The sequence below is a fragment of the Bacillus sp. RC242 genome (genome assembly GCF_044908245.1).
GTDB classification, from domain to species: Bacteria; Bacillota; Bacilli; order Bacillales; family Bacillaceae_G; genus Bacillus_A; species Bacillus_A mycoides.
This window is the reverse complement of record NZ_JBIYCZ010000018.1, coordinates 57,672-108,250: the sequence shown is the minus strand read 5'-3', so window position 1 is coordinate 108,250 and position 50,579 is coordinate 57,672. Positions and strand designations below refer to the sequence as shown.

Genomic DNA, 50,579 nt, shown 5'->3' with positions numbered 1-50,579 from the left:
ATATTTATTTCTTTAGTTGGTAAAGATATTGAGAATTTCCGTCAAATCTTTATATTATTTGAAGCTTTTGTATTCTTTATTGGAGCTATTTATTCGTTTAAATTATATAGACAGGAATACAAATAATTCACTTATAAGTACACTTGCAAATATATTTACAAGTGTACTTATAAGTGGAGATAACAGGGTTCTTGCTATGTACAGTAAAGTGAATTTTTCAAATCAGGGGTACTGTAAAGTGACAAAAAAGTTGTTTAATTTAAAATAAAGTCGCTTAAAAAATAATAAAGTTGTTTAAAAATCTAAGTTTTATTCAACAATCGGGCCATTTTGTGGAAGATCAGCAGAAACTTTTGAGATCTTAATCAAAATAGTAATTAATCTATCGAAGTTGTAAAATAAGGGTAAGAATAGTTCTGGGGGGATTTATATCAATTATAATGCTATTAATCTAAGCGAGAAACTGTCCAAATTCAGTGAACACTGGTCGCCCAAAGTCATTGGTGAAATGAATGACTATCAGTTTAAGTTGGTTAAGATTCTGGGGGATTTTGTATGGCACGATCATAAAGACACCGATGAGGTATTCATCGTGATAGACGGCGAGATGTCCATCACATTCCGCGATGGACAGGTTAAACTTTCCAAAGGAGAAATGTATGTGATACCAAAAGGTGTGGAGCATAAGCCTTATGCTGAAAAGGAATGCCATATAATGCTGGTAGAGCCTAAAGGTGTAGTCAACACTGGTGAAACTAATTCCAAACTAACTGCTGAAAATAATATATGGATTTAAATCAATAATTCAGTTACTTTCTCTGGATCAACATATAAAAGGAAGTTACATATTTTCCACAATCGGGCGCTATTGTTGAATAAAAATTAGATTTTTAAACGACTTTATTATTATATTTTTTAGTGTAGTGAAATACCTTACTTTAAAAATTAAACAACTATATTTTTAACCCCGTCCTAAATTTAGAACGGGGTTATGCTTGGTTGAGCGTTTAAAATTAAATAACTTTATTATCATTTTACAGGTACCACTAGCATTTTGAAAAAAACACGCTAAGCAAAAAAATAATACGCCGCCCATATGGATAGCTTATTTACATAATTCTCGTTAACGGAAATTAACTTATCGTTTATTTAAGATTAGTAATAATTCATAATATCTCTTTTACTTTTCCCAATAAACTTCTCCACTTTGAATTTTTTTTAAAACTTCTTTCCAACCTTCTTCTGTAAATTTATCCTTATCTGACTTTTTTACAGAAATTAGTTCTGAATACCCTACCTCTTCTGTCTTATTTTCTTTTGTTGAGATAGATTCTGCAACTTCAATCTTTTCAGGAACAATAGGGGTACTTTTTTGAGTTAATACAGTACTATATATTCCTACAATACCAAGCATCAAAGCAAAAGATAATATCACAGTGGTTTTATTCATCTTTTTTATATTCATCGAATTTATTACCTCCTTTTTATATTTTTATTGTATATCATATTCATGCTAGGTTAACATAACGTTTCATTATCAGTAGCAAGGAAATAGGCGGACCCTTACTCTCACAAGGAATCCGCCTTTTTCTTTTTCTATCATTCTATACATCTTTTTATACATTTCTATTGTGGCGCGGGTTTTCGGGTTCTCGTTTGTTATTGGATTAGCCGAAAAACTGTATAAAATCTTGCATGCTCTTAGCGGGGTGCCGCCAACAAAACACGATTTCGTACGCTAAGAAAAAAGCCTTGCTACATAGGTAATGTAGCAAAGCTTTTTTAAGTTGTTTAATTCTCGCTCCACTATCGGCTTTGTTAACTAACACTTTAATTATTTTAACAGCCTTTTGTTTAATTCCCACAAAGCCGTTTTGTTACTATCCCATTTTAAAAGCGTTACGGCTTCCTCAAAGCACAGCCATTTATAATTGAAGTGTTCTTTAGATAATTTAATATTTTTTGTAGGAACTTTAACTCCAAAAGAAAATTCTTTTATTACATAAACATCTTCGCCCCAAAGAAATTCACCAACTACATCCTCTACTGGTAGTGAAGACACAGAATCTAGTTTTATATATGGACTTTCTCTTGTAATACCAGCCTCTTCAAATGCTTCCCGTTTTGCTGATTCAATAGGAGTCTCACCATCTTCTCCACCACCAGCTATTCCTTGCCAATAACCATAATCACTTCGATTAAAAATGGCATATTGAATGGAATCGTCAGTTTTTATATAAGGAAATATCAATACTTGATACGGTGCTCTCATTGCTTAACCTCCTTCCGAAAAAATATGAACAATTTATTCACTAACTTGCTATTTTAGTAAATAAAGTATTTGCATTTAAACTTTATAAAACTCAAATGTATTTTTTTCTAAACATATTGTTTCATTGGAATTTTTGATAATAATATCAAAACGTTGACTATATGGATGCATAAACACTTCATACTGAATCCGACGTTCTTCATGAGACTTCCTTAAGTAATTAATATCGGCTCCTCTTTCAATAATATCACGGCTAGACCTTCTCATTAATTCTGTTTCTCCATCTGTATAGAAGTAAATTTTCAAATCAAATAAATTTGGATTAATAAATGCGACACTCATTCCTTCTACAATCGTCACCTTATTTTTCGTAGAAATTAACTCACTTTTTATATAATGTGTATCCATTGTATAAAAATCTAAACCAGCTCTTACCATTTGAACATCTCTTTCTAACGCAGACAAATGATGGGCTGATGGATGACAAGCTGTCATTTTATCATAATGATTTTCATTCTGATATGTATAGTGGATATTTGTATACTTTCGTACATTTGAACTAACAATGTATGGATCTGTATGGATCTGTATTAATATAACTCACTTTATTTTGATTTAATTGGTTTATGAGCTTATTGGCGAACGTTGTTTTTCCGGCAGCACCGTGTCCTGAAATGCCAATAACAATCTGTTCATCGGTCATACTAATCCAATTTATAATTTCTTGTAATAACTTTTTCATTATTCTCCCCCTGTTACTAATATACCCCCTTATTTACATCATCTTAATATAGAGGTATCCTACTGTAAAATCATGCATGAAGCGAAAAAAATGGTATGATTATCCATCGTATCATCTCTATTTTTAAAAAACTATAGTAATTTTCGAAGGATTTTATTGTTATTTGGTGTAGTACCACACGTCCATCAAGCTAATATTTTGAAGTGTCCCCAAAACGAAAATTTTATTATTTTACAGTTGTTTATAAGAACTTAGCTTATTTTCTTTGTTTTGGAGAACTACCAATTTCTTAAGTTGACGGATGTGTAAGGCTGCCTCACAAAGAACAATGTAAAAGTAACATCCATAATTTTGCACTCACCCTATTTTACGTTTACTCTGATTCTGTCATTTCATCTATATGAATCTGTTTTCCTGTGAATAGTTTGTAAAACAGATGTGTGCGAATATCTAACAATTTATGTAGCGCATGCCATTGGCTCCAATGGTGTGCGTTTTGATTATATATATATATGTTTGGAGTGCCGGTGGCACTTTTTCTTTATATCCTAATCAAAAAAACGTAGGCTCATGCATACCGATATTCACCTCCTACCTAAAATTGGTATTTCACACCTTCACATTTTTGAGGAATGAGTCTTTTGTCGGAAAACAATAAAATCTTATTAATTTTTATAATTAGTAGAATTTTTATAGAAATAATCTTCTTAATCTATTAAAATTATACCGAATGATGTCAGATTGTATCGTATGATGTCAGATTGTAATAAGGGGAGAGAAAATTTTATGTTGAAAAAAATCATTCCAGTTGCTTTAGCATTAAGTACAGTTACTTTTTCAAGTGTATTTGCTGCGCCTCCAGCTCAAGCAACTACAGAACCAAACCGCTACATAGATGTACAAATGCTCGGTATTAACGATTTTCATGGGCAACTAGACACTGTAAAGAAAATTAACAATAAAGATGCAGGGGGAATCGAGTACTTAGCGGCTTATTTACGTGATCATGAAAAACAAAATCCGAATACATTAAAGGTTCATGCTGGCGATGTTGTTGGAGCAAGTCCTCCTGTTTCAGCATTATTACAAGACGAACCCACGATTGAATTTCTAAATGATTTAAAATTTGATGTTGGAACCATAGGAAATCATGAATTTGATGAAGGTATTGAAGAAATGCACCGCCTTATTTATGGTGGATACCATGAAAAAACAGGGAATTTTAAAGGAGCAAAATTCCCATATGTTGCCGCAAATTTCTATAATAAATCCACCGGTCGTCTATTTTTACCACCATTTACTATAAAAAAGGTACAAGGAGTTCCTGTTGGCTTTATCGGAGTCGTAACAACAGATGTTCCTAACCTTGTTATGCCTACTATGCTAAAGAATGTAGAAATTATAGATGAAGTTGAAGCCATTAACAAATCCGTAAAGAAATTAAAAGAACTTGGCGTTAAATCTATCGTTGTTCTTGCACATAACGGAGGTACAACAGATGAGAACGGCGTAACAAATGGTGATCTCGTCCGACTAGCAAATGAGACTGATCCAGAAGTCGATGTTATTTTTGGGGGGCATAGCCACACCTATGTAAATGGAACTGTTAATAATAAACTTGTCGTACAAGCAAATTCTTATGGAATGGCTTTTGCTGATGTTGATGTAAAGATTGATCGTAAGACAAAAGATATTGTTGAGAAAAAAGCAGAAATTATTACAACCTACCATGAAGGCATAGAGCCTGATAAAAAAATAAAGAAAAAGATGGAGAAATATCAAGAAAAAATCGCACCTCTTGTCAATGAGGTTGTTGGTAAATCTACAGCTCCACTAGATCGAAAACAAAATACGGCCGGCGAATCTACTCTCGGCAATTTAATCACTGATGCTCAGCGTGCAACAATGCAATCCCAAATTGCTCTTATGAACCCTGGTGGTATTCGTAATGACTTAGATGCTGGTGATATTACATGGGGAGAGGTATATGGCATTCAACCATTCGGAAATCAATTAATAAAAGTTAATTTAACGGGTCAAGACATTCGTGATATTTTAAATCAACAATGGCAAAAAGACATAACAAGAATGCTTCAAATTTCAGGGATCCAATACACTTGGGATGCGAACAAGCCAAATGGAGAAAAAGTCACAAGTATTCGCTTAACAAATGGAGAAGAAATTATTCCTTCTAAAACTTACAGCGTCGTTGCGAACGCATTTCTAGCTTCAGGTGGAGATGGATTTGTGTCCTTTAAAAATGGGAAAGATGCTGAAACAGGACCAACTGATTTTGAAGCATTAGTAGATTATATAAAACAAGCAAAAGAACCAATTCAGCCTATTATTGATGGAAGAATTCAAAAAACAAATTAGCTTTTCATTAATCTCAAAATACCTAGATTACCTGTTCGCTATACTTTTTAGTGTGCAGGTAATCTAATTTTTCTTGTGTGGGTTTGAAATAAAGTCCTACCGTGGTCAACGGATTTACCATCGATATGCAAAGTACCGAAAAAAAGTAAAGCCAACAAAAAATAACCCCAAAATCAACTTTTATTGTTTATTTTGGGGTTATTTGACGTTTACATTAATTTGGACCGATTTGAATTATCTGGATATACTTTCCACCTACAATACTATATAGCTCTCACATGTTCAGAAAAACGGCTTTTTCTTTTAAAAACTTTGCTTAACGTACGAAATTCGCGTTTTGTTGGTGCTACACCATCCGCCATCAAGCTAAAATTTTATAGTACCCCCAGAACGAAATTTTTATCTCTCTACAGTTATTTATGTGAATTCAGCTCGTTTTTTTCGCTTTGGGGGATAATTAATTTTTTTAACTTGATGGCGATGAGGTGGTACCCCTACTAAACGAGCAATTATCTGGTGTCAATTTACATTTAAGGTTGCTCCAGCCATATTTGCATAAGATGGGCCTGCTGCTTGCATAACTATTGCGGTCATTACTGGAACCGTGACACCTACTCCTAAATTGATTATTGAGAAAATAATTACTAATAACAAATATGGCATATATGGATAAATTCACCAGAACATCCTTTTTTGTTGTATGATTAATTAGGTGGTATTATTTCTAAAATTAATCATGGAATTTCTTTAGCAAATCCTGAACTGTTTAATAGCTTAGTCGAAAACTGAATTGAACATGATGCCCTGCCGAAAGAAGTAAAAGAAGTTAATTAAGTTCTCTTTTAACCCTAGATAAACAGCAATATATGTTCTAATTCCCTTAAATGTTGTAAGGAGGTGGTGAAATTATGAATAAAAAAACTTGGTTTATATTTACTTTTTCAGCTATTTTAATAGCTGGTTATGCTGTTTTCCAATATTTTATTATGGATGGATTTCAAGCAGGGTTTGTTCAAATGAAGCTTATGTTTCTATCTAAAATGAGTGCATTTTGGTACATTATGTTATTTATACATATTGCAACTAGTGTAGTAGCATTAATAATTGGTCCTTTTACATTATCCACAAAATTTAGAGAAAAGAATATCAGTCGCCATCGAATGATTGGAAAAATCTATATGATTGGTGTATTATTTGGCTGCGTTTCAGGACTTTATTTATCCTTTTACGCTACGGGAGGATTAGTAGGAAAGCTTGGTTTCGGTTTGTTATCCGTATTTTGGCTAACATCGGCATATCAAGCATTAAACAAAGTTAAGAATAAAAAAATTCAAGACCATCGGAATTGGATGATCAGAAATTATTCCTTAACCTTTGCGGCAGTTACATTAAGAATTTGGCTACCTTTATTTGTATTGCTATTTGGACTGGAGCATTTCGAACTTAGTTATGCTGTTATTGCTTGGTTAGCGTGGGTGCCAAATTTAATCATTGCAGAATTATTTATAAGACAAAGTCTTAATAAAGGACAACAACAGAAAAATGCTGATTTACATTTTTGATGCAATTTATACGTAACTCGACTGAATCCCTTGATGGCAACCCGAAAGGAAGGCCGATGTCTTCCCGCCCTACATAAGAAGATCACCTTAGTGTGTCTTTTTTTTATTTTCAAAAGGACCTGCTCAATTCATAAATGCATAAAGTAAATTGAATCCGTTAAAACACATGAGTGAACCTTTGTCTTCCTCCTCCTATCTAAAAGAGGAACTGTTATGGGCTTTGGTGGTAGTTGTGGCGGCTGTGGCTTCGCTGGAGGATTTGCTTTATTAGTTGTATTGTTTATTTTATTAATCATCGTTGGAGCTGCTTGCTTCTGCTAAAAAACTATCGGAAAAGATCCCCGTGCTAAACAAAAAATAAAATAAGCTGCCCATATGGACAGCTTATTTTATTTTTGCTTAGCGTGTTTTTTTTGATGCATGTTGATCGTTTTTATCGTTTTGGAGTAACTCGTCCTTGTTAGCTTGATGGATATGGGGTATTTGCATCTCTTATCTTGATGGCAATGTGAAACTATCCCTAATATAAAAATACTTTGTCTTTACAAATAATACTCAAACATTTTTGCAACCTTTTCTTTCACTTTTTCTTTTATAGATAATTGATTGACGTCAGAGGATGTTACTTGCTTTGAATTTTGTAAGTCTGCGTTAATCACTGGTTTTATTCTCGAAATATAGATAGGGTCATGAATATAACAGTTCATTTCTTCATTTAAATGAAACGAGCGTGAATCAAAATTCACGGTCCCAACCATCAATACTTTTTCATCAATCAAAAATACTTTACCGTGTAACACCCCATTTTCATAACCATATACTTCCATCCCCTGTTTTAATGCTTTTCGGATATATGGATATGCTGCTTCTTTAACTAATAGTGCATCCGAATGAGGTGAGAATAGAATTTTGACACAGACTCCCCTCTTTCTTGCATCTACTAATGCGTTCCAAATAGTTCTGTCTTTTGGTATAAAATAAGGTGTTAATATAATGATGGATTCTTTTGCTTGTTGAAACAGCATTGCATAATCTTGCCCAAGTTTTTCTCCACTATAATATGCAGTAAATCGTTGCGAGGTTGCTCCCTTTTCCTTTACCGCATTGTGTATCGGAATCGGTTTCTCTGAGTTTTTATTCCAGTCTAATACAAATTGGTGTTCTAAATCTTGAACTCCTTCTCCTCGTATTTGAAGATGATAATCTCTCCAATAACCAAGTTTTTCTTTTTCCCCCAAATACTTCTTTCCGATGTTGAATCCGCCAATGTAACCAACCTTTCCATCAATAACTGAAATACGACGATGATTCCGATGATCCAAAGAAGAAAAAAGATAAGGGAAAACAGGTTTATTGTAATATGTAAAATGAACTCCTTTTTTAACTAATAATTCTCTTTCCTTTTTCTTTAGTAAAATTCCACCTAACCTGTCCACTGCATAGTATACTTCTACACCTTCCTGACTTTTTTTCCGCAATAGCTCTAGAAACTGATGACTTACTTTATCATCAGCAATAGAAAAAAAGTTAATATGCACGTAATGCTTTGCTTTCTCTATATCTGAGAATAATTGATCGTTTAACTGTTTCCCATCTGTATACATAGTAATATCACTTTGACGCATAGGGTAGACTAGAATTCTGGCTAAATACCCCATTTTTTTCGGCTATTGTTCTGTCAATTTCCCCCCAAACAAACAGAACTAAACATCCACCGATAAATAAAAAGAGGAATGCTCGGAAAATTCTTCCTATCTTTTTCAGCATATTTAATCTCCTTTATATATTATCGTTTTATTTCTGTTAGTTTTTGTTATTGGGACAAAACTATTCCATGCATCTATTAGCTAAAAAATTCTCCTTTGAATGATTAACTATAAAATTTCTCATTCGTATATCCCTAAAATTGGAAATCGTACTTTGATAACAAAATAGGCATTCTATATTTTGAAGTACATTTACAAGGAGGAATACTACATGACAGTAAGTACTAAACTTAAACAAACTATCGCTGGATTAAAGAGTGCTCAAGCATGCCTAGAAGGATTTGTTCTTGATACTGATAACAAGCAAGCAAAACAATTATATAAAGGTGCAGCACAACAAACTCAAGAAATTATTGAATCTTTAAATCCTCGTCTTCAACAAATTGAACATGAAGAGCCTCAGTACAAGTAATAACATAATACCTTTCACATAGAATATCGTCCCCATGGAAGAGTGCCCAGCTTAAATAACGATTATCATAATGCTGATTACGATTAAAGGGTATCGCCATATGCCCATCAACTTAAGAAGCGGAATACACAATCTGCGTATGCTTTTATGAAACGACTCGTTCAAACTTTTGGAGAACCAACGGTTCTGACAACAGATAAGGCCCTTTCTTTACTTTGTTCACTCAAAAAATTAAAGGTGAATGACTTTTATAAAAGTACTACTCATTCTACAATCAAACATTTCAATAATTACATAGAACAAGATCATCGCTATGTAAAGCGCCGGTTTGCTAAATCCTCAGGATTCTAACACTTCGCATAAATCTGTCCTTATAGGTCAAAATATGTAAGGTATTGTGCTGGAATGCACTTGCCTATTCTAAATAAGGAGTGAGATGAGTGGCTGATAAAAACGAACGTAACCGTGTTGATAATGATACTGGCAAAGCGGTAGGAACTGGTGTCGGTGCTGTCGCTGGAGCTGCTTTGGGTTCTGTTCTTGGTCCACTTGGTACCGTTGCAGGAGCTGTTGCAGGAGGAGCGATGGGTAACAAAGTCGGCGAAGGTGCCGATGAGGCTAATGACAGTGTTGCGAACCGAGAAGATTAGACTTTAACCAAAGTGACACTGAATGAATTGGATTCCCAAAAAGGGAGTCCTTTTTTTTATTAAGTTAATTCAGCTTTTTTAGGTAAATTCCCAGTAAGATTGTGAACCAATTCACTTAAAGTAACGTGTGCGTTAGTTCAACAAGCTATAAGCAGCAATCATAATCATTTTCTTGGTCTTCCGCAATCGGGCGCTATTGCTGAATAAACCTTAGATTATCAATCGACTTTATTGTTATATTTTTGAGTACAGTGAAGTATCTTATATCGGAAATTAAACAACTATATTTTAACCCCGTCCTAAATTTAGAACGGGGTTATGCTTGTTTTAGCTTTTTAAATTTAATAGCACCACCTAAATGGAAGTTTTACCTCGAAACGAAGAGGTAACTCCAATTCTAAAAGAAGGGACTGAAGTGTTTTGGAGTTTGTAGAGTTGATAGATGCTTCAAAATATGTTTCACCAAGTCGTGATAAACCTTTTAAAGCTTATAAGCATATTACTGAAAATTGGGATGATAACTGGGATAATGTAAATTCACAGTGGAAAAATATAATTGGAGGATTATCAATTTCTAGTGTCCAAGGTGAAGCCTTCAAGGAAGTTACTAGTACCATAGAAGGTTTCTTTAAGGAACAGGAATGACTTAATAGTCATTCCTGTTTGTTTTTTTGCGGTATCAAGTTAAGAAGCACATTCTTCCCCAAAAATCATAAAAATGAACTTCGGTGCTATAAAAAAATTCCATTTAGGGGGTACTTTAATATCCTAAAACAAAAAATGAGCTAAATCCTCCTAAATAGCTATATAGAGATAAAGTTGTTATTACAACATATTTTCCACTTTCAACTTAGTTATCATTAGAATGTTTTTCTATAAAATCAAGGATTCTGGCATTAACTTCGTTAGAGAACTCACCATTGATTGCGTGAGATGCATTTTTCCAGTTAACTATATCTATATCTTTAACGTATTTTTTCCCAGTTTCAACTGCTTTTACAGAATTGTGCATTGTACTTTTTTCAGCCATTAATGCAAGCACTGGAACATTGATATTTTTCAAGTCTTCTTTACTAAATAGATCAGGTGCTGGTGTTTTAAGTTTATAGTTACGCATACCCGACTCGATTAACTTAGCGATAGGCTCATCGTCATTTGTTTCTGCTCCTCCAGATACATAGCTTAACATCTTTTGTCTTATAAACTTAGGTACAATAGGGACGGCAGCTGGAATAGATGCAAGAATCATCTTTATGGGCATTTGCGCAAATACAAAGACTGGGTCCAATAAACTAGCCGTAGCAATATGCTCTGAATTATATCTGGCCAAATTCATTGTTGTCCAACCTCCAATGGAGACACCCACGATATGCACTTTTTCTAAACTTAATTCTTCAATTACTTCATTTAACCATTCTGCTTGTTGTTTTTGGTTTTCAATCACCTTCGTTTGCACACTCATTCCAGGTTCACCGAGTAAATCTATCGTGTAAACAGGCCTTTTCTCCCTTAGCCCTTCTAAATTGGGTACCCACATTGGAGTAGATGCACCACGTCCAGGGAGTAAGAGTATTGGCTCCTTATGTTTGTTTTCCTCTTTAGTAAAGTAATAAGCACGAATTGTGCCATATTTAGTTTTTATATCTTTCGTATCGTTAGGTTTTGGAAGAAGTGCCATTGATTCATCGTAGGCACTTTGAAAGTCTTCCTTTCCTTTTTCAGATGTAAAGTGACCAATCCTATTTTCATCTCTCTTCACTTGAATTCCTCCTTTCTACAAATATATTGATGAACTTTATCAATATATTCATGACAATAATCCGTTGAAAATTTATCTTCTTTAAGCCAAAATTCTCATTTAGAAAAAAGAAAAGACACCCTAAGGTGCCTTTCTCCGACTTGAACCATCTTAATTTTAATAATATATATTGGACTCCCATCCAAATATTATTTTACCATGTTAAGTTGTTTTGTTCATTGAGAAATATGGTTCAAATCTATATTTTGTTTTAACTACCTTTTTAAAGAATCTTCTAGGAATCCTTCTAATTCCTTTTTGATTTCTTCAGGTTTCATCTGGTCAACTGGTTTATAATTACCATTAGCATCATAGTTAGCCGAATCCTTTTTAGGATCATATGTAGATGGTGCCTCTTGTCCTGCAGATGAAGAAGGAACTGAGTTGGAATTCGTAGTAGTATTAACAGGTTCTTCTTTTTTCTTTATTTGATTCATATCAGAATTATAATCTGATTTAGTGTATTTTTTATTATCATTAATTACTAATTCTTTATAAAAAACATCCATTGTGTATTTGTCATTGCCATCAGAAATATGGAGATTGTCATAAATGCAACGGTTGTCATTCCCACATTTAATTAGGCTTGAAGATCCATCTAGCTTATTAACAGCATCTTGCATCACTTCATATTTTTCCATTGTTTCTAAATCGGACAATCGTTCATCTACATTTATATTAATGTTTACTGAAGTTCTATCTTCCTTTTTACCACCTTCTTTGTAACTAGCCTCTTCAATATACGGAAACAACTTGCTATCTTGTAATTTTTCCGTAGCATCTTCTTCTACAACTTTCATGTCTGCTGAACAACCAGTGAATATAAGACACGTAATAGCTATCAATAAACTCATAAATACTTTCTTCATATACATCACCCCTGATTTTATTTATGTCTGAGGACAAAATAAAATCACTCTTTCGAGTGCCTAATTACGACTAACTCCCAATTTCGATTCAACTTCAGTTAAACTAGCTACAGCATTGATTAGTTTTTGATCAGAAAGTTGGATTGATTTTTGAGCTTCATCCATTCTTTCTTTCATTGGAGCTACCCCTTTTATTCCTTGAGTTACAGCTCTTCCAGCATTACTTCTATAGTTCGTTGCTAGTCCAAAATCAACTCTGAATTTCTCAATCTTCTCTTTTAATACAGGATCGTTTAGCTTCGCACCGCTTTTAAACGCAGTATTTTTATTGGATAGTTCATCGTATCGATTTGTAACTGACTCCATTTTCTCTTTTAAAGTGTTCTTGTCAATAGATGCAGGATCTTTGCTTGCTTCGCCCCAAATAGGTCTCCAGTCCTGATTCCAAATTTCATCATATTCTTTTATCATGGCATCAATAGTAGGCTTGATTTCGTTTTCGTATGTAGCCTTATCAGCGTTTACAGCTGGCTTAGGTTCTTCCTTTTTCTTAGCTTCATCTTGTTGCTTCTTCTGTTCTTCTTTTATTGGAGCATCCTTTTTGCTTTCTTGTTTTGGATTAGTAGATGCTTTTTCTTTCGAATCATTACTACCATCAATAACTGCAGCAACAAAAATGATGACTACAATTGCTATTACCCCTAAACACCCAAACTTAAAAATTTTACCCATTATGTAGTTCCTCCAGTGGTTAAATGTAAGATTTACTGCACAAGCATAACAGAAACAGTTACAACTATTTTGTCATATTCTGTCGAAGAGCAATAAAAAAGACACCCTAAGGTGCCTTCCTCCGACTTGAACCATCTTAATTTTAATAATATGTATTGAGGTAGCGTCAGAAAAATGCTGATTTACAACGTTAAGGAAATTTCAATATTAAAAAGCCTAATTTCTCAATTAAATATAAAGAAATTAGGCTTTTTTCATTTAGTGATGAAACCCATTATCACATTTCGTATCATGTGGCATAGGCCCGTCCAGGGAATCCAGAAAGGCAACGGTCTGTTTGAGGTTCCTCAAAAATAAATGCGCGAGATCCATGGAAAATCCATTTCGAACCACAACGCGCATAATCGTCACCGCTTCCATATCTGGAGGCAATGGATAGGCGGGTACTTGCCAGCCGAACACACGCAATTGTCGAGATAAATCATAAAGATTCCAGTTTAATGTGTAACCATCTTTCAGTCGCCAAGCGAAAACCGGAATATCCGAACCATCGGACAAAAGTTCGAACGGTTCCATCTTCTGAATCGCCTTGCTAAGAAAAAGAGCGACTTTCTGAGAAGCCCTTTGGACATCATAGTACCCACTTTTCCCCAAACGCAGGTAATTGTAATATTGCAGGAGCACTTGTGCGCCAGGACGAGAGAAATTCAGGGCAAAAGTCGGCATGTTCCCGCCCAAATAGGAGACGCGGAAGATTAGATCCTCAGGGAGATCTTCAGCTTCCCGCCAAATTATCCAACCCAACCCAGGGTAGACTAATCCATATTTATGTCCGGATACATTGATGGACTTCACCCTCGGTAATTGAAAATCCCAGACTAAATCTGGTTGAAGAAACGGTGCTATAAATCCCCCCGAAGCCGCATCCACATGCATGGGAATGTCGAGGCCCGTCCTCTCCTGTAAATCGTCCAACGCTTTCGCAATGGCGGCAACCGGTTCGTAAACCCCGGTATAAGTCTCACCTAGAATCGGTACCACACCAATCGTATTTTCATCCACGGCAGCGAGGACCCCCTGAGGATCCAATCGGGGATGCTCTGGGCTAACCTTCACATAGCGTGGTTCAACCTCCCAATAGTTCGCGAATTTTTCCCACACGACTTGAACAGCAGAACTAAACACAATATTGGGCCGATCCACCGGCTTCCCTTCGCTTTTGCGTGCATTTTGCCAGCGTCTCTTTAACGCAAGCCCCCCGAGCATACATGCTTCCGACGATCCAGTTGTTGAAACGCCCATAGTCGTAAGGGGAGTGGGCGAATGCCAGAGGTTTGCTAAAATGCGGACACATCTCTCCTCAATTTCGGCTGTCTGTGGATATTCATCCTTGTCAATCATGTTCTTGTCGAATGATTTGGCATATAAGTGCTCTGCGGCAGGCTCCATCCATGTGCTAACGAATGTTGCAAGATTCAAGCGAGCATTGCCATCAAGAGCAATTTCATCATGGACGATTTGATACGCTGTTTCTGGTAACATGCCTTCATCAGGCATGTGAAAGCGCGGAACGACTGATTCTCCTTCGCGGGCAAACAGAGGATTTACAGAAAATTCGTGAGGCAGCTCCATTTGCACGTGACGCGGTAGATATTGTGGATTATCTGGCATGATCTCTTTTCCTTCGTATGCATCGTTTTGAACTTCTGCTTTTCGATCCTGTGGCATACAAGTCCCCCTTAATTAATTGTTTAACAAACATATTATTTACAAAAAAGCATTTGTTACACCAAGGGGACAATTCTAATAAAAGGTGCTGCCACCATTCGAATTAAAGGAGAAGCCATGAATGGACTTGCAAGAGCTATTTTCTTCGGAAAACAAGGTGAGCTTAGGGAACAAACCATACAGCATCAATTGCAAAGGGCCAGTGCCTTAAACATAATTATCAATGCCATCAGTATCTGGAATACTTTACTTCTAACAAAAGCAGTTAAATATCAAAGACGGATAGGTAGTTTTAATGAGGACTTATTGCATTATATGTCATCTTTAGGTTGGGAACATATCAATTTACTAGGAGAATACCATTTTAATTCAGAAAAAGTGGTCTCATTAGATTCTCTAAGACCATTGAAACTTTCTTAGTGTTGTAAATCCACATTTTCCTGACTCTACCCCATGCCCATCAAGCTAACCAAGTACACCATTTACAAATTCAAAAGAATCCCCCTCAAAGCATCGGCTTTAAGGGGGTCCTCTTAGTATTTTCTCTCTTCATACAATCGATTTGCTTTATATGAAAAAAAGAAAAACATACCAATCGCAGCTGGGATAAACAACCATGAAATGCCCCTCATTAATGCAAATGGTGTTTCAAATAAGAATGATCCTAAAAATGCTGCACCGTGCATATCCCATAATCCTGGTGTATAGTATAAGTCTTTCGGATTTAAAATCGCTCCTAAATCAATTGTATTATTAAACATAAATAGGATTAGCAGCGGCAAATAACATATCGCCACTTCTAAAAATGTCTTAGATAGACGCTTGTACTTCCCTGCTCGTGACATTTGATCTGAAAAAATGTCATCTTCACTTTCTTCATCTACCTTTTTAAAATATTGCGTACCAGACCACCATTTACCGGCTATATGCTTCCAGCCACTATCTTCAAATAATGTACAGTAATTAATAAAATCTTTTCTTCTATTAAATATTCTATGATCTATTTTAATTGTCGTATCTTCCGGTTCTGCGATTCTAAATTTATAACCGAATGTATTACTTTTTAGTTGATAGCCTTTCCAAGCCATCTCTTCTAACCATTTTTCCTCTTTCTCAAAGTCTAAAAAGAATTTCAATCTCCACATCTTCGCTTCCCCCTAACTATACATTTAATAAGCTTTTTGTAACCCCAATAATGTGCTGCATTCTCATAAAGTCTAAATGTAATACTTCTTTCCCCCGCTCAGTAATGACATACACTTTTCTTCGTTTATCTTCACTTTTTACGGATTCTATTAATTGTTGCTTTAATAAATTTTCAACCGCACCATACAATGTACCCGCCGCAATTTTCACTTGATGATTACTAAGTTCCTCCACCTTTTGCATAATTAAATACCCATGAGCCGGCTCCAGTAAAGCTAAAAGAACGTAATACGTCGTTTCCGTTAATGGTAAATTTTTATCTCTATTCATAAAGACCTCCAATGTAACGATAGATATATAGCCAAACTATATAGTTCGACTGCATATGTCAAATTAAGGTATAAAAAAACAACCTAGATCCTTCATGGATCTAGGTTGTTTTTAATAAGTAAACGTAATCGTCACCAAAGAATATCCTTCTTTTGCATTATACGGCTCAGCTTTATAAGAAACACGGTTCGCTCCTTGCGGATAACCGATTTCTCCAATTACTTTTTTCACATCTTGCAATGCGCCATCCATTGATTGTTTATAAAGAATTTCAATCTTTGCTGACTTTGTACTATAACGTTGCTGCATTTTATTTTTGAATTCATTATAGTTATTTGCGATATATTCATTTCCTAAATAATTTAACTTTGTATCTTTCAATATTTGCTGATATGCAGGTGTTTTCGTACCACCTGTCGCAATTTTATTTGTTAATGTACTATAATAGTTTGTTGTAGCTTGCGGATAGTCCCCTCGGTTCCACTCATGATTTCTTGCAATTTTCTCATCTGATAAGTTGAAATAAGAATATGTTACGCGGCCTTGTTCATCTGGCACCGGATCATCGAATGTTGTATCAAGGTGATACCATTTGTTTTCGATTTTCACCAAGTTCCAAGCATGAGGCTGACCGTCTCCAGTTCCTACTACAAAATGATTCTCAATTCCAGCTTCTTTTAATAATTGATAGGTTAATAGTGTGTAACCTTGGCAAACGGCAGAACGATTCGCGAGTGCCTCATATGCTGTATACGCTTTATAAGACGTATCGTAAGAAACATGTTTTACAACATAATCATGAATTGCCTTCACTTTTTCATGATCATCCATTCCCGTTTGAATAATAGAAGAAACGATTGCTTTCGCTTGTTTCATCACATATTCTGTTTGTTCTTTCGTTTCGCGATATGTAATCTTTAACGTAAATGTATAATTTCCAGGGGATCCAGAAAGTCCATATGAAACATTCGACCTATTATAATTTGTATACTCATTTTTACTTGCGACTTCTTTATACGCGTTAAAAAGTGTATTCATTACTTCTTCCTGATTACTATTTTTCGTTTTATATGGAAGTGTAATATTCGTTTCGTACGTATTAATACGTGTTTGCACTTCATTTTTGAATGCTGCTAATAATGCCGCATCTCCTGTATCTTGCACCGCAACCTCAGGCTTTTTATATTTCAATGCATTATATAAAAACTGTGCATACTGTTCACGCGTTACCGTTTTAGCTGGTTCAAATTTCCCGTCTCCTGTACCAGATGCAATCCCGTTTGACTGCACGGCACTAATCGCATTTTCTGCCCAAAATCCATTTGGAACATCATTAAATGTATGTTTTTGTTTAGCTGAAACTTGGAACGCATTTTTAATAATTTGCGCCATTTCTGCGCGGCTAACAGAATCTTTCGGTCTAAAACCGCCATTTCCATCACCTTTAAAAATCCCCAATTTCGTTAACGTTAAAACCTCTTCCGGAAACATTGTAGAACCTGAGCGAATATCTCCATACGGATTATTTAAAGTAGACCCATCTTGTAATACATAACGAGCACCATCATTACTAAACGTACCGCCTTGCTTATTCGGTACTAACACACGATAAATTAAAGCTGCAACTTGCTCCCTCGTCGCAACATCACCAAAACCAAACATCCCATTTCCATAACCTGAAATAATATTTTTGCTCGCTAAGTCTTTAATCGCAGGATAGGACCAGTGCGATGTAGGTACATCGGAGAAAGTACCCGCTTCAGAAGCTTTCATCTCACCAATATTTGTATATAATAAAGCGCTACCAATAAGCGTTAATGACGTAATTGATTTTAATAGTTTTGTGTACATAATGCATTCTCCCAATACGTTCTCTATTTATGTTATTTTTTGTCGAAAAATCTAAAAGACTATGACAAGAAACATTATACAATTAAAACTTTTCGGAGGATATATTAAATTTCAAAATATGCAAAAACTCATATTACTATAGTGATTCGTACTGATATTATGCTATTTTACTTGCGAATATATAAAGTGAAACTTTAATCAGTGGGGGTTTTGTTCATCCCCCACTGATTATTAGCCCGCACCAATCGGGCGTTTACGGGCAGCAGGGCTCCCACCTAACTTCTTTGCTCCAGCCGCATTTTAAGGTGTGAGTTTTACTGCCCACAAATAGCGGGATAAATAAAAAGAAAAACACTAATGTAACATTGTAAATATACATATCGCTTTTTGAGCTTTTATTTCGCTAAAATGTAGCCTAAAAAACAATGCTATCTCCATTAAAATCACAATATAATCCTGAGAACATACCTTTTAACATGATTCATTGTAATTAACTTAACTTTTTATTTGCTAAGAAACTTTGCAACAGAACCTAGTAAAGTCTCAAAAAATAACTTATTATCAATCAATATTTAGTAAAAATATATTAATTCTTTAGAATTTATTTAATTTTCATTATTATTTATTTAAGGTTATCCTTTATATTTATAATGTATTTATTTGAATTTATCATATTGAGGCAGAGTTTCACATGACTATAAGCAATTCGAAAAATGGAAAAAACAAGGTCCCCATTAGATTAATTATACTGTTTTTTTGCGTCTTTTATCTATTTATATTAATTACTATGCAGCTAAGAAAAGTACAATTCATTGATGGATATACATATAAGAATGTAGTTAAAAAACGAGAGAATGCGACAATTAATATTACAGTTCTGTGCGGGAAAACTTGGGTAAATTCAAAGGCATTAATACGGCAATTGATTGGGATCGTAATTACGGAAATGGTAACATATGAAAACGATGGAGAGAGGAAATAAAATGAATTTAGTGAACTTACGTCCTAAACAGCGGTCTAAGTATCGCATTCTACTAGGGACATGGTATTACTCTACAAAGAGGTACATTCAGTGGTTAGCAGATGGAAAAACATATGCAAAAACATTTCAACAAGAAAAGTTACCCTATACTGCGATTCAGCACCGAACGATACTACTTCGTAAGCTCAAAGATGTAGATATGTGGTATCAACAGAATAAAGTTGTTAATTTGAAGATTGCTATTAAACAACTAAATGGTATCGTCATTAGACCGGGAGAAACATTCTCTTACTGGCGTTTAATAGGTAAGCCTACGAGGAGAAAAGGGTATGTAGAGGGCATGATACTACACTATGGATCTTTTCAAGCAGGCATTGGAGGAGGGCTTTGTCAGCTTTCAAATTTAATATATTGGATGACCTTACATACACCATTGACAGTAACAGAGCGATATCGTCATAGTTTTGATGTCTTTCCTGATTCCAAGCGGACCCAACCATTTGGAAGTGGAGCGACTTGTTCTTATAATTATTTGGATTTACAAATCAAAAATGAAACGGACCAATCGTATCAACTTCACCTTTATATTACAGATAAGCATTTAGTCGGTGAGTGGAGAATTGCCCATCCGCAGCTTTATCAATATGAAGTATATGAAAAAGAACACTCAATCCAATCTGCATACTGGGGTGGTTATATACGACATAATGTTATTCAACGTAAAGTATATAATCAACAGAAACAGTTTATAGAAGACCAATATGTAACGGAGAATCACGCTATAATGATGTACGAACCATTATTAGCTTATAATAATGAGGAGGGTAAGTGAAGGTAACCTTGGTGTATCAAGTATTTTTGTCTAGTAACACACTACATGCCTCTCTTCATATAATTAATAGGCACAACCCTTTTTGCAACATAACTTTTTCTTGTTAAAAAACTTTGTAACAGAACCTCTTTTTAGGTTCTAGTGTGAAAATAAAAGGATGTGATAATTAATTTTTTCTGTACATCATAAAAAATCAATTATCAAATTCTTCTTTAAATGGTCTTAAGGATAATAACAATACAATTATACTTATCATTTCTTACAATCAAGTCTGATAAGTATTTTGTAATTTAATAAAAATCTCGTATGAGAATGTATTTTTGCTCATGCATTTCAATTAATTTGAATCATGCTACATAAATCTATTTTGATTTCTCGAAATATAAATCGCTGCTATGCAGAATATAACAGGACCACCACTGACTTTCTCCCTTTGTTTTACATCTCTCACGTGGAAGGAAAAGGAAATTATCTGACGATATTATTTCTCGTTTTTATTGAAAATGAATTTTATATCTTCCTTTCCAATGAACTGGTTCCTAAACTAAACTGCCACGTTTCTAGAATAAGAAAAGAGCTGTCCATAAGTCAGTTTCACCAACTTATGGACAGCTCCTCTTAGTTTCACCTTATTCTATCGATGAATCCAAACTGCACCTGCAGATTTGTCTTCAGCTTGACCTACTACTTCAAACTTCAATCCTAGTTTCGGCAACTTACGTCCTGCATCTGGAATTGCACTGTTGATGTACTGCTTAGAGTCATCAAATTTTGCAACGCCTGGTAATCCTTTATAGTCAAAGATACCGCGAGTTGGCGAATCTACTCTCCATGCTGGCGTTTGATCAAATGAGAATGCCGCATCGGCAATTTGATAACGCGTACTGCTCTTCACAGTCGGTTGTCCGTTTAATGTACCTACGATTGCCTCTGGATGAGAATCTACTACTCCTAAGAATCCTTCACCTGGATGAACACCTACCCAGTTATCTGTAAAGCTTTGATCCGCATACCATACAACCATTCCTGTATTAAAGACTGGACCACGCGCATGTTGTAACGCCGTGTCAGAACCAGCGTAATTTCTCCACTCTACATAGTAGTTATTTTTTTTCTGTTCCAATCCGTTAGATACAGTAAATCCTTTTAATGTCATTGCTGGTTGACCTTCTGCATCATCTGAGAAAACAACTTTTCCATCTACAGTTAATGCAGCATTATCTAACGCAAATCCTTTATAAGCTACTGCAATATCTGTTAAATACTCAAATTGCAGTTTTACTTTTTTCCCTTTAAATTGGCTTAAATCGTATGATTTATCAACCCACTTACCATTAGTTGTATCCACGCCGTCTTTTACATCTTTTTCGCCCATTCTATCAATACGTACCTTCGTTCCATCTTCTGCAATCGCATATACGTCAAGGAAATCATACTTCGCTTCAAGTTCGTAGAATGCCTTATAATCGAACTTAGCATCCTTTGCATTTGTTAAGTCAAATACTGGTGTCTCAAGTGTTGTATGAATGTCATTTCCTTTTGTGCTGTAATAAAACTTCTTACCAAATGCCGCTTCGATATTTTTAATATCTTTGTCTGGCAAGTTAACACGAACGATTCCTGGTCGTTTTGATTTTGTAACACTTTGATCTAAATATGTTGCAACACCGACTCCCGTGCGAAGTTTATCATAATCTACCTCAACGATATTCGCCCAGTTGCCATTCATATTCTTTTGGAAAAACTCTTTATTTTGTGGTGAAAAACTTGTTGGCTCTGTTCCTGCAATTTTTCCAGCCCAGCTACCACCACTCATAATAGACCATGACTCAATAGGTTCACCTTGTCCTGAGTACTTCGTATCGTACTCATCTGGTAAGCCTAAATCATGACCATACTCATGCGCAAACACACCAACCGCTCCATCTTCAGGCTCGATTGTATAATCGTATGCAGCCATCTTTCCGCCCCAATTCGAAACAGAAGATTTTGTGCCATCAATCGCATATGGTTTTGATCCAAGTTTTGAACGATGAGACCAAATTGCATCATCTTTCAATTTACCGCCGCCAGCTTCTTGACCCACGCCAGCATGTACAACCATTAAATGATCAATAATGCCATCTGGCTCGTTTTTATTTCCATCACCATTTTGATCGTATTGATCATATTGGTCATAATCAGCTAAGTTAATTCCTTTTGCTACCGCTGCTTTTAATGCTTCTTTCACAAGATCGCGCGGCCCTAAAGGACCTTTGTTATCATGACCAGTGCCCGCATCCGCACCATAATCTGAAGCTTTCCCTGGAACAGTAAGCCATTCCGTTACAGTTCCATCAACTGTGTAGCTGCCGCCAGATTGTTCTTCATAATATTGTTTAAATGTATTAATCTTCGATCCATCAAATAACGTAAATGGTTCATCACCAAATAACATTTTTTGATAATGTTCACGATTAAAGTCCTTAGAATACATGTATCCTGGCTCTTGATCAATATTGTTATGCTTAAAATCGCTAAATTCTACAAGTAAAACAAGTACTTTATCTTTTCGAACAGCACCGTTGTACTCTTCTTGCTTCGCTGGTGCAGTAGGGACTTTTCCATTTAATTTACTAGAATTCAATCCCGCACCTGGTCCAGCTACTGGCCCTACTGTTGGCTGCTGCGCCTGTTCATTTTCCTTCATTTTTGCATCTTTTACTTTTTTCATAAAATCAGAAGCTTCTTGCGTAAGACTATCTCCTGTCAAGATTTCTTTACCAGGGTTTTCCCCTTTCTTTTTCTCAACATATTTTTCGACAGCCTTTGACGTCTCAGCTTGTGATGCAGATTGATCAATTACGCCCCGTTGTTTTAGCGCTTCTGCCAAACGCTCCTCCGGTATTAAATGCTCATCTATTGGTAGAGATGATGGCGAATCAGCATACGCCGCATGACTTCCAAAAGCAAAACTACTACTTAGTACTGCCGCTGTTGCTAAAACTGATAATGGTTTTAACTTCTTATTCTTTTTCAATGCATTTCCTCCCCAGTGTCTGCAAATTATCGTTTTTTTTGCCGATAGCAACATAATATTCTCTTTATAGAGAATATTCAATGTTTTTCAACAATTAAATATTGAGAAATATTTTTTGTGCAGGGTGGAATGCGTAGGATAAGAAAATACAAAACTTCTACTAGTTTATGTTTTGCACATAACCATAAAGTGGGGTCACTCGTTCTTTTGTTTTGATGGCGATAGAATAGTGCTAGGAAAGGCAAAGAAATAACAAACAGCCCAAGTTCCTCATTGGAACTCGGGCTGTTTGTTATTTGAATGAATACTTTCCATATGGATTCTTATAAAATTTTGAATCAGTTTATGTAGATTCACTTTACAAAAAGGCTGTTATTTATTTTAAGTGCAATAGTCATATTCGCTCGATTCACTTACTTTTTTGCAATAAGTAAATGATCACCACCTAAGGAATCCGATTGAATTCTTTTTCTATTTATATTCTAATTACCTTTTAAATTATCAGAAAATTATTGAAAAAGTTTTTTTCTTTCAATATATCACTCTATCACACTTAATTTCTTGCTAGTATATACATACCAATATACAAATAAACATAGTAGAAAGTGGGGAGAATGATGGTAAGTCACCTAAAAACAAAAGATATGATCACACAACTTTTAAATAATTGGTATCAAGAGATACGTGCCCAGCACCTAAAAGAAGCAACACACTTAAAAGACGAAATTGATAAATACATAAATAGCATTAATGAAGATTCAAATTTACTATTCCATTACTCACTTCTTACTTTTCGCTTTAAAGTTCTGCTTGATCATTTAAGCATTACACCAACAAGCTTCCAGACAATTGATTCACTGGATATACCCAAAAATGAATCGTTGTCTTATTATTATCACTTTTTCAAAGGGATTCACGCCACACTAATTTCAAACAACAATGAAGCCTGGGAATACTACGAAAAAGCCGAAACGCTATTACAACATATTCATGACGATCTTGAAATAGGCGAGTTTAGCTATCGTTTTGCTAACTTCTATCTTCATACCTATCAACCTCTATTAGCAATTCAAAATGTGACTAAAGCTAAAGAGATTTTCTCTAAACATAATGGTTATGAAAATAATGTTGCCGCTTGTGAGAACTTATACGGTTTAGCATGTATTGATATAAAACAATTCCCTGTAGCAGAAGAAAAATTTAATTCTGCAATAGATATTTTACGTAAAAATAATGAGGGTTCCCTAATATTAAGAGTCCGCAGTAATTTAGGTTTTTTATATAGTAACCAAAACTTATCCACTTTAGCAATTCGACACTTATCAGAAGTAACAACTAAAACTCCGGAGCATTTTAAAGCCCTTTTCCTTGAAGCTAGAGAACATTTCAAACTCGGTGAAGTTAATCAATCGGCCGAGTTGATCGAACGAGGGTTGGCGATTTGTGAGCAATTAGACAATAAAGAATACCTATATCATTTCAAAATTTTAGATTGTATGAATAAAGGTGTTCCAGCTACTATTCTCGAAGAATTATCTTGGGAAGCTATCTCATTTTTTGATAAGCAAAAACTATTTAATTACACACAAGAATACACTGAAAAATTAGCAATCAAGTTTTACGAAGAAAACGACACTGTAAAAGCTAGTAAATACTTTTATATTAGTCATCAAGCTAAAGAAAAAACTTTCGAAAAAGGAGCGTTAAAATAATGAAAAAACTTTTTGGAACGATTTTAGGCTTAGCACTTTCAGCTGCTTTATCTATAGGGTTAGCATTCCCTTCACAATCAGATTCTAAAGAACAGGTTAATTCGACTAAATCTAGTACAATTATGTACATGCAATCCAGCCACGGTGACTCCTGGTAATATAAAGAGATTCTATATCATGAATTACGAAAAGGGCACTCCCTCAATGGAGTGCCCTTTTTTAAACATCATATAGCAGACTACTTATTAACTTCAGCCCATTTAACCTTGAACTCCGCACCGAAATCATTTGCTTCTAAGCCACATTAATATACCATTTCACTAAATTTAAAATCCCCTCCACCTTAAGGTAGAGGGGCTCTTCTAATTTCTATTTCAAACTACCCGAAGCCTCCGTAAAGATAACCCCAACCTGCATCAGGGTATCCTAAACTTTTCCCAGCAACTACAGCTCCTCTAACGAACGATCTTTCACCGATAAAATGTGCTATCTCTTCTTTTTCCTATATTTGCACCAAAACCTTATTTTTTAATCAACATTATTTAACTGACTCTACTTGTTTCTCTAATTCTCTTCCAAGGAATTTAGCAAGCTCAAGCATACCAAATTGATTCGCTACAGACTCTGCGTCAGAATTATAGTTTGTGTTTGTATTAATATCATACGTATAAATTGTTCCATCCGAACTGCGAATAAATTCAATACCAGCAACGGTAATTTTATTTTCTTTCAAAAACTCTTTGTACTTTTCAATAATTGGCTCTTGGAAGTCCGATATAATTTCAAATTTTGTTGACGACTCTTTCTTACTCTCTTCTCCTACTGGGCAAAAGGCATCTTGAATAGAGCATACATCTGCCGGGCAAAGCTCAAATCCTTCTGATGTATCTACTTTAACTGCATATACAAACTGACCGCCTACAAACTCACAACGTGTAATATATGGTTCTGGCGCTTCAATATATTGCTGGATTAAAGTAATTCCATCAATAGGTTCTTCAAATGTCGGACCATCCAAATATTGTTCTAAAGCATCAATGGAATGAAACAGTTGAACACCAAGGCCTTTACCTGCACGGTTATGCTTTGTAATGAACGGTACTTCCCCTAACTCCTTTGCTGCTTTTACTATATGATCACGGCCAACAGCACCAATTGTTTTCGGCACTTGTATCCCAAATTTTCTTAATGCTGCATATTGATTCAATTTACTTACTTCAAGACGCAATGCTCGAGATCCATTAAATACTGTTCGCCCGTATCCCTCTAACCAAGCAAGAACTCCTTCAGTCAACTCAGGTGCATATCGATGCCCTCTCGTATGTGAAGAAGCACTCATGCGGCTATAAAAAACACCTTGGGGAGGTTCTTGTTCTAACGAAACAGCTCCTTCATCTAAAAACCACTCCTCATAAGGTAACTCCAGTTCTTCCAATCTTTTCACCAAATGATCCGTCCATTCCTTATTTTCATGTAATATGTAAATTTTACTCATTTGTAATCAATTCCTTTCTTTTTGCTTCAACTAATGGCATCACTTTTTCAGAAAATCGTTTCATTTCTTCAAGCTGCGGTGAAAATTGTAAAAGTAATAACGTAACACCCACTTTTTCAAAAGCAAGTATCCTTCCTGCAATTTGTTCTGGTGTTCCGATTAAATTAGGACGTAACCCGCGATTAGATACGGAATAATCATTTAGCTTCACTTGCTGTTCCAAATGCGATTTACTAATAAAATCTTGGTAACCCGCGTAACCTAAAGCATCGTCTTTCACATCCGTTATGCGTCTCTATTCCTCTAACGCCTCTTCTTCTGTATCACGACAAATGACGTAAGCCGCGAGCCCGAATGACTGCAATGGCTCCTCTGTGACTTTCTTTCTACGATTCTTCATATCTTCTATTTTCACAAATACTTCTTCCACTGTTCCGCCATGCATTACATATGCATCCGCGTGATTTACAATTACTTCTTTTCCTCGCTCACTCTCACCACCTGCATAGATCTTAATGCCTTGTTTCTGCACAGGTTTTGGACTTAAATGTGTATGATGAAACTCATAAAAGTTCCCTTTATAAGAAAACTCTTCTTCTTTCCAAAGCTCTTTCAAAACTGTTACAAATTCCTCTGTGCGATCATACCGTTCATCATGTGCGGTAAATACCCCGCCGTACTGCCTCGCTTCTTCTTCCCACCATGCTGAAACTACATTCAATGTAAAACGACCATTACTTAATTGATCTATATTCGCTGCCATTTTCGCTGTAACTGCTGGATTGTGGAAGCCAGGTCTTACAGCTGTCATAATCTCTAATCGATCCGTTACTGCAGCAAGTGCTGCCGCAGTTGTCCATGCTTCTAAACTTGGTGCTGAAACACCTTTTATATCATTTAAATTTAATTCTGCTATAAGTGTTGTTGAAAAACCTAATTGTTCTGCCGCTTGCGCTGTTTGTTTTGCATACTCAAATGTAGGCGGCATAGATTCATCATCTACATTTCGAAGCCATCCCCCAAAAATCGGTAACCAAAAACCGTACTCCACTACCTATTCCCCCTTTAACTTTTAGCCATAAAAAAAAGCTACTCTTATCGAAATAAGAGTAGCCTTCTTGACTAAGTGAACCGCTCTTATCTTTCAGGTGTTTCTTCACCTGCAGGATTTGGCACCTTTCGTCTAAAACGAGGTTGCCGAAGTTTCATAGGGCCCGTCCCTCCACTTCTCAACATAAGAATTGTTTGATTTCCATTTATTATAATCATCAGAATAATAAAACTCAATACTTTAATACTTATTTTTCCGATAAACATTAAATGATATATGAAAAACCATATTGTTATAGAGATTTATAAGGGTATTATGTTGTTTTACCTACGAATATATAAAGGGCTATGTTGTATCATGTCGAAAACATCATTTATAACCAAGTTTCTTTACTTCTATCTTAAAAACACAGAAAAATAAATATCAATCAAATGAGGTGTTAGTAACATGAAAAATAAACGATGCGAGAATTGTGGTTCTACTACATTTAAAGAAGGAAGGGTTGGATCTGCTTATCATGCATATGTTTGTGAGGATGAATCTAGTAGATTCTTTTCAGGAGGGAAACGTTCCAAACTATTAACCACATTTTGTTTAGAGTGCGGTGAGGTGCAATCATTTAGAGTTGAAAAACCGGAGATATTTAAAGAATAAAATAATACTAATTACATATTATGCAGATGTTTATTAATGATACAGTAGGAATGATAACAACGGACGATTTCGCTACAACTAGAGTAAATACACCAATCATATTAATAAAAAACAAGAATAAGGTGTCTAAAAGACCCCCTATTTTGAGCCAATAATGAGACATTATGTTAATCTTAATAGAATCTCTTTATAATATGTATAGTTGCACAAAATTGAGAAACTTAAGGAGACAGATAAATTTTATGAGGAAATTATTCATATTACTTACTTTAATTCTAGTATTATCCAGTGTTACGGCTGCTTGTACACAAGATAAAAAAGATAGTGCCGTTGAAAATGGTCCAATAGAAGAACCAACCGCAAAAAATGAAAATGAAGAATTAATAAATTTTGAAGAAAAAGAAGATATGAGCCGCTTAGAACAAGGTATTTTATTAGTTGGTGAGAGTGTTAAAGGAGGCTATTACTCGGCCACCGTTCAAAGTGCATATTTAAATGCTAACAACGATTCCGTCGTTGTTAATGTCTCTGTAAAAAATGTACGAGGTCAAATGATTGGACTATCAGAATTAAAATATAACTTAAAAGATGAAAAAGACGGAAAGGCCTATGAAGGCAAGGTGCTTGACCAAAACCCTTCTGATATACAAGTTAAACCAAATGAAACGGTAGAATTAAAAATAGCTTTTGAAGTAACAAGTACCGCAGATGAATATATGTTTTATATTGAAAGCTCTTTAGAATCTCTAGGAGCACACTGGAAAATCGATAAGCTGCAATCACAAAAAAACTAAGTCTCAAATACAATTTGATTGAAGAAATCTCTCAAATAAGCAAAAAGCACCGAAAGAAGTCTTCTACATATCAACTATATAAAAGTCCCTCCGCCTTAAGGCAGAGGGACTTTCTAATTCCTATTTCAAACTACCCGCAATCTCCGTAAAGATAACTCCAAGTGCATGTGCACCTGCATCTGGATAGCCTAAGCTTCTTTCACCAACTGTACCAGCGCGGCCCATGCGAGCTACGATTTCTTTCGTATACTCTGCGCCTTTAACCGCTGCTTCTGCTCCTTTTTCAAAGGCAGTTTTCATGTCTTCTTCGTTTGAAGCGCTAGCTAACCAAGAGTCTACACATGGAGCAAGTGCATCAACAAGTGTTTTATCACCAACTACCGCTCCTCTACCGAATGATCTTTCACCGATAGATTGTATGCCTTGAAGTGCTGCTTGTAACATTTCAGCAAACTCTTTTACTGTTAGCTCACGTTTTTCGCCTGCTTCTTTACTAGCTGCACGGAATGCACCGCCCCAAATTGGACCAGAAGCACCGCCGCAATGTTCCATAATAATCATTGAACAACCGTTAAGGAATGATCCGATCGTTACGTTCTCTTGATCTACAATAGAATGCCACTCACGTTTTAATTGCTTAAATCCTTTTGCCACACTCATTCCGAAGTCGCCGTCACCTGCATGTGTATCCAACTCGCAGAACGGTACTTCATTTTTAATAATAATGTCGCTCATTTTATCAACTAGATAGATCATGTTATTTAATGTAATGACATTATCTTTCATAACAGCGTGTTCTTCCGCTGTTTCTAGTTCAAATGAAACTTCCGTCTCTTCTACATCTTCAAGCACATTCACGTACTCTACACTCTCAACTGGTCCATCTACTTTAAATGCAGGTGTATTGCACTCTTTCGATAATAACGTTTTTAGCTCGTCATCTAACTTCATCACTGTTAAAGACATACCAGCCATATCGATACTCGTCATATAGTTACCGACGAATACTCTATTAATCTTAATATTTCTAGCAGCTAATTCTCTCGTAACTGCATTATTAAATAGATAAAGTTCTTGCAGTGGTGTGCCGCCAAAACCATTTACAAGAAGCGCAATTTCCTCGCCATCTTTTACTCCTAAATCTTTTATTAAATCATTTGTCATACGGTTAGCTAATTCATCTGCTGACATCGTTTTTTCACGTTTAATACCTGGTTCACCGTGAATACCTACGCCGTATTCCATTTCATCTTCCGCAAGTGTAAAAGTAGGTGATCCACTTGCTGGAACTGTACAAGAAGTTAATGCTAAACCGATTGTACGCACGTTAGCCGCTGCTTTTTCCGCTACAGCTTTCACCGCTCCTAAATCCATTCCTGCTTCCGCTGCTGCGCCGGCAATTTTATGCACTAAAATAACTCCCGCAACACCGCGGCGTCCTACTGTATACAGGCTATCTTCTACCGCAATATCATCGTCTACTTTTACGTAGTCGACTTCAATTCCATCTTCAGTCGCTAAATGTGCACCGTTTTTGAAATTCATAATATCGCCGCTATAATTTTTAATAATTAATAACGTACCTTTTTTACTAGCTGTTTCTTTAATTGCTTGATAGACCTGAATTTGCGAAGGAGAAGCAAACACATCTCCGCACACTGCCGCATCCAGCATACCTTTTCCGACTAGACCTGCATGCGCTGGCTCATGACCACTACCGCCGCCACTAATTAACGTTACTTTATTTTCATTCATTTCTTTCTTTTTAATCACTTTATATTTTTTCAAAAACTCAAGCTCTGGATGAGCCATCACCATTCCATTGCACATTTCCATTACTAATGTTTCTGGTTTGTTTATAATCTTTTTCATTGTGATTCTCCCTCAATTCCTTTAATATATTGTGATATATTTGAAATCTTCTTCTTACTACTCATGTTAAAATGAAAGCGTTTTATAGTAAACGGACAAAATGGACAATCTGTCTAAAGACACCGCTCTCATTTATCCCGCATTAACGGGCAGTAAGACCCCCACCTCAAAATGCAGTGAAAGCAAAGAAGTTAGGTGGGAGATCAACTGCCCGTAAATGCCCGATTGGTTCAACTAATAATCAGTGGGGGGATGAACCTCCCCACTGATTAAAGTTTCACTGTATAGATAGGATTTTCATATTACTACATTCTAGGGATGATTCAGATGACCTCTTCTATAATTTCTAAAAAGATAATCGCGAATTCATTGAAGTATTTAATGGAAACAGAGTCGTTTCATAAAATATCAGTGAGCGATATTATGTTACACTGTCAAATGCGTAGGCAAACTTTTTATTATCATTTTAAAGATAAATTCGAACTATTAAGCTGGATTTATAGAGAAGAAACGAAAGAAAATATTATAGACTTTCTCGACTATGAAACATGGGAAAACATTTTCGATTTATTATTTGATTACTTTTACGAAAATCAAAAATTTTACCGAAATGCATTTAAAGTCATTGAGCAAAACTCGTTTAATCACTATTTATTTGAGCATACGAAAAACTTATATATGAAGATTATTGATGAACTATCGATGAGCTGTGGATTCAGCCTTTCTGATGAGACAAAAAATACGATTGCCTCTTTTTATAGTCACGGCTTCGTTGGAACGATAAAAGATTGGATTGAAAGCAAGTGCGAAGTAGATCCTTCCATTATGTCTTCTCTCATGAAAAATATGATAAACAATCAATTACTACTATTACTCGAGCAATCAGCAAAGTAATTAAAGGGTGGCAAAAGCAATGAAAAAGATTATGAATGATGTAGAAAATATTGTTCAAGATATGCTGCATGGCTTTTATTTTGAACATAACGACAAAGTAAATTACGACGAAACAAATAACATCATTTATGTAAAAGATATCGAAAAACTGAAGCAAGACGTCGCTATTATAAGCGGCGGTGGTAGCGGACATGAACCTGCTGATATAGGTTATGTAGGAAAAGGAATGCTTACAGCGGCCGTAAACGGCAGTATTTTCACTCCGCCTACAGTGGAACAAATTGTGGCGGCAACTCGCTTAATGCCAAAAGATAAAAGTATTTTATTCATCATAAAAAACTTTAAAGATGACGTAGAAAACTTTTTAGCGGCAGAACAAATCGCAAAAGAAGAAGGAAGACAAATTGACCACATCATCGTAAATGACGACATTTCAATTGAAGATGATGCTTCTTTTAACAAAAGAAGACGCGGCGTCGCTGGTACTGTTTTCATTCAAAAAATAGTAGGCGCGGCCGCTGAGAGCGGTCATTCTTTAGAAGAACTAACAGCACTTGGACAAGCTGTCATCCAAAACTTACACACATTAGGAGTCGCCCTTTCACCTGCAAATGATCCAGTGAAAGGAAAAGCTTCATTCACATTAAACGACGATGAAGTCTTTTATGGCGTTGGTATTCATGGCGAAAAAGGTTACCGCAAAGAAGCACTATCCTCTTCTGAAATATTAGCGATCGAACTTATGAACAAACTAAAAAGCATTTATCGCTGGAGAAAAGGTGACAACTTCGCCATCCTCATTAACGGACTCGGTGCGACACCATTAATGGAACAATACATTTTCGCAAACGATATTCGCCGTTTATGTGAGCTGGAAGGCTTACATGTGAAGTTCGTAAAGGTTGGTACCCTTCTCACTTCTTTAGATATGAAAGGTGTTTCGCTCAGTTTGCTTAAAATAGAAGATTCGGATTGGGTGAAGTGGTTGAAGACGGATGTTGGAGCGAGTGGTTGGTAACAATAAAGATTGAACGTTTAGTAATCAAAAGTACTGACTTATATGAAGAATGTATAAACCTTAGGTATCTGTAAATAAATCGAAGCATACATACTATTTGCAAGTTATCCACCAGTTTCGAAATGCGGTTATCCAGTCGGAGAAAGGCACCTTAATGTGTCTTTTTTTTATTTTCAAAAGGACCTGCTCAATTATTGCGTAAAAAACATAAAGTAATTTGAATCCGTTAAAATACATGAGTGACCCCTTGTTTTCCCCTCTTATTAAAGGAGGAACTATTATGGGATTTGGTGGTAGTTGTGGCGGCTGTGGATTTTCTGGCGGCTTTGCTTTATTAGTAGTATTATTTATTTTATTAATCATAGTTGGAGCTTCTTGCTTCTGCTAAACAAACTATCGGAAAAGACACTCTTATATGGGTGTCTTTTCTTTATGGAGTAGAATGATGAAAAGACGGATTTACCACGCTAAGCGATTTGTTGGTACTCCCCCTAAAAGAAGACAGGTCTTTATGACCTGTCTTCTTATTTTACTCGACTACTTCATCTATTCATTCATATTCATCGTATTCATTCATGTATAGTCAAGGCCTTCTTGTTCCTAATCTTTTTAACTTCCTTTTCTCTCTATATAATCTATTTTTTCCTTTCAAAAATTCTACACATAAAAAAAGAAAGTGAGAAAAACACTTTCTTTTTTTCAAATCTACATATTTAATTTTTGTAAAGATCCAGTTTTCTTATTTACTCCATAGAAAACTGTTTCATTCTTAGACCAATCTGTTACTTTATATCCGTATTGATCTTCAGTTTCAAACTCTTCTACATATACCGCAGTTCCAGGATGACCTTGAGCTTTTAAGAATGAATTTACAATAGACAATCCAGCTTGGAAATTAGGTACTTTTAGAGTAGTAGCTTCATTATTCACATTTTCTTTATTACTTTTCTCTTCTACATTAGAAACTTCTTTTTTCACTGGCTCTGGTTGTTTTTGTTGTTCTTGTTTTTGTTGTTCTTGTTTTTGTTTTTCAGCAAGTTGCTTCTGTTGCTCTTCTCTTTTCTTTTGTTCTTCTCGTTTTTTCTGTTCAGCTAACTTCTTTTTCTCTTCTTGGTCTTTTACAAAAGATTTTGCTTCTTCTTTAGCCTTTGTAACTAATTCTGACCATTTCTTTTCTTGATCTTTAATTAATGGATGATCAATAGTGAACTTCATAAGACCATCTTTCGTTACTTCATCAATATTACTCAATTCTTTGTTTTTAAGAACTTCTTCAACCAACTTCATATTCTTTTCGTTTTCTTGCAATTGCGATTGGAGTTCTTCTGTCTCTTCTGCAACACTTAATAGAGATTTTGTAATTTGTTTTTCAAATTGATGTTTAGGTAGCTCTTTTACTTTATTAATTTGCTCTAGTGTAACCTTTGGTGTTTCTGTTTTTCTCATATCTTTTAAACGATCCATCTCTTTAGATAGAGTTTTAAGATCATCTGTTTTTTTATCTTGTTTTAACTCGCTAGCTTCTACATATAAATCATTAGCCTTCTTATAATCTTCTTTTTCCATTGAGGAATCTGCTCTCTCAATAATATTATTCACTTTCCCACTTCCTAAGAAGTAATTAGCTCCGAATCCTAGTGCTAGGACTAAGATGACCAATAATGGGATCCATAAAGCTTTTTTCATAAGTTTGTAACGCTCCTTCGTTAATTTTTTTATTAATATATAACATATATTAAAAGTACACTTCATTATAAACCACTATAGTGGAAAAATGAACCAAAAAAACTTTTGTAATATAATTTATTAGAAGTTACTTGGCAGTTAGGGGTAGCGTCACATCGCCATCAACCTAAACAATTGATTGTTCTCCCAAAACGAAAGAAATTTGCTGATCTTATGAATAATTGTAAAAAGGTGAAATTTTCGTTATAGAATTGTTTCAAAATCTTAGCTTGATGGGCATGTTTTGCTACCCTCTGTTTTGCTAAAGCTAAATACGCTTAAACCATTTATTCAAGAACAAGATGGTAATAAGAATTACCATCTTGAAATTTGCTCATGAAATAATTAATCAACTTATAAATCATTATGTAAAAAAAAGAATTAACTCTAGAGCAGAAAATGAAATTACTTCTTTTTTCATTATCGGCTACTAACACATATCCATAGAAAGATACGCATGTGAATTTCCCCCTAACTACTAAGTAAATTCTTATAAATTGAATTACAAAAGTTTTTCGTTCATTTTTTTGCTATGGTGGTTTATAATAAGTTGCATTTTAATATAAGGATAGGATGATTTAATAATGCAAGAATGTATTGACTGTGGAAAACCCATATCAGTAAGCGCTGAGATTTGTGTACACTGTGGATCAACAAGACCTCATAGTGACCTCGATTTTATATTCGGTTTAGTATCTGCCCTGGTATCTTTAGTAGGAAGAGCGCTACAATTGATTCCATTAATAATTCTTGGCGCTTTATTAGAATATTTAATTTTTAAAGAGACGAGATATAGCTGGATATTTTGGACGAGTAGTGCCATTCTCTTTTACATTTATTTTAAATATAGAAAAATATCCGTATTTTTATTCCCTATTATTCTTGGAATCATAATATGCTTTATGAGTATACTTTATGGATTTTTGATAGGTTTTGTCCTGCTCTTGGTTAACTACTATTACTATAAAAAAACACAGTAACCAGAAATATAGTTGATACTCTAAAATAAAAAACACTCTTAATGAGTGTTTTTTATTTTAGAGGGACATGCACATCCCTATCAAACTAAGATAAGTTTATATACCCAAACAGAGATTTTAAGATTATAGAAAATGTTAATATTCATCTGAAATCTTTATAAATTTCTTAGCAAATAAAACCCGCGTGTTGCCGTCAGTAACCCATTATATATCTAAAGGTTCATATATCCTTCATCTCTTTATAAACTAAAAAGTATGAGAATCCGATCCTTTAGCCATAATTACGACTAAAGGCTTTTTTCTATATAAAAATTAAAACATAATAAAAACGGAATACTTACTCAAATTGTTTTTCCCTTTACAAACTATATCCAAAAAGTTGGATAGTTCCTTTTACTGCTCATATTATTAATAAATAAAGCAATAACTACAATAACAAGAGAACCAACTAAAACTGGTGTTACTAAATAACTCCAACTATTTGCTCCTAAAATAACGACAATTGGATCAGCCCCTGCCGGAGGATGCGTTGTTCTTGTTAACATCATAATAGCAATCGACACCCCGACTGCTAAAGCAATTGTCCAATATTCATTCCCAAACAAATGATATATTGATAGACCAATGAAAGTTGAAATCAAATGTCCTCCAATAATATTACGCGGCTGAGATAGCGGTGCATTCCAAACGCTAATACACAACTCGCTCCAAATGGAGCCATTAGTAATTCTGTAGAAGTTATACTCGTTAAATATGTTAAGGTGAGAATTGTTAAAAATCCCCCCAGTAGTCCCGTTAAAGAATCCTTTATATTTACTTGTAATGGACTTCTCCCTTTCCCTTTCATTTTTGCAAAATATCGTACACTTATTGGTTGAGCCTCTTTCTGCTTAGCTGCTGTTATATTATCCATCGTTTTCCTCCTTTATCACGCTATTCGCAGGGATGGACATCCCACTGACTAAAGTCTCACTTTATTTACCAATAATTATAACCCGAATTAACTAACCTGTAAATATTCATTTTAGAGGTTAGTTAAAAGATACAAAAAAAAAAGAATCAACTGCTATAAGCTGATTCCTAAACCTCTTCAGATTTTCGAACCTGAAATTTTGCTGCTTTTTTCCGGTTCCCACATATTTTCATAGAACACCATTTTCGTTTTCCACTTTTATCTATAAATAATAAAACACAGTCGGGGTTTGAACACCTTTTAAGAGAAATAAGCTTATTTTCTGCTATTAACGTTAAAGCATCAAATGCAATTAACGATACAAGTACATCCTCAATTTCTCCAACTGGGATAGGTACTAGACGCTGTTCAATGACTTTATATGTAAATGGTGCCTTCTCAATTTGTTTTTCTAAATACGCAATAAAATCATTAGAAATTTCGTGCAGATCAGCAATTGCCTCAAACTGTTTTCTCAGTACTTCTCTTACCTCTAATATGCTAGATGTAACTTGATTCACTCGCTCTTGAATTCCTATAAGTGTTTTTTCATTCCAAAAAGGAAGATTAGCCTTTATTACATGTAGTAGCCATTCTAATACATCTTCATCTGTTATTAATAAATCATAACGTTGTCCACGCCTAACTAACTCTGTATTCACTAAATCTAATGAGAGATTTCCAGATATAAGCGGGAATTGTTTTGTTTCCTGCATGTACTCATCACCTACTCTTTAACCAATCATATTCTAAAGCAATATGACGGTGCAACTTTTTATAAATTCACATCCAGAAAAAAGCCCTATTACTAGAACATCTCATCCACATTTAAAGGAATCTACATATGCCTTCTTCCTTTAAAATCACCAAAACCCATTTACAAATCTATAAAAGTAGATATAATATCCTTATGGAACCTTTATTAATTTATAAAGCATTGTCAAATGAAACAAGATATCAAATTTTATCATGGTTGAAAAATCCAGAAAACCATTTCGATGAAAAACCTTATCTAGAGCAAGGCCTTAGCTTTCAAATTGGAGTATGTGTAGGAGATATCCAGCTTAAAACTGGCTTAGCCCAATCGGTTATTTCTAGTTATTTATTAACTATGAAAAAAGCAGGACTACTAGACTCTGACCGAATTGGAAAATGGACATACTATCGCCGAAATGAAAAAACAATACGAGAGTTTTCTGAATACGTTCAAAACGAATTATAAAATGAAAGCTAATAATCAATCTGCATACTAATTGATTATTAGCTTTCACACATTCTGCTTTTTACGGGTATCCAATTACTTTTTATAAGATTGCACTACCTATAAAAGCAAGAAACATAGAAAGGAGAAAATTTTTTAACATATCATATCTAGTTATTTAGATATCTGTTATTGTATTTAGAATTACATAGTCCTGATAATATTGGCATCCAATCATACTTGTAATAATGCTTCTTTGTTAATGAATTTACTTTCAAAATACTGATACGAATGGAGAGTTTTATAAATGAAAAAAGTAAATCCTTTACTTATTCTGACACTCGCAATAGGTGTGTTCGGAATTATTACTACCGAGATGGGTATTGTCGGCGTATTACCACAAATCACTCAAAAATTTGGAATTTCAACTACACAAGCTGGATTTTTAGTAAGTATATTTGCACTAGTTGTTGCTATTTCTGGTCCGTTTTTAATTCTGCTCGTCTCTAGTATTAATCGCAAAATAATTTTATTATCAGCAATTTTCATATTTGTTATTTCAAATATAATCTACGCTTATACAACACAATTTGAAATCATGCTTATTTTTCGTATTTTACCGGCAGCACTTCACCCACTCTTCTTTTCAATTGCTCTTGTAACAGCTGCTAAACTTGTCCCTCCAGAAAAGAGCGGTCAAGCGGTTACAAAAGTTTTCATGGGAATTACTGTTGGCTTTGCTTTAGGTGTACCACTAACCTCTTACCTTGCAGACCAATTTTCACTCGAAATTGCTTTCTTATTCGGAGCGCTTGTTAACACTCTTGCATTCATTGGAATACTAATCCTACTTCCTTCTATGCCTGTTAAAGAAAAAATGTCATTCGGCAAACAAATTCGTATACTCGGCAAACCAGGATTATGGTTGAATATTTTAACCGTCACATTCCTTTTTGCAGCCATGTTTTCCGTATACAGCTACTTCGCCGAGTACCTTGCAAAAGTAACTTCCATGAACGGATCTCTCATCAGTATCATGCTATTCATATTTGGTATCGTTATGATTTTAGGCAATCATTTATTTGGTAGTCTCCTGCAAAAAAGTATAGTAAATACAGTAATATTATTCCCTATCCTATATTCTATTGTTTACATATTGGTTTATTATTTAGGTTCCTACCTTGTTCCAATGATTTTTATCGTATTCATTTGGGGAATCGTACATGCTGGTGGATTAATTGTTGGTCAAACATGGTTAATAAGCGAAGCAAAAGAAGCGCCTGAATTTGGTAATAGTCTATTCGTTTCGTTCTCCAATCTCGGAATTACTTTAGGAACAACTATTGGAGGCTGGTTCATTTCAAACTTAGGTATTCACCAGCTTATTTGGAGCGGATTCATTTTCACACTACTCTCATTTCTGTTAATTATAATAAAACTAAAATTTTTCAATTCTAATAGCCAGGCTTCATTATCAAGTTAGTACATTTTCAGTTTCAAATTTTATAAACTAAAAAGTATAATGATCAAAGCCTTTAGCCATAATTACGACTAAAGGCTTTTTTGTATATAAAGTGAAACTTTACTCAGCGGGGGTTTTGTTCATCCCCCCACTGATTATTAGCCTTCACCAATCGGGCGTTTACGGGCAGCAGGGCTCCCACAAATAGCGGGATAAAAATAAATCTAAAAGGAGCTAATTTTATGGAACATAATCAAAATGGAGTACTTGCTTTAATTGTTTTGTTTTTAGGATTAGTGTTTTTTGTTAGTGGAATGGTTTATCATTTATGGGGTTCTTATTAATTTCAACTTTTAAACAAATAAATAATTCAAAAACTAAAACGTGTATTGTATCGATATGGCATATTTCCAAAAACAACTTAACATGGTAAAATAATATTCGGACGGGAGTCCAATATTATTAAAATTAAGATGGTTCAAGTCGGAGGAAGGCACCTTAGGGTGTCTTTTCTTTTTTGTTAATTAATAGATTGTTCTCTTCTAGGTAACTCTTTAAAATATAAATTTTAATAAAAAAGACGCTCATGCAGGCGTCTTTTTTCAATAAGTCATAAATATGTTTTTTCTAAAACACTCGTTAATCGCCCATAAAGCAAAGCTTCATCTATTAACACCGGTTATGTACTAAACTTTTTATTATTTCGGCATTCTAGACAATCTTATGAATACTCCCAAACCTGCAAAAAAAAAGCCTAAACAGAGCAAACTACCTGGACTTCCCCAAACTATTTCATTAATCACATTATATACCCCCTATAATTTATAAACACTGTACTGTTTTACCATATAAATATAAATACAGAGAATTAAATTTTCTTTTTAAAGACAGTCATTAATCAACCATATATCTCCTGATACTCATACAAATATCTAAACATCGTAAATCTATATTTCACTGACAAGAATCAAAAGACTGATTTTTCTGCAAAACACCTTGATTAGGGCTTCTTATTCTACTTTTGCAGCAAGACTCTCCATGAAATTGCTAATTGAAGAAATTTGAAAAAAGACGCATTTAGATTGATGCGTCTTTTGGCGATGTCTCTTTTGTGAAATCATATAAAGCTATTGCACCTAAAATAACAAGTATGCTTTCAGGAGCATCTATCAAAATAGTTTTCCAAATTCTTGGTATTACCCATTTAATATCTGCTGCTGTTTCAAGATATGTTTGAAAATAACCGATTGTAAAATCAATTACAGATAAACATACAAATAATGTTAGACAAAATCGAATTAATTTCTTATTTTTAAACATGTAACACCTCTCAAAATTCATTGGATATTCCTACTTTTGGTTTGTTATATATTTACATCCTTATATTTGATTTTAACATACAAAAAACCCAAATGAATACAACATGCATATTTACATATCATATTGACAGTATTCAATTAAATAAGAATTCGCTTTTCCATTCAGGATCCTTTCTATCCTCTTCATTATAATCAAGAAGACACTCTTTCATTATTTTTGTATCTCTCGGTAACCTTTTTTCAAACTTTGACCATCCGTCGAAGATCATTTTGTTTGGCAAAGGACACACAAATCCTGTAATACAATCCCAAAAAGCATCCCAGTTTTCCACGTACAAATCAGGAAACTCAAGCTTCTCTTTAAGAAGTAAATGCAATTCTTTTGCATTATAAATGTTGCTTACATCTATGACAATAATTGATTCATGTTCATTACTCAATTATATATATAAATCATACTTAGTTAAATTGGGTTGATTTTATAAGGAGTCAAAAACCTCTAAATGTTTATTTTATAATTATATAAATAATCCTAACATCTTCAAAAATTGATATAATGATACAGTTATTTATAGCAATCAGGGAGATGTACAGCATGAACTATACACATATGCCAAAAGAAATAGGAATGATTAAGCGGACTCCATTCGCTTCAATACCGAAGAAATTCATCGGTATTGGTAATATTGTTAAAAAACAAACAAAAGTGGAGCGCCCTAAATTAGCCCAAGACAAACAAGAAATTATTGAAAACAAGTTACTATGTTCATTTCTTTCTGAAGAGAAGGTATTGATTACTTATTATAGAGATGGTCATTTACTTACTAGATATGTGACTGTAACTGACATAAATCCGATAAAGAATTTAATAACTTGCACTGATGCATCTTATAACAGAGTTTTCCTTAAATTTATAGATGTAATTGATTTGAGATAAAAAACATACAGTTTTTCAAATATATCCAGGAATAAAAATGAAAGAATCTTGTATTCTAGGTTAAATACAGATAGAGAAAAAGTGTAAGTTCTTGTGAGAATTAGCAAGATAAAGGCTGTTTGTTTAGGTTTTGGACTGTCTGTTATGGTTATCGAATTTACAAATACAAAAGAGGAACAGAACACAATAGAGAAAACTAAAGAAGCATTTAGATAATAGTTGAAAACGCCCGATTAAGGACGGCTTCAACTATTATCTAACTTTGATATATTCATACCACCATTTACCACCTGATCAAGTATCCACCCACCAAGTAATCTTATCTAACTCTGTATTAGGTAGGACATCGGTTTGGATATAACACATAGTCCAGAAAGTGAATCAACATTAACGCTACCTTTTATTCCTCGTTCTGCCATAGCTTGAATAGCTTCATCTAAGGAGTTAGTATCGAATCCACCTGACTTAACGTATTGATATCCACATTAAAGAGTAAGGTAAGAGTTACTCTTTGCCATTTTAGAAAAGGTTCTGTTGGAGACAACAGGACCTTTTTTGTTCGAATTTCAATAAAACAATTCTTAAATTCCATCTCATTGGAAATAACTATATAATGAAACTGATTAAATATTAGGAGTGCTATTAATGTCTGATATAATCCGTCTCTTAATTATCATGATGATTGCAACCTTTTTATTTTCTTCCATAATAATGGAGTTTAAAAAACCTCAAAAAAGCATGTTTTGGTTCTCAATTGAAGTCTTGTCTCTCCTCGGAGTTTTACTGCTAATAAAGGAATTTTTTATCAATCATATAACATAGTCCCCTGAATAAAATTCAATATTCCGTCAATACTGTAGACAACCGACTAAGTTACTTTCTCCTTGTTCCCCCTTGGAGAACCGAGCAGTTAGCTTTTGCTGACTGTTCTTTTGTTTGAAATTAAAATAGCGTTTTTGTTCCAAATGATGCCCTTATTCATTTGGGCATATTTACCATTATTTTTACCAAAAAATTCATGATATCGTTAATTAGTCGAGTACGTCATTACTTGACGATTACTCTTAGGAGCCCCGCAGACAATCGGGGTTTCTTTTATTTAAAGCCATTTTCTCTTTTAGGGTGATATAGTCCTTAAGATCTTGTTAAACCAGTGTAATTACGGTTGGAACTTCATTCTGTTTGACACATATCCCCAGGCTATCTGGACATGATAAAAGATGAGGTGACTGACATGAAGGATAAAATATTAGAATTAGTACCAGGATCGGTAAAAAAATTACTCCAGAAAAAAGTTAAAGATGGAAACCGATGCATCATTGATTTGGTTGTGGATGATGCAACTGCTTATGGATTTGAACCGGAGCAAGTAATCCCCTGTATCATGGCGGGTTATTATGTTTATGAATCTACCACCTATCCCAGTGAAATGGAGGAAGAATTGAAGCTAAACTTGGTTTTTCATGCGGCCAATCGCTCGGCAATGAAGCTTCTGTCTTATGGGAAGTATAAAGCGAAACAATCTGAAAGTGGATGGATGAGATATACAAATCCATAAGGTTTACTTAACATACCCTAACTAGCTTGGTGAGCATGAGACAACGCCACATTCCCATCGACTTGAGATCTTGAAATACCCCAAAGTATTTTGGTGAAAAAAAGCAACATTTAAGTTCCTTATGACATTTTTCTAATATAAGTTGTAACATTGCCTAAACAACAACTACCTTGTGGATTGTTTACTTCACAACCACATCGATTTTCTCTTATGTTTTCGCGAATATGCTCTACTGGATTAGGAGTAAGTCCATTTTCTACATATTGTTTGATTTTTTCTTTTGTCCAATCAAAACAATAGCAAATTGGTGTAGTTGCTGAGTCATCTTTTTGATTTACAGCTACCTTTATGTCCGATACAAAGTATTTTTTATTATTCGTATCAAAATAGACTACATCACAATCTTCGTTTGAACAAAAATAGTGATTTTCTTTAGCATTTAATGTTTCTAATGCCGATGGTTTAAGCAATGATTTTAGTGTAATCAACTTTACATTCTTAGCTTTATTTTTACATGATGGACAATGACCATTATTTTCAATTTTTATTCCTTTAAGGTTACTACAACAATCTTCCATTATTCTCCCACCTTTACAATTTATTATTTTTATAAATATTCTTCTACTTTCTTTTCTGAATCTATTAAAGTTTCGATAATAAGATATTGCATCTGTCTCACCTCATATAAAGTATAAACCCTGTGCCATAGTACAGGGTCAAGGAAAGTATTATTTACTATATTATCGATTTACTTTCTTAAAATAAACTGTCATTATTCAATAAGCCTTTTTCAGCAATATACTCCGATTGCGAAATTCTAAAACTACATTTAGGGCGATTAACCTTTATCACCTCGTAACTCTTTACTACAACGTTTTACAAAAAATACTGTTATTAAAATAATAATTCCTATACTCAAAACAAGTAATTGATAGAGTGCAATCACATCACGAAAAATCCAACGAGAAACAAAACCGAAGCTAGACATGCACACACATATAAAACCAAAATAATTTAACCATCTATGTACTTTTTTCATTCTTCCCCCTCCTTAAACTTGCATTTTATCATTCCATCCTGTTTTTAGGTGTGAGTGCTGGCTAGTCGTGTGGTGATACCCCTTATAGGGCTTTTTCTTTTTTCTCAATGACCAACATTACTTAACATGATAAAATAATATTCGGACGGGAGTCCAATATTATTAAAATTAAGATGGTTCAAGTCGGAGAAAGGCACCTTAGGGTGTCTTTTCTTTATTTTCAAAAGGACCTGCTCAATTATTGCGTAAAAAACATAAAGTAAATTGAATCCGTTAAAATACATGAGTGACCCCTTGTTTTCCCCTCTTATTAAAGGAGGAGCTATTATGGGATTTGGTGGTAGTTGTAGTAGTTGTGGCGGCGGCTTTGCTTTACTAGTTGTATTGTTTATTTTATTGATCATTGTTGGAGCTTCTTGCTTCTGCTAAAAAACTATCGGAAAAGACACTCTTATATGGGTGTCTTTTCTTTGTAATAAAAAGCTCTTCCTCACTTTCGGTCTTTAGTGTGACATACAAATAATCCAGTTCCCCAATCGTCCATATTCCACAGCCCCTTCTTTGTGCTTTTCTTTTCATTTATATTTCAATTTCAAATATAGTAGAAACTCATTACAAGGTTAGTTATATATACAATTATTATAGATAATACATACCTTTCACCACATGTATCATTCTGAATAATTAAAAACAACTATTTAAAATTCCATATAGACCCATTACTGGTTAAAATGTTATAATTAAACCACCCTACATAGTTACTCATGTTCAGGATGAGAAACTAGCGTCTTATTAAGTAATGCGCATAACTTAAATAAACAAGACACTGCAAAGTGTCTTGTTTATTTACATCAAGTTTCCTTTTTATCCTAAAACCAATATAATAAAATGTAACATTTAATACATATAAAGAAAAATATAGATTTATTAAATCATTATGGCACCCATGAGAGTACTTTTATTTTGGAGGAACAAACTATGAACAAAAAGTTATTAACATCATTATTATGTAGCACATTCTTATTTGGATTATCAGCTTGCAGTTCACATGATACATCTAGCAGTAACACGAAAAACGAACAGGAGACTTCTAAAGAAACAAAGAATGATGAACTTAGCAACAAGGATCCTCAAAAAGAACTTCCCACCCATGGAGATTCTTCTGATGTATACATATCAATACACTCTGCCGATTCATTAGATGTTATAGGTAATGGAGAAGTTAAAGCACAAGGTGTATTTAAAGTATTAGACGTCGCAGTTTATAATCGTCAAGAGGAACCCATTACACTAAATAACAATAACTTTAAATTAATTGACGGAACCGGAAGAGAATATCACATTTCTAATGAATCTCAATTAGTACTTAAAGCTGCAAATACTGCTACATTTAAATTTGGTGTTCTTAATCCTAATGAAAATTCGGAAGGGAACATTGTATTCGATGTTCCGAAAAATACGCAAGGATTAACTTTGAAAATTAATGGAGATATGCTGGATGAAGGGATCGAGTTAAAGGTGGAATAGTCAAAGAAAATACAAACCGCCTATCACAACTTATACTAACATAACAAAAAGTACAGCCTCTGTATTAACTACAGTAGACTGTACTTTTTCATTTGTGATTTTGTATAACTCACTATAATAGGATTCCTTAGTTCTTTTGAGAAGATGCTCTCCAATCACGAAAAGATGTTGGAAACCCAGAATGTCCACGTTGCTTTGTAACAACTGGTTTCTCTTGAAGAGTAGCTGATTTCTCTTCAAGAATAGTTGGTTTTTCTTCAAGAATACTCAAAGCTGTTTGCATTTTCTCCAGCTGTTCTTTTAAAGCTTGCTGCTCAATCTTTAAATCCGTAAGTAAACGTAATATCATCTCAGAATTAGCCATAACGATCTCCTTTCCCCCAATGCACAGAATAAAATACCATATGTAATAAGCGGAATACTCGTGACAAAAATAAGTTCGTCAACTCTTTTAAAATACCGAGTACTTTTATTTTTTCAAAAGGACCTGCTCAAGTTTATCCGTAAAAACATAAAGTGATATAAATCCATTAATATATGGACTTTATGGAAGGAGGAGTTAATATGGGCTATGGTGGTAGTTGTGGAGGCTATGGTGGTAGTTGTGGTGGAGGCTGTGGTTTTGGCGGTGGATTCGCCTTACTTGTTGTGCTCTTTATCTTATTAATCATCGTTGGAGCTAGCTGTTGGGGCGGCGGATTCGGCTGCTAATAAGAGGCACTCTTGAGAGTGTCTTTTTTTTATTTCTCAATATAGGGCTAACATATATGTGTTACTATCAAAAGGCGAGATTCCCTAAGCGTAATATAGTAGTTTACCAACTATGAAAGCCACTGTCACAAGAAAACAGTAGGCTTTTATTTTGTTATTTAACAAGATTAAAACATGAATTGCCATTTCTCCTCAGTAACATTTTTAAATTGACATAGCACTTCATGCACCATATACTGTTAACAACAGTACACTGTCATTAACAGTATATATTCCAATTCATTCTAGGAGGTATATTCATGAAACATACAGGAAGACATACAGGTGCATTTCTTTTGTTATTTTTAGCAGAAGGTGATAACTATGGCGGACAGCTACTTCAGAAATGCGTGGAAGAACTTCCGGTCAATCCAATTGATAGTGCCATCCTTTACCGCACGCTGAAGAAATTAGAAAACGAAGGCGCTATTGAATCTTATGTAAGTACATCCGTTCCAGATAAACCGAGAAAGATGTACAAAATTACTACAGCCGGAAAAGAACAATTAGCGGATTTTCAAATGGATATTGAGGAAAAAATGAAAAACTTATCATTTTTCTTAGACAAATATAAAGACTTAAAGGAATCTAATCATGATTAATGGCGCTATCCTTTACACTTTGGCCATTATTCTTACTGGGATTTCTTTTATGAAGGATCGGAATAAAACGAAAGCTGCCCTATTAAAATCATGGAAAATATTTCAAAACCTCCTCCCTGCCATGCTCTCCATTATGCTTTTCGTTGGACTATCACTTTCTATCTTAACGCCGTCCTTCATCACTTCCATCATTGGAGAACAGTCTGGATTTTTAGGTATTATTTATTCAGCACTACTCGGATCTGTGGCACTTATCCCAAGCTTTGTCGTATTTCCTCTTGGTAATACGTTAGTACAGCACGGCGCAGGTCTTCCTCAAGTTGCGGCACTCATGTCTACACTAATGTCAGTAGGAATTACAACCTTGCCGATGGAACAAAAGATATTCGGACGAAGCTTTGCTTACGCTCGTAATGCATCTGCATTACTCATGTCACTCCTATTCTCCTATATCATTTGGGTGGTGATGGTATGAAAGAACTAAAAAGATATCGCTTCTTTTTCATTTTGCTGATTGGACTTATCATTCTAACTTTTATAAACCAATCTTTAGGATGGAGCGCATTACAATTAACAGGGAATAGCATTTTAGATATGTTGTTTCTACTCCCCCCTGTCCTAATATTTGTAGGGTTACTTGATCAGTGGGTGAAGAAAGAAACGCTAATGAAATATATGGGAGAAAAGTCCGGCATATATGGAATATTATTCTCTCTATTATTAGGCGGAATTGCAGCTGGTCCCCTCTATGTTGCCTTTCCGATTGCAGCACTACTATTAAAAAAAGGCGCCAGCATTAGGTACATCGTATTTTTCTTAGGTGTTTGGACAACTGCGAAATTACCGATTATGGTGTATGAATTTTCTTCATTCGGAGCTACCTTTACGCTCGTTCACATTTGCTTCGGTCTGTTGTTCTTCTACGTAATGGGCATCGTTTTTGAGAAGTTTTATGATCAACGGCAGTTGTTGCAGTATGATATTACGAAAGAAATGTAAAAAGACATCTTTATCTTGTAAAGATGTCTTTTTAATATGAACCTTAATTTTCGTTCTGTAAAACCCTCGCTGCCTTTACTTCCTTTTTCTCTTCTTTTAAGAACAACGATACGATAAAAGCAATAACGATAAAGATTAACCCTAGTGTAAATGCGCCTTGGAATCCAGATGTTAAACCGTTTAACTTCTCTACTGGATCCATTGGATTTGCTGAGCTTTCCATGTACTTAGTTGTTCCTGAAGACATTTTCGAAATAAAGATAGCCGTACCAATTGCGCCAGCTACTTGCTGTAACGTATTAAACAGTGCTGTTCCGTGCGGATATAAATCTGGTGTTAATTGATTTAATCCATATGTTTGTGCTGTCATTACAAACATGAGTCCGACCATTAATACGCTATGCATGACAATAATTTGTACCATTGATGTATCAGGAGTAATGCCTTTAAATAAGAACATTGCAATACCTACTAACACAATACCGGGAACGATAACAACTTTCGGGCTAAATTTATCAAATAGTTTACCTGCGATTGGTCCCATTATGGCGCTAATAATACTTCCTGGAAGCATTATTAGTCCTGATTTAAATGCTGTAACGAGTAAAACTGTTTGTAGGAACATCGGTAATAAAGTCATCGTTGAAAATAACGACATCATCACAATGACGATTAATCCAACTGATATTGTAAACATCGGAACTTTAAATGCACGTAATTCTAAAATTGGATTCTCGATTTTTAATTGTCGCACTACAAAAATACATAGTGATATAAGCCCAACAATTAAGGCGCCATACACTTTCGGATCGGACCATCCTAAATCACCTGATGCACTAAAGCTATACACAAGCCCGCCAAATCCTAATGTCGATAAAAGGATAGATGGATAATCTACTTTTGGCCTTGTTAACTCTGAAACATTTTGAATGTATTTCATCCCAATCATAATTGAAATGATCACGATAGGAATAACAATATAGAATAACCAGCGCCAATTTAATGAATCCACAATTACTCCAGATAATGTAGGACCAATTGCTGGAGCTGCCATCATTACAAGTGCGATTAATCCCATTGTGGCACCACGTTTTTCAGGTGGACAAATAAGTAAAATCGTATTCATTAATAACGGTGAAATTAACCCCGTCGCTACAGCTTGGACGATACGGCCGACTAATAAAACGGAAAATGTCGGTGCAAATCCCGCAATTAATGTACCGACTAAAAACGTTACCATAGCGATCAAAAACATTTGTCTCGTTGTGAGCCATTGCTGAAGTAACGCTGTAATCGGGACTAAAACACCAACTACTAACATGTATGCTGTAGAAAGCCATTGAATCGTTGAAGCTGTTACGTCGAATTCTTTCATTAATACAGTTAACGCATTACCAAGTAATGTTTCGTTTAATAATGCAACCATTGCCCCTAAAAGTAATGCAATTAAAATCGGGGTATGTTTCATATTAGAAGTATCAACTTTGCCACTTGCAGGGCTCTTAGTTGTTATATTCATTTACAAATTCTCCTCCTGTTTCTTACTTAAAAAGCTTTAAATACACCGGAACACATGTAATATAATATACATATGTAGATTAAAAAGGGAGAATCAATTTTCAGCCATTGTATATTTAATCTACAAAAAAGGAGAATTGTAGATGAATGATAATGAAAAACAACTTGATTTACGTATTAGACGTACACATAAATTACTATGGGATTCCTTATTTGAATTAATGACGCAATCAAAACAGAAATATAGTACTATCACGATTAACCAAATTTGTGACCGTGCAATGGTACACCGAACAACTTTTTATAAACACTTTGAAGATAAAGATGCTTTATTAGCATTTGGATTTAAACGCTACAGCAAGATGATTGCTGAAATACCGATTTCAGATCGATTAAGTAAACCATTTCAAGTAATGGAACAATTTCTACACCATGAAGAAATCGGTAAAATATTAGAGACGCAAATGTCTGATGAACAATTTATTAGCCGTACACAGTATTTAAGTCACGAAACGAGAAAACAAGAAATAGAAGCGTTAAATCAACTTTGCAAAAACCATACGATGCCAAATGATTTAATCATTGAATTTTATTCAGGGGCAATCACCTCATTAAGTGCATGGTGGTTTAAAAATGAAAGAAGCGTTTCTGCTGCTGAAATGGATAGGTATCTCCACCAACTTATTAACCGGAATATTTTTCAGTTTGAAGAAAAATAACTTCACCATCAAAAAAACGCCTATATGAAATAGGCGTTTTTTACATACTATTACTTACCGATTTTCTTCAAATCCGAACTTTCTATAATTGAACGAGAATATCCATCTTTCCCAACTCGCACCATAGCTCTTCCCAACTGCTTAGAAGTTATCACACTGCCGAATCGCTTCAACAGAGGATTAAAGGGCTTCATCACATCATACATTAATTGGTACAATTTCGTTTTTGATTTCACACCATTTGCCGGAATGATTAATCTTAGTCTAAACATATACAGATTTGAAAGGTAAACGTAATAACTCATTTTCCGTTCTCTCCTTCACTCTCGCCCACATCGTACGTCCTGATTCTGTACTATCTGTTCCGCTACCGGATACGTAAATGAATGTCATGTTTGGATTTAACTTCGCTAATGTTTTTGCGGTAGATAACGTTAATTCGTACGTAACTATAGAATAAAACGTCGATAAATTTTAGTTCCAAATATTCAGAATTAATATTAAAATAAACAATGGGGATAGGGGTATGGAATCATAAATTATACATAACGAGGGAATAGAAATGAAAATTCAATTAAAAGCTGATTTAATGCTACTACTAGTTACATTTTTTTGGGGTGCATCCATCCTACTTACAAAGCTTGGACTTGATGGCATAGAAGAATATAATTTAATCGCATTACGATTTATTATTGCCTTTCTTTTATCAGGTTTAATATTTTACAAACATTTAT

At 34.7% G+C, this 50,579-nt stretch carries 50 protein-coding genes, 9 pseudogenes and 1 riboswitch (1 of these 60 only partly in view); of the genes and pseudogenes, 31 read left to right on the top strand and 28 right to left on the bottom strand.

The window, feature by feature from the left end; genetic code table 11:
* Together ABH957_RS25770 and ABH957_RS25765 are read left to right on the top strand one after the other, a co-directional pair.
* A pseudogene (locus ABH957_RS25770) lies at window positions 1-126 on the top strand (6-aminohexanoate hydrolase); the annotation flags it as partial.
* 304 nt (window positions 127-430) lie between these two features.
* Window positions 431-796, top strand: a complete 366-nt coding sequence (locus ABH957_RS25765; protein ID WP_050001571.1) for a cupin domain-containing protein — start codon at window positions 431-433, stop codon at window positions 794-796.
* Window positions 797-1,180: 384 nt separating this feature from the next.
* Here ABH957_RS25765 and ABH957_RS25760 read toward each other — a convergent pair whose 3' ends face one another.
* The 3 genes and pseudogenes from ABH957_RS25760 to ABH957_RS25750 form a co-directional block, all read right to left on the bottom strand.
* On the bottom strand, window positions 1,181-1,465 hold the full coding sequence (locus tag ABH957_RS25760) for a hypothetical protein (RefSeq protein ID WP_129146861.1): 285 nt from the start codon (window positions 1,463-1,465) through the stop codon (window positions 1,181-1,183).
* A gap of 369 nt (window positions 1,466-1,834) precedes the next feature.
* The gene (locus ABH957_RS25755) at window positions 1,835-2,272 is read right to left on the bottom strand and encodes an NUDIX hydrolase (RefSeq protein WP_001202613.1); all 438 of its coding nucleotides are present in this window, start codon (window positions 2,270-2,272) and stop codon (window positions 1,835-1,837) included.
* Between the two features lie 75 nt (window positions 2,273-2,347).
* Window positions 2,348-3,014: pseudogene (locus ABH957_RS25750) on the bottom strand (uridine kinase family protein).
* A gap of 786 nt (window positions 3,015-3,800) precedes the next feature.
* Here ABH957_RS25750 and ABH957_RS25745 point away from each other — a divergent pair.
* Window positions 3,801-5,390 (top strand): bifunctional metallophosphatase/5'-nucleotidase, encoded by a 1,590-nt coding sequence (locus ABH957_RS25745; protein ID WP_404512503.1) that lies wholly within the window; start codon window positions 3,801-3,803, stop codon window positions 5,388-5,390.
* Window positions 5,391-5,909: 519 nt separating this feature from the next.
* Here ABH957_RS25745 and ABH957_RS25740 read toward each other — a convergent pair.
* Window positions 5,910-6,053 (bottom strand): methylenomycin A resistance protein, encoded by a 144-nt coding sequence (locus ABH957_RS25740; protein WP_252195824.1) that lies wholly within the window; start codon window positions 6,051-6,053, stop codon window positions 5,910-5,912.
* 245 nt (window positions 6,054-6,298) lie between these two features.
* Here ABH957_RS25740 and ABH957_RS25735 point away from each other — a divergent pair, with 245 nt between their 5' ends.
* Together ABH957_RS25735 and ABH957_RS25730 are read left to right on the top strand one after the other, a co-directional pair.
* Window positions 6,299-6,952, top strand: coding sequence for a DUF2306 domain-containing protein (locus tag ABH957_RS25735; protein ID WP_404455668.1), 654 nt, complete (start codon window positions 6,299-6,301; stop codon window positions 6,950-6,952).
* Window positions 6,953-7,165: 213 nt separating this feature from the next.
* Window positions 7,166-7,273: a YjcZ family sporulation protein gene (locus ABH957_RS25730; protein ID WP_000505670.1), complete on the top strand. Its 108-nt coding sequence runs from the start codon at window positions 7,166-7,168 to the stop codon at window positions 7,271-7,273.
* A 221-nt stretch (window positions 7,274-7,494) separates the two neighbouring features.
* On the opposite strand, the pseudogene ABH957_RS25725 reads toward ABH957_RS25730, so the two are convergent.
* Window positions 7,495-8,719: pseudogene (locus tag ABH957_RS25725) on the bottom strand (phospholipase D-like domain-containing protein).
* A gap of 210 nt (window positions 8,720-8,929) precedes the next feature.
* Here ABH957_RS25725 and ABH957_RS25720 point away from each other — a divergent pair.
* The 4 genes and pseudogenes from ABH957_RS25720 (at window position 8,930) to ABH957_RS25705 (ending at window position 10,425) form a co-directional block, all read left to right on the top strand.
* Entirely contained in the window at window positions 8,930-9,130 is a 201-nt protein-coding gene (locus ABH957_RS25720) for a DUF1657 domain-containing protein (protein ID WP_000218933.1), read from the top strand.
* A 114-nt stretch (window positions 9,131-9,244) separates the two neighbouring features.
* Window positions 9,245-9,478: pseudogene (locus ABH957_RS25715) on the top strand (DDE-type integrase/transposase/recombinase); the annotation flags it as partial.
* A 92-nt stretch (window positions 9,479-9,570) separates the two neighbouring features.
* On the top strand, window positions 9,571-9,780 hold the full coding sequence (locus ABH957_RS25710) for a glycine zipper domain-containing protein (RefSeq protein WP_404446421.1): 210 nt from the start codon (window positions 9,571-9,573) through the stop codon (window positions 9,778-9,780).
* A 420-nt stretch (window positions 9,781-10,200) separates the two neighbouring features.
* A complete protein-coding gene (locus ABH957_RS25705; protein ID WP_404491261.1) occupies window positions 10,201-10,425 on the top strand; it encodes a hypothetical protein in 225 nt (74 codons plus the stop codon).
* Between the two features lie 205 nt (window positions 10,426-10,630).
* Here ABH957_RS25705 and ABH957_RS25700 read toward each other — a convergent pair whose 3' ends face one another.
* The 4 genes from ABH957_RS25700 to gad all read right to left on the bottom strand — a co-directional run bounded on the left by ABH957_RS25700 (window position 10,631) and on the right by gad (window position 14,907).
* Complete coding sequence (locus ABH957_RS25700) at window positions 10,631-11,539, bottom strand: alpha/beta fold hydrolase (protein WP_404446415.1); 909 nt, start codon at window positions 11,537-11,539, stop codon at window positions 10,631-10,633.
* 254 nt (window positions 11,540-11,793) lie between these two features.
* Window positions 11,794-12,453: a hypothetical protein gene (locus tag ABH957_RS25695; RefSeq protein ID WP_404512501.1), complete on the bottom strand. Its 660-nt coding sequence runs from the start codon at window positions 12,451-12,453 to the stop codon at window positions 11,794-11,796.
* Between the two features lie 54 nt (window positions 12,454-12,507).
* The gene (locus ABH957_RS25690) at window positions 12,508-13,179 is read right to left on the bottom strand and encodes a hypothetical protein (RefSeq protein WP_003187718.1); all 672 of its coding nucleotides are present in this window, start codon (window positions 13,177-13,179) and stop codon (window positions 12,508-12,510) included.
* A gap of 258 nt (window positions 13,180-13,437) precedes the next feature.
* On the bottom strand, window positions 13,438-14,907 hold the full coding sequence (gene gad / locus ABH957_RS25685) for a glutamate decarboxylase (RefSeq protein WP_404491262.1): 1,470 nt from the start codon (window positions 14,905-14,907) through the stop codon (window positions 13,438-13,440).
* A 105-nt stretch (window positions 14,908-15,012) separates the two neighbouring features.
* On the opposite strand from gad, the pseudogene ABH957_RS25680 reads away from it, so the two are divergent.
* Window positions 15,013-15,327, top strand: a pseudogene (locus ABH957_RS25680) (Tn3 family transposase); the annotation flags it as partial.
* Window positions 15,328-15,440: 113 nt separating this feature from the next.
* On the opposite strand, the gene ABH957_RS25675 reads toward ABH957_RS25680, so the two are convergent.
* The 3 genes from ABH957_RS25675 to ABH957_RS25665 all read right to left on the bottom strand — a co-directional run bounded on the left by ABH957_RS25675 (window position 15,441) and on the right by ABH957_RS25665 (window position 18,234).
* Window positions 15,441-16,052 (bottom strand): DUF2812 domain-containing protein, encoded by a 612-nt coding sequence (locus ABH957_RS25675; RefSeq protein ID WP_404455659.1) that lies wholly within the window; start codon window positions 16,050-16,052, stop codon window positions 15,441-15,443.
* 16 nt (window positions 16,053-16,068) lie between these two features.
* Window positions 16,069-16,383 carry a PadR family transcriptional regulator gene (locus ABH957_RS25670; RefSeq protein WP_001078071.1) on the bottom strand — a complete coding sequence of 105 codons (315 nt, stop codon included), beginning with the start codon at window positions 16,381-16,383 and terminating at the stop codon, window positions 16,069-16,071.
* A 111-nt stretch (window positions 16,384-16,494) separates the two neighbouring features.
* Window positions 16,495-18,234, bottom strand: coding sequence for an S-layer homology domain-containing protein (locus ABH957_RS25665; protein WP_404455656.1), 1,740 nt, complete (start codon window positions 18,232-18,234; stop codon window positions 16,495-16,497).
* Window positions 18,235-18,925: 691 nt separating this feature from the next.
* On the opposite strand from ABH957_RS25665, the pseudogene ABH957_RS25660 reads away from it, so the two are divergent.
* Window positions 18,926-19,129, top strand: a pseudogene (locus ABH957_RS25660) (hypothetical protein); the annotation flags it as partial.
* Window positions 19,130-19,217: 88 nt separating this feature from the next.
* Window positions 19,218-20,048 (top strand): VanW family protein, encoded by an 831-nt coding sequence (locus tag ABH957_RS25655; RefSeq protein ID WP_044741177.1) that lies wholly within the window; start codon window positions 19,218-19,220, stop codon window positions 20,046-20,048.
* A 634-nt stretch (window positions 20,049-20,682) separates the two neighbouring features.
* On the opposite strand, the gene ABH957_RS25650 is transcribed toward ABH957_RS25655, so the two are convergent.
* Window positions 20,683-23,067 carry an immune inhibitor A domain-containing protein gene (locus ABH957_RS25650; protein ID WP_242311204.1) on the bottom strand — a complete coding sequence of 795 codons (2,385 nt, stop codon included), beginning with the start codon at window positions 23,065-23,067 and terminating at the stop codon, window positions 20,683-20,685.
* Window positions 23,068-23,684: 617 nt separating this feature from the next.
* Between ABH957_RS25650 and ABH957_RS25645 the strand changes: the two genes are divergently transcribed.
* Together ABH957_RS25645 and ABH957_RS25640 are read left to right on the top strand one after the other, a co-directional pair.
* On the top strand, window positions 23,685-24,779 hold the full coding sequence (locus ABH957_RS25645; protein ID WP_404512507.1) for a response regulator aspartate phosphatase: 1,095 nt from the start codon (window positions 23,685-23,687) through the stop codon (window positions 24,777-24,779).
* Window positions 24,779-24,937 (top strand): hypothetical protein, encoded by a 159-nt coding sequence (locus ABH957_RS25640; RefSeq protein ID WP_002087237.1) that lies wholly within the window; start codon window positions 24,779-24,781, stop codon window positions 24,935-24,937. Before ABH957_RS25645 ends, ABH957_RS25640 begins: the two co-directional genes overlap by 1 nt.
* A 380-nt stretch (window positions 24,938-25,317) precedes the next feature.
* Here the strand turns inward: ABH957_RS25640 and ABH957_RS25635 are convergent, their stop codons facing one another.
* Window positions 25,318-26,274 (bottom strand): ATP-grasp domain-containing protein, encoded by a 957-nt coding sequence (locus ABH957_RS25635; RefSeq protein WP_404512499.1) that lies wholly within the window; start codon window positions 26,272-26,274, stop codon window positions 25,318-25,320.
* A pseudogene (locus tag ABH957_RS25630) lies at window positions 26,267-27,325 on the bottom strand (LLM class flavin-dependent oxidoreductase). Before ABH957_RS25630 ends, ABH957_RS25635 begins: the two are co-directional and overlap by 8 nt.
* Window positions 27,326-27,408: 83 nt before the next feature.
* A riboswitch (SAM riboswitch) is annotated at window positions 27,409-27,515 on the bottom strand.
* Between the two features lie 257 nt (window positions 27,516-27,772).
* On the opposite strand from ABH957_RS25630, the gene ABH957_RS25625 reads away from it, so the two are divergent.
* Window positions 27,773-27,979 carry a hypothetical protein gene (locus ABH957_RS25625; protein WP_002035364.1) on the top strand — a complete coding sequence of 69 codons (207 nt, stop codon included), beginning with the start codon at window positions 27,773-27,775 and terminating at the stop codon, window positions 27,977-27,979.
* A 242-nt stretch (window positions 27,980-28,221) separates the two neighbouring features.
* Window positions 28,222-28,773: a DUF4352 domain-containing protein gene (locus ABH957_RS25620; protein WP_404512497.1), complete on the top strand. Its 552-nt coding sequence runs from the start codon at window positions 28,222-28,224 to the stop codon at window positions 28,771-28,773.
* 120 nt (window positions 28,774-28,893) lie between these two features.
* Here ABH957_RS25620 and dhaK read toward each other — a convergent pair whose 3' ends face one another.
* Window positions 28,894-30,645 carry a dihydroxyacetone kinase subunit DhaK gene (gene dhaK, locus ABH957_RS25615; RefSeq protein ID WP_404455645.1) on the bottom strand — a complete coding sequence of 584 codons (1,752 nt, stop codon included), beginning with the start codon at window positions 30,643-30,645 and terminating at the stop codon, window positions 28,894-28,896.
* 327 nt (window positions 30,646-30,972) lie between these two features.
* Here dhaK and dhaS point away from each other — a divergent pair, with 327 nt between their 5' ends.
* From dhaS to ABH957_RS25600, 3 genes are all read left to right on the top strand, one after another.
* On the top strand, window positions 30,973-31,539 hold the full coding sequence (dhaS, locus tag ABH957_RS25610) for a dihydroxyacetone kinase transcriptional activator DhaS (protein ID WP_000204216.1): 567 nt from the start codon (window positions 30,973-30,975) through the stop codon (window positions 31,537-31,539).
* 19 nt (window positions 31,540-31,558) lie between these two features.
* A complete protein-coding gene (gene dhaQ, locus ABH957_RS25605) occupies window positions 31,559-32,557 on the top strand; it encodes a DhaKLM operon coactivator DhaQ (RefSeq protein ID WP_404512495.1) in 999 nt (332 codons plus the stop codon).
* A gap of 280 nt (window positions 32,558-32,837) precedes the next feature.
* Window positions 32,838-32,945, top strand: coding sequence for a YjcZ family sporulation protein (locus ABH957_RS25600; RefSeq protein ID WP_000505673.1), 108 nt, complete (start codon window positions 32,838-32,840; stop codon window positions 32,943-32,945).
* A gap of 317 nt (window positions 32,946-33,262) precedes the next feature.
* On the opposite strand, the gene ABH957_RS25595 is transcribed toward ABH957_RS25600, so the two are convergent.
* The 3 genes and pseudogenes from ABH957_RS25595 to ABH957_RS25585 form a co-directional block, all read right to left on the bottom strand.
* A complete protein-coding gene (locus ABH957_RS25595; protein ID WP_404512493.1) occupies window positions 33,263-34,243 on the bottom strand; it encodes a hypothetical protein in 981 nt (326 codons plus the stop codon).
* Window positions 34,244-35,627: 1,384 nt separating this feature from the next.
* A pseudogene (locus ABH957_RS25590) lies at window positions 35,628-36,175 on the bottom strand (HPP family protein).
* Between the two features lie 167 nt (window positions 36,176-36,342).
* Entirely contained in the window at window positions 36,343-36,930 is a 588-nt protein-coding gene (locus ABH957_RS25585) for a CGNR zinc finger domain-containing protein (RefSeq protein ID WP_404512491.1), read from the bottom strand.
* A 194-nt stretch (window positions 36,931-37,124) separates the two neighbouring features.
* Here ABH957_RS25585 and ABH957_RS25580 point away from each other — a divergent pair, with 194 nt between their 5' ends.
* Both ABH957_RS25580 and ABH957_RS25575 read left to right on the top strand, forming a co-directional pair.
* A complete protein-coding gene (locus ABH957_RS25580) occupies window positions 37,125-37,436 on the top strand; it encodes an ArsR/SmtB family transcription factor (RefSeq protein WP_404512489.1) in 312 nt (103 codons plus the stop codon).
* Between the two features lie 286 nt (window positions 37,437-37,722).
* The gene (locus tag ABH957_RS25575; RefSeq protein ID WP_002125689.1) at window positions 37,723-38,898 is read left to right on the top strand and encodes an MFS transporter; all 1,176 of its coding nucleotides are present in this window, start codon (window positions 37,723-37,725) and stop codon (window positions 38,896-38,898) included.
* 1,056 nt (window positions 38,899-39,954) lie between these two features.
* Here ABH957_RS25575 and ABH957_RS25570 read toward each other — a convergent pair.
* A complete protein-coding gene (locus ABH957_RS25570) occupies window positions 39,955-40,218 on the bottom strand; it encodes a DUF3937 family protein (protein WP_050000906.1) in 264 nt (87 codons plus the stop codon).
* Between the two features lie 112 nt (window positions 40,219-40,330).
* Window positions 40,331-40,636 carry a barstar family protein gene (locus ABH957_RS25565; protein WP_002064072.1) on the bottom strand — a complete coding sequence of 102 codons (306 nt, stop codon included), beginning with the start codon at window positions 40,634-40,636 and terminating at the stop codon, window positions 40,331-40,333.
* A 155-nt stretch (window positions 40,637-40,791) separates the two neighbouring features.
* On the opposite strand from ABH957_RS25565, the gene ABH957_RS25560 reads away from it, so the two are divergent.
* Entirely contained in the window at window positions 40,792-41,133 is a 342-nt protein-coding gene (locus ABH957_RS25560; RefSeq protein ID WP_002125679.1) for a YolD-like family protein, read from the top strand.
* Window positions 41,134-41,427: 294 nt separating this feature from the next.
* Here ABH957_RS25560 and ABH957_RS25555 read toward each other — a convergent pair.
* A pseudogene (locus ABH957_RS25555) lies at window positions 41,428-41,615 on the bottom strand (N-acetylmuramoyl-L-alanine amidase C-terminal domain-containing protein); the annotation flags it as partial.
* A 752-nt stretch (window positions 41,616-42,367) separates the two neighbouring features.
* Here ABH957_RS25555 and ABH957_RS25550 point away from each other — a divergent pair.
* The gene (locus ABH957_RS25550; RefSeq protein ID WP_002064068.1) at window positions 42,368-42,691 is read left to right on the top strand and encodes a hypothetical protein; all 324 of its coding nucleotides are present in this window, start codon (window positions 42,368-42,370) and stop codon (window positions 42,689-42,691) included.
* Window positions 42,692-42,810: 119 nt separating this feature from the next.
* Here the strand turns inward: ABH957_RS25550 and ABH957_RS25545 are convergent, their stop codons facing one another.
* Complete coding sequence (locus tag ABH957_RS25545; protein WP_000389113.1) at window positions 42,811-43,269, bottom strand: putative iron-sulfur cluster-binding metallochaperone; 459 nt, start codon at window positions 43,267-43,269, stop codon at window positions 42,811-42,813.
* Between the two features lie 260 nt (window positions 43,270-43,529).
* The gene (locus ABH957_RS25540) at window positions 43,530-43,730 is read right to left on the bottom strand and encodes a hypothetical protein (RefSeq protein ID WP_404512487.1); all 201 of its coding nucleotides are present in this window, start codon (window positions 43,728-43,730) and stop codon (window positions 43,530-43,532) included.
* Window positions 43,731-44,057: 327 nt separating this feature from the next.
* On the opposite strand from ABH957_RS25540, the gene ABH957_RS25535 reads away from it, so the two are divergent.
* Together ABH957_RS25535 and ABH957_RS25530 are read left to right on the top strand one after the other, a co-directional pair.
* A complete protein-coding gene (locus ABH957_RS25535) occupies window positions 44,058-44,159 on the top strand; it encodes a YjcZ family sporulation protein (RefSeq protein WP_000505688.1) in 102 nt (33 codons plus the stop codon).
* A 549-nt stretch (window positions 44,160-44,708) separates the two neighbouring features.
* Entirely contained in the window at window positions 44,709-45,257 is a 549-nt protein-coding gene (locus tag ABH957_RS25530; protein ID WP_002166236.1) for a DUF4352 domain-containing protein, read from the top strand.
* Between the two features lie 127 nt (window positions 45,258-45,384).
* Here the strand turns inward: ABH957_RS25530 and ABH957_RS25525 are convergent, their stop codons facing one another.
* On the bottom strand, window positions 45,385-45,621 hold the full coding sequence (locus tag ABH957_RS25525) for a hypothetical protein (RefSeq protein ID WP_002134711.1): 237 nt from the start codon (window positions 45,619-45,621) through the stop codon (window positions 45,385-45,387).
* A 200-nt stretch (window positions 45,622-45,821) separates the two neighbouring features.
* On the opposite strand from ABH957_RS25525, the gene ABH957_RS25520 reads away from it, so the two are divergent.
* From ABH957_RS25520 to ABH957_RS25505, 4 genes are all read left to right on the top strand, one after another.
* Complete coding sequence (locus ABH957_RS25520; protein WP_000540380.1) at window positions 45,822-45,968, top strand: YjcZ family sporulation protein; 147 nt, start codon at window positions 45,822-45,824, stop codon at window positions 45,966-45,968.
* A 299-nt stretch (window positions 45,969-46,267) separates the two neighbouring features.
* A complete protein-coding gene (locus ABH957_RS25515) occupies window positions 46,268-46,609 on the top strand; it encodes a PadR family transcriptional regulator (RefSeq protein WP_201032578.1) in 342 nt (113 codons plus the stop codon).
* Complete coding sequence (locus tag ABH957_RS25510; protein WP_404512485.1) at window positions 46,602-47,084, top strand: hypothetical protein; 483 nt, start codon at window positions 46,602-46,604, stop codon at window positions 47,082-47,084. Before ABH957_RS25515 ends, ABH957_RS25510 begins: the two co-directional genes overlap by 8 nt.
* Window positions 47,081-47,608, top strand: coding sequence for a permease (locus ABH957_RS25505; RefSeq protein ID WP_016126645.1), 528 nt, complete (start codon window positions 47,081-47,083; stop codon window positions 47,606-47,608). Before ABH957_RS25510 ends, ABH957_RS25505 begins: the two co-directional genes overlap by 4 nt.
* 43 nt (window positions 47,609-47,651) lie before the next feature.
* Here the strand turns inward: ABH957_RS25505 and ABH957_RS25500 are convergent, their stop codons facing one another.
* Window positions 47,652-49,127: an MDR family MFS transporter gene (locus ABH957_RS25500; RefSeq protein WP_078178720.1), complete on the bottom strand. Its 1,476-nt coding sequence runs from the start codon at window positions 49,125-49,127 to the stop codon at window positions 47,652-47,654.
* Between the two features lie 142 nt (window positions 49,128-49,269).
* Between ABH957_RS25500 and ABH957_RS25495 the strand changes: the two genes are divergently transcribed.
* Window positions 49,270-49,845, top strand: a complete 576-nt coding sequence (locus tag ABH957_RS25495) for a TetR/AcrR family transcriptional regulator (RefSeq protein WP_404512483.1) — start codon at window positions 49,270-49,272, stop codon at window positions 49,843-49,845.
* Window positions 49,846-49,895: 50 nt separating this feature from the next.
* On the opposite strand, the gene ABH957_RS25490 is transcribed toward ABH957_RS25495, so the two are convergent.
* A complete protein-coding gene (locus tag ABH957_RS25490) occupies window positions 49,896-50,117 on the bottom strand; it encodes a hypothetical protein (RefSeq protein ID WP_404512481.1) in 222 nt (73 codons plus the stop codon).
* Window positions 50,110-50,238, bottom strand: coding sequence for a hypothetical protein (locus ABH957_RS25485; protein ID WP_404512480.1), 129 nt, complete (start codon window positions 50,236-50,238; stop codon window positions 50,110-50,112). The genes ABH957_RS25490 and ABH957_RS25485 overlap by 8 nt, the downstream gene beginning before the upstream one ends.
* A gap of 169 nt (window positions 50,239-50,407) precedes the next feature.
* Here ABH957_RS25485 and ABH957_RS25480 point away from each other — a divergent pair, with 169 nt between their 5' ends.
* Window positions 50,408-50,579 carry the 5' portion of a DMT family transporter gene (locus ABH957_RS25480; RefSeq protein WP_404512478.1) on the top strand. The gene runs 716 nt beyond the window's last position, so the window shows 172 of its 888 coding nt (coding positions 1-172); its start codon is at window positions 50,408-50,410; its stop codon lies off the right edge, out of view.

What these genes read in the sequence shown, in the direction of transcription:
- ABH957_RS25760 (WP_129146861.1), bottom strand. Translation starts at nt 1,465, where the DNA reads ATGAATATAAAAAAGATGAATAAAACCACTGTGATATTATCTTTTGCT.
- ABH957_RS25755 (WP_001202613.1), bottom strand. Translation starts at nt 2,272, where the DNA reads ATGAGAGCACCGTATCAAGTATTGATATTTCCTTATATAAAAACTGAC.
- ABH957_RS25745 (WP_404512503.1), top strand. Translation starts at nt 3,801, where the DNA reads ATGTTGAAAAAAATCATTCCAGTTGCTTTAGCATTAAGTACAGTTACT.
- ABH957_RS25740 (WP_252195824.1), bottom strand. Translation starts at nt 6,053, where the DNA reads ATGCCATATTTGTTATTAGTAATTATTTTCTCAATAATCAATTTAGGA.
- ABH957_RS25735 (WP_404455668.1), top strand. Translation starts at nt 6,299, where the DNA reads ATGAATAAAAAAACTTGGTTTATATTTACTTTTTCAGCTATTTTAATA.
- ABH957_RS25730 (WP_000505670.1), top strand. Translation starts at nt 7,166, where the DNA reads ATGGGCTTTGGTGGTAGTTGTGGCGGCTGTGGCTTCGCTGGAGGATTT.
- ABH957_RS25720 (WP_000218933.1), top strand. Translation starts at nt 8,930, where the DNA reads ATGACAGTAAGTACTAAACTTAAACAAACTATCGCTGGATTAAAGAGT.
- ABH957_RS25695 (WP_404512501.1), bottom strand. Translation starts at nt 12,453, where the DNA reads ATGTATATGAAGAAAGTATTTATGAGTTTATTGATAGCTATTACGTGT.
- ABH957_RS25690 (WP_003187718.1), bottom strand. Translation starts at nt 13,179, where the DNA reads ATGGGTAAAATTTTTAAGTTTGGGTGTTTAGGGGTAATAGCAATTGTA.
- gad (WP_404491262.1), bottom strand. Translation starts at nt 14,907, where the DNA reads ATGCCACAGGATCGAAAAGCAGAAGTTCAAAACGATGCATACGAAGGA.
- ABH957_RS25675 (WP_404455659.1), bottom strand. Translation starts at nt 16,052, where the DNA reads ATGTGGAGATTGAAATTCTTTTTAGACTTTGAGAAAGAGGAAAAATGG.
- ABH957_RS25670 (WP_001078071.1), bottom strand. Translation starts at nt 16,383, where the DNA reads ATGAATAGAGATAAAAATTTACCATTAACGGAAACGACGTATTACGTT.
- ABH957_RS25665 (WP_404455656.1), bottom strand. Translation starts at nt 18,234, where the DNA reads ATGTACACAAAACTATTAAAATCAATTACGTCATTAACGCTTATTGGT.
- ABH957_RS25655 (WP_044741177.1), top strand. Translation starts at nt 19,218, where the DNA reads ATGAATTTAGTGAACTTACGTCCTAAACAGCGGTCTAAGTATCGCATT.
- ABH957_RS25645 (WP_404512507.1), top strand. Translation starts at nt 23,685, where the DNA reads ATGGTAAGTCACCTAAAAACAAAAGATATGATCACACAACTTTTAAAT.
- ABH957_RS25640 (WP_002087237.1), top strand. Translation starts at nt 24,779, where the DNA reads ATGAAAAAACTTTTTGGAACGATTTTAGGCTTAGCACTTTCAGCTGCT.
- ABH957_RS25635 (WP_404512499.1), bottom strand. Translation starts at nt 26,274, where the DNA reads ATGAGTAAAATTTACATATTACATGAAAATAAGGAATGGACGGATCAT.
- ABH957_RS25625 (WP_002035364.1), top strand. Translation starts at nt 27,773, where the DNA reads ATGAAAAATAAACGATGCGAGAATTGTGGTTCTACTACATTTAAAGAA.
- ABH957_RS25620 (WP_404512497.1), top strand. Translation starts at nt 28,222, where the DNA reads ATGAGGAAATTATTCATATTACTTACTTTAATTCTAGTATTATCCAGT.
- dhaK (WP_404455645.1), bottom strand. Translation starts at nt 30,645, where the DNA reads ATGAAAAAGATTATAAACAAACCAGAAACATTAGTAATGGAAATGTGC.
- dhaS (WP_000204216.1), top strand. Translation starts at nt 30,973, where the DNA reads ATGACCTCTTCTATAATTTCTAAAAAGATAATCGCGAATTCATTGAAG.
- dhaQ (WP_404512495.1), top strand. Translation starts at nt 31,559, where the DNA reads ATGAAAAAGATTATGAATGATGTAGAAAATATTGTTCAAGATATGCTG.
- ABH957_RS25600 (WP_000505673.1), top strand. Translation starts at nt 32,838, where the DNA reads ATGGGATTTGGTGGTAGTTGTGGCGGCTGTGGATTTTCTGGCGGCTTT.
- ABH957_RS25595 (WP_404512493.1), bottom strand. Translation starts at nt 34,243, where the DNA reads ATGAAAAAAGCTTTATGGATCCCATTATTGGTCATCTTAGTCCTAGCA.
- ABH957_RS25585 (WP_404512491.1), bottom strand. Translation starts at nt 36,930, where the DNA reads ATGCAGGAAACAAAACAATTCCCGCTTATATCTGGAAATCTCTCATTA.
- ABH957_RS25580 (WP_404512489.1), top strand. Translation starts at nt 37,125, where the DNA reads ATGGAACCTTTATTAATTTATAAAGCATTGTCAAATGAAACAAGATAT.
- ABH957_RS25575 (WP_002125689.1), top strand. Translation starts at nt 37,723, where the DNA reads ATGAAAAAAGTAAATCCTTTACTTATTCTGACACTCGCAATAGGTGTG.
- ABH957_RS25570 (WP_050000906.1), bottom strand. Translation starts at nt 40,218, where the DNA reads ATGAATTTTGAGAGGTGTTACATGTTTAAAAATAAGAAATTAATTCGA.
- ABH957_RS25560 (WP_002125679.1), top strand. Translation starts at nt 40,792, where the DNA reads ATGAACTATACACATATGCCAAAAGAAATAGGAATGATTAAGCGGACT.
- ABH957_RS25550 (WP_002064068.1), top strand. Translation starts at nt 42,368, where the DNA reads ATGAAGGATAAAATATTAGAATTAGTACCAGGATCGGTAAAAAAATTA.
- ABH957_RS25545 (WP_000389113.1), bottom strand. Translation starts at nt 43,269, where the DNA reads ATGGAAGATTGTTGTAGTAACCTTAAAGGAATAAAAATTGAAAATAAT.
- ABH957_RS25540 (WP_404512487.1), bottom strand. Translation starts at nt 43,730, where the DNA reads ATGAAAAAAGTACATAGATGGTTAAATTATTTTGGTTTTATATGTGTG.
- ABH957_RS25535 (WP_000505688.1), top strand. Translation starts at nt 44,058, where the DNA reads ATGGGATTTGGTGGTAGTTGTAGTAGTTGTGGCGGCGGCTTTGCTTTA.
- ABH957_RS25530 (WP_002166236.1), top strand. Translation starts at nt 44,709, where the DNA reads ATGAACAAAAAGTTATTAACATCATTATTATGTAGCACATTCTTATTT.
- ABH957_RS25525 (WP_002134711.1), bottom strand. Translation starts at nt 45,621, where the DNA reads ATGGCTAATTCTGAGATGATATTACGTTTACTTACGGATTTAAAGATT.
- ABH957_RS25520 (WP_000540380.1), top strand. Translation starts at nt 45,822, where the DNA reads ATGGGCTATGGTGGTAGTTGTGGAGGCTATGGTGGTAGTTGTGGTGGA.
- ABH957_RS25515 (WP_201032578.1), top strand. Translation starts at nt 46,268, where the DNA reads ATGAAACATACAGGAAGACATACAGGTGCATTTCTTTTGTTATTTTTA.
- ABH957_RS25510 (WP_404512485.1), top strand. Translation starts at nt 46,602, where the DNA reads ATGATTAATGGCGCTATCCTTTACACTTTGGCCATTATTCTTACTGGG.
- ABH957_RS25505 (WP_016126645.1), top strand. Translation starts at nt 47,081, where the DNA reads ATGAAAGAACTAAAAAGATATCGCTTCTTTTTCATTTTGCTGATTGGA.
- ABH957_RS25500 (WP_078178720.1), bottom strand. Translation starts at nt 49,127, where the DNA reads ATGAATATAACAACTAAGAGCCCTGCAAGTGGCAAAGTTGATACTTCT.
- ABH957_RS25495 (WP_404512483.1), top strand. Translation starts at nt 49,270, where the DNA reads ATGAATGATAATGAAAAACAACTTGATTTACGTATTAGACGTACACAT.
- ABH957_RS25490 (WP_404512481.1), bottom strand. Translation starts at nt 50,117, where the DNA reads ATGTTTAGACTAAGATTAATCATTCCGGCAAATGGTGTGAAATCAAAA.
- ABH957_RS25485 (WP_404512480.1), bottom strand. Translation starts at nt 50,238, where the DNA reads ATGACATTCATTTACGTATCCGGTAGCGGAACAGATAGTACAGAATCA.